The organism is Flavobacterium anhuiense, assembly GCF_900101855.1.
GTDB lineage: Bacteria > Bacteroidota > Bacteroidia > Flavobacteriales > Flavobacteriaceae > Flavobacterium > Flavobacterium anhuiense.
In genome coordinates this window covers 57,672-115,342 of sequence record NZ_FMVC01000001.1, presented here as the reverse complement: position 1 = coordinate 115,342, position 57,671 = coordinate 57,672, and the positions used below count along the sequence as shown (strand labels likewise).

Genomic DNA, 57,671 nt, shown 5'->3' with positions numbered 1-57,671 from the left:
TGTTTTTACAGTGTAGTTCCCTGTCTATTGATACAAGAAAAATCGAAAAGAATTCAATGTTCTTCGCCATTAGGGGAGAGAATTTTGATGCGAATACATTTGCTAAAGAAGCATTAGATTTAGGTGCTTTATTTGTTGTTATTGACAATGCATCTTATTTTATTGATGATAGGACGATTTTGGTGGAAAACAGCCTGAAAACGCTTCAAGAGTTGGCAAAATTCCACAGAGCTTATTTGGCTCTACCAATTGTTGCCTTAACGGGCAGCAACGGAAAAACAACTACAAAAGAATTAATCAATGTTGTACTGTCAAAAAAGTTTAAAACAAAAGCGACTGTAGGCAATTTAAACAATCATATAGGCGTGCCATTAACTTTGCTTTCTTTTACCAAAGAAACAGAAATTGGGATTGTAGAAATGGGAGCCAATCACCAAAAAGAAATCGAATTTCTATGTCAGATTGCACAACCAGATTTTGGCTACATAACCAATTTCGGAAAAGCGCATTTGGAAGGTTTTGGAGGAGTTGAAGGGGTGATTGCTGGTAAAAGTGAAATGTATCAATATCTTGCAGCGTACCAGAAAACTGTTTTTGTAAATCTTGAAGATCCTATTCAGATTGAGAAATCAAGAGGAATAAAATCATTTACTTTCGGGGTAAAAAAGGAAAATGCTAATCTAAATATTCAAAATATTGCTGCTAATCCTTTTGTAGCTATTGACTATGATGATTTTTCTGTAGAATCACATTTGATTGGACTTTATAATGCTAATAATATTAATGCGGCTGCAGCAATTGGAAAATACTTTTATGTAAAAGAGAGCGATATAAAGAGCGCTATTGAAAATTATATCCCGGCCAACAATAGATCTCAAATGATGCAAAAAGGATCAAATGAGATCATTTTAGATGCATATAATGCCAATCCGAGCAGTATGGCTGTTGCCATTACTAATTTCTTACAGTTAGACAAGAAAAATAAGATTATGATTCTTGGAGATATGTTTGAATTGGGAGACGAAAGCCTTTATGAGCATAAGGTTATTGTTGATTCTTTGGCAGATCAAAAACAAGCACAATGCTTCTTAATAGGAAAATCATTTTTTGCCAATAAAATTTCAAATGAAAATATTCAGTTTTTTGAGACATTTGATGCCTTTGCAGAATTTCTAAAAACCTTCAAATTTGATTCCAATATGATATTGATAAAAGGTTCGAGAGGTATGGCCTTAGAGCGAACTTTAGATTATATTTAAAAAAAAAGAAAACCATTCAAACTGAATGGTTTTCTTTTTTTATATACTCATTAAAAATCCAATTAGGTTTTCTTTTTTGTTTAATCCCAATTTCTTTCTTAAACGGTAACGGGCTAACTCAACGCCGCCTGTCGAAATATTCATAATTTCTGCTATTTCTTTGGTCGACATATTCATTAATAAATAAGTTGACAAATCCAACTCTCTAGGAGAAATAGTTGGATATTGGCCTTTTAAACGCTTTAAGAACTCAAAATGAACGTTTTTAATGTGTTTTTCCAAGTCTTTCCAGCTCTTGTCGGTATTTACTTCTTTTACAATGCTTTTATGCAGTTTGCTGAATTCAGCCTTAGTAGTTTCATCTAGAATTCCAGTATCGATATCTTTTAGTTTATGGATGATTCCATTTAAAACTTTATTCTTTTTTACAACTTGTAGGGAATTGTTTACTAGTTCTTTATCTTTTGCTAAAATTTTGATTTGGAGCTTATCGTTTTTCAGTTTTTCAATTTCTTTTTCCAAATCATGCTGTTCGTGTCTGATTTTCGCTTCCTTTTCAAGATATAATCTTCTCTGTTCGATGGTCTCATAATACCTGTTTTTTCTAATCTTCAGTTTGATTCTGATTGAGATTAGATAAGCGCCAAGTAAAATGAGTACCAAGTAAAATAAATAAGCCAAAAAGTGTCTGTACCAAGGAGGCGATACCGTAAATTCGACTTCGGTAATATTCGATTCTATGCCATAACTATTTCTGGCTTTTAGTTTCATTACATAATTGCCTTCCCTTAAATTCGTGTATTCTTTGATAGCTGTAGACGACCAGCCGCGCCAGTTCTCTTCAAAGGGTTCTAATTTGTAGGAGTACATTACATTTTCCTGATTTTCGTACGTTGGAGATGCAAAAGTAAATTTGACACGATTGTGTTTGTACGGTATGCTGTATGATTCCAATTTATTTGTTAGATTTCCAGTCAAAATTGTATCTCCAGGATTCGTAAAGCTTTCAATAAAAGCTTTTGGTTTTGTCATAAAAGTGTTTGGAATAGTCGAATTGTAATGCGCCAAACGATCTGTTAAGCCAATGAAAATGTTTTGTGGATCTATTGCGTTAACCGAAATGTAGTTATTTACCAAATTCCCTGTTAAATTCGAAAATATCGCTTGCTTCTTGGTAAAAGTTCCATTATTATTTTTGACTAATACGCCAAGAGATTCATTAAACGCGTACCAAAGGTTTCCTGCAGAATCCTCAATTAAAGTGTTGATAGTAGGTATGCCCTCAAATAATTTCGTTATTTTTTTATCTTCAAAAAACGTTTCTTGTTCGACAGAATATCTATAAAAATGATTTTTTACTTGGAAATATACTTTACCGTTAATGTTTTGGAGACTGTTTATTCCTTTAAATTTTTCTGAAATGTTGACATGCTTTTTTATGAAATCAAATCTTTTTAAATCTTCGGATAACTTTACTTGATATAAAAAAGGATTTTTTTTCAGCCATAAATAATTTGCGTCAATTTCTACAGAAAAATTATTGGTTGTTTCATCAAATCCTTTTACTTGATGCAGATAGTCATATCCAGTAGCCGATCGTTTAAAAACAGAGAATCCGTTATAGCTTTCTCCTATAATATAATTTTCGTGATCTGGTATTTTTTTAAATCCAAAGTATCCTTTGTTGTCTAGTATTTTTGACACCCTGTTGTTTTCGATAATTAATGCCCCACTATTACTGGCGCATATTAAAACATTATTTAAGACTTGAATATTCCAAACTTGAGAAATGGTTCCTTCAACTCTTGAGAATGGACTGTCTTTAAATGAAGCGCCCCAAGGATGGTAAAATAACCCCTGATTGGTAGCTACATACAGGTTTCCGTTATGTGTTGTTGAGGCGTATACTGTACCGATGTTATAACTGTAATCAAAATAGGAAAAGGGCGAATTTTCATTTACAAAGGTAATACCATTATCAAGCCCAAGCCAGATATTGCTCTTTTTGTCAACAAAAGAGGCGAGAATCGTATTGTTCTGAATACCTTTTTGACGATTTAAGTGCTGGATTATTTTTCCGTTTAAATCACAGATAATGGCTCCGTCCAATACAGAATTAAGAATTATAAATTTGTTTTTGATGATTGATCCGCCAAGCGAAGTATTTTTCTTGACAAACTCGTTGGCTTCTGTTGCCCACGGTTTAATTATGCCATTTTCAGATATAAACAACCCTTTTTCTAAAGTAGCGTATAATAATTTGTTGTTTGGCAATTGAAAAAGAGACCATATTTCTTTGTCATTAAAAACAGTAGTTCCTTTTATTGCTGTAAGTTTTCTGTTTTTGTATTCAAGTACTCCTAACGTTTTATCTTGAAAATACAAACGGTTATTAACCAAAAAAGAAAATTGGAACTTGTGAGGAGCGGTTAGAGTGGTAACTTTTTCATTTTTAAGAAAAAATACTTTGCTAAAAGACTGAAAAATAACTTCTCCATTAAAAATATGAATTCTCCAAATTAGATTTATATTTTCTTTATCTATTGGGCTCAATAGATTGTATAAAGAATGATACTTTAAAATTCCCTTTTCATCATTTTTAAAATAACCAAATTCGTTATTTCCTCCAACAAATATTCTTCCTAAGGCATCAATTTTCAAGCTTCTGATCTCAGATTTGTTAGGTAAAGAGTATTTATGCCAGTTAGAGCCGTCAAATTGGATTAGACCGCTGTTATTTGCGAAATAAATATTTCCATTTTTATCTTGGTCAATACTCCAGTTTTGAGTTCCACCTTTGTACTCTGATCTTTTATAATTTTTTATATCTGGAATTCCGATATTTTTTACCTGAGAAAAACTTTTCGTTTGTAAGAAAAATAATAAAAACAATGCGAAAGATCTAACTACGGATTTCATAAAATTTTAAATATATTTTTATTATAAATGCTTTATTTTGATTTTAAATTGTTGATTTATCAAACAGAATAAATCGAATTTTTTAAATTATTTTTAATTTATAACGTATTACTTACTGCTAAACTACTGTAATATACGTTTTTTTTAATTAACATTTTTGTAACATTTTTTTTTCAAAATTAAATTATTGAAAATTAATTAATTATGTAATAAATGTTGTGTTTTTGTAGTGTGTTAAAATTTAATTTGAAGTGTTTTTGTAAAGAAATTTAATCTAATACTTATTAAAATTTAACATTATAATTGCAATGAATTACTAATTAATTAACCAAAATTTTTAGAAAAATGAAATTAACAAAATTATTTATTTTTTGTATTTCGTCTTTACTGTTTTCTGTTGTCACCTTTGCTCAGGATGTGACCATAAATGGAATCATTAATGATGAAAGTGGATTACCCGTCCCAGGTGCGACGGTTTTAGTAAAGGGAACCAATAAGGCAACTGCGTCTGACTTTGATGGGAAATTTCAGATTAGCGCTCCCTCTAATGGAACTTTGACAATTAGTTTCGTTGGTTTTGAAACTTTAAATGAGGCAATAAACGGAAAAACAAAACTTACTATTGTCCTCAAGGCAGTATCTCAAAGTTTAAATGAAGTTGTGGTTATCGGATACGGAACACAAAAGAAAGCTTTAATTACTGGGGCTTCCTCGAATTTTAAAGGAGAAACGCTGCAGGAACTAAATACAGGATCTGCAATGGAGGCGCTTCAAGGTATTGCGCCAGGTATTAGTATTACTAGAAATAGCGGAGCTCCGGGTGCTGGTACTAAGGTTACCATTCGTGGATTAGGAACCGTAGGGAATTCTGATCCTTTATATATTGTTGATGGTGTAACTGTTGGAAATATTGATTATTTGAGCCCTTCAGATATTGAGTCTATTGATGTTCTTAAAGATGCTGCTTCCGCCGCAATCTATGGGTCTAGAGCAGCAAACGGAGTTGTCTTAGTAACTACTGTAAAAGGTCGCAAAGGAAAACCAGCCAGAATTAGTTATGATTCATTTTTTGGAATTCAAAACACGTATAAAAACGTAGATCCTCTAAATGCACAAGAATATATGTATATTATGGATGAAGGACGAGTTAATGACGGACTTGCTCCTCATGATTGGAAAGCTATTTTAACAAATAATAGTTGGTTGGAGAATAATTACCCAGGAGCTGGAACTCAATATGGAAATGAAATTTGGGAAAAGCTTCAAAATGGATGGAAAGGAACAAATTGGGTGGATGAAATGTCAAAAAAGAATGCTCCTGTTGTAAATCATGCACTTAATATCACAGGAGGAAGTGAAGATATTACTTACTCAGTTGGTCTTTCCTACTATGATCAAGATGGTATAATTGGAGGTAATATTGTAGATGCCGGATTCAAAAGGTTAACTGCAAGAATGAATACTCAAATGGTTCTAAAAAAGAATGATAACCATAGTATTATAACCATAGGTGAGAACTTAACTTTTACAAATACTCAAAATAGAGGAGTATCGTCTGGTAATATTTATGGTAACGATTTGCATAATGCCATTGTTCAGAATCCATTGCAACCGGCATATTGGGAGCCTGGTATTGAAAGAAATATTAATGAATTTGGTTTTTCACCAACTTTAGATGGTTTATCTACAAATCAAACAAATCCTTTAGCGGTGTTATTCTATAGAAGTAATTACAATTATCCTAAAGATTATAAAATTGCAGGAAACGCTTTTGTAGAGATTGAACCCATTGCTAATCTTAGATTTAAATCGGTTTTTGGTATAGATTCTTGGTTTGGAAATGGTAGATCTATGAACCCAACATATCATTTAGGAGTATTGTATAATGATAATGTTGATGGAGCTTCTCAATATTCTTATTTTGGAGCTAACTCGACTTGGACTAATACAGTTTCATATCAAAAGCAATTTGGTAATCATAATGTTAATGCTGTTGTCGGAATCGAGCAATTTAAAAATATAGCAAACAATAATTTAAGTGGTTCTCGAAATGGGCTATTATATCCAGGGGATCCAAGATATGCATATATTAACAATACTAAGAGCCCAACTTCTATAGCAGATATCAATACTTCAGGATTTGATTCTGCTGCTGGCGGAGGTGGTATTATGTCTTATTTTGCAAGAGCACAATACGATTACAAAGAAAAATATCTTCTTTCTGCTATTATACGTCGTGACGGATCTTCTAATTTCGGAAATGGATATAAATATGGTAATTTCCCTTCTGTATCTGCGGGTTGGGTTATTTCAAAAGAAGATTTTATGGCAAGCACTTCAAAAGTTCTTAACTTCTTGAAATTAAGAGGAAGTTGGGGGCAAAATGGTAATCAGGCTATTCCTCCATTTATTTATTCTTCTACTATTGCATATGCTTTTCCTGGTTACTTTTTTGGAGATACGAAACCAGTTTCAGGTCCGACATCATATCCTGCTAGAGTTCCAAATCCATATGTTAGCTGGGAAACATCAGAACAGTTAGATTTCGGATTAGATGCAAGCTTATTTGATTCTAGATTAGGAATTACATTCGACTGGTATAATAAGACTACAAGAGATTGGTTAGTTGAAGCTAAACCTCCAGGAACATCTGGTGCAGCACCTCCTTATATCAACGGTGGAGATATTGAAAATAAAGGTTTTGAAATTTCTGTAAGCTGGAAAGATAAAATTGGTGATTTTAAATATGGACTTACTTTAAGTGGAGCTTCTAACAAAAATAAAGTTACTAAGGTTGCAAATGCTGATGGAATAATTCATGGACCAAGCCATGTTTTGTCTCAAGGAACTTCAGAAGTTTCGAGAGCACAGATAGGTTACCCAATTGGATACTTCTATGGATTTAAAACTGCGGGAATTTTGCAGAACCAACAAGAAGTTAATGCTTATGTTGGCCCAACTGGTCAGCCATATTTTGCAGATCAGCGCCCAGGAGACGTTCGTTTTGTAGATTTAAACAACGACGGTGTTATTGATGAGAAAGACAAAACAATGATAGGGGATCCAAATCCAGATTTTCAATTGGGTATTCAGTTAAACTTAGAATATAAAAATGTATACTTAAATACTACAATGTCTGGAAAATATGGAATGCAAATAATGCAGTCTTACAGATCATTCTCTGATATGCCAAAACAAAATTATACATCAGATGTTTTTGATCGTTGGCACGGAGAAGGAACATCAAACAAAATGCCTCGTTTAAGTTCAGTTTCTAATAGAAATACAAATGAGATATCTGATATCTACATGCAGAATGCAGATTATCTGAGAATCAATAATTTAACGGTAGGTTATAATTTTAATGAAATATTGAAAGATGTCAAGTTTATAAGTAATCTGAAATTCTACGTCGCAGTAAACAACTTATACACTTTTACTAAATATGATGGTATGGATCCAGATGTTCGTTTTGGACATGATGCAAGTTGGGCTTCTGGAATTGATTTAGGTTTATATCCGCAAGCAAGAACAGTGATGTTTGGACTTAGTGCTGATTTTTAATATTAATACAACGAAAATGAAAAAACTAAAATATATTATAGCGGTTTCTGCAATTTTTATCGCAACAAGTTGTGATGATTATCTGGATCAGGATAATCTTGGGGAAAAAGGCTTGGAGACTTATTATAAGACGCCAACAGATATTGAAGAAGCAATGGCAGGTGTTTATAATGCCATTTACACAGCAAATATCCATAGCGAAGAACAGATTGCAGCCAATTTGATGGACAATATGATGCTTGGTGGCGGTGGTCCTGACGATAAAACAGCCAAATGGGTTGATAATTTTGAAGACCCGGCAGAAGATACCTATCATGATATGTGGAAACAATCTTATAACGGTATTTCGAGAGCTAATGCTATTATAGAGTCGGTTCCAAAAGCAGATTTTTCTAAGTATTTTAAAACTGCTGCTGAAGCAGAAGACTTTAAGAAACAGGCATTAGGAGAAGCATTATTCATGCGAGCTTTCTTTTACTTCAGATTGGCTAAATTTTTTGGTGGAGTGCCACTTATTATGACGTATGATGCAGATAGATATGTAGGTAGATCAACTTATTCTGAGACTTTTGCAGTTATAGCTTCTGATTTAAAAGCTGCTATTGAGACCATGCCTTCAACGCCTTTCACTAGTATTCCAACAGCTAGATATGGACATGCTAACAAATGGGTTGCTGAAGCATACTTAGGGCGTGTTTACTTGTTTTATACAGGATATATGACTAATGTTGAAAAACAAGCAACTACAGATTTGCCTCTTCAAGGTGGAGGTAGTATAACAGCAACGCAAGTAGCTTCTTATTTAGATGATTGTATTAAAAATAGTGGGCATAAATTGGTTCCAGATTTTAGAAATCTATGGCCTTATTCTTATGTCAATAAAAGTGCAGGAAACAATGTATTGCCTTGGGCAGCTACTGAGGGGTTGTCATGGGTAGGGCAAGATGGTCTTAGTCCAACATTTGGAACAGGAAATCCAGAAACTATGTTTGTACAGAGATTTTCTTTTGGGGACTGGGGATGGACTAACGGTAATATCTATACCAATAGACTTGTTTTATTTAATTCTATGCGCGGTAATTCATTAGTTCCGTTTGGTGAAGGCTGGGGATGGTGTACTATAAATCCAAAATTATACAGCTCATGGTCAGACCTGGATCCGAGAAAAAGAGGTTCTATTCTTGAAGTAGGAAGAGCAGATCAGGGAACTGCAGGATATGCGAAAGATAAAGGAGATCACGAAACTGGTTATTTTAATAAAAAATATACATCTATTCAGCACGATAATGGTTCAGGATCAAATGTTGGTATGTTTGTTCAATTATATGCATGGGCAAATATAGATATGCAGTTAATGCATGCTCAAGATTTTATTTTTATGCGTTTTGCCGATGTATTGTTAATGCATTCTGAAATTACAAAAACTCCCGATGGTATGAATACTGTAAGAGCTAGAGCAAAATTGGCTCCAGTAGGATATTCTCTTGAAGCTATTAAAGATGAACGTCTACATGAATTTGCATTTGAAGGTATCCACTGGTTCGATATACTTCGTTGGGGAGATGTTGAAAGCTCATTTAATGATGTAATTCCAGTTCGAAATTCTGGTGTTGAGGCTAATTATAGCGTGAAGTATAGACCTGAAACAAAAGGTTTGGTTCCAATTCCAGAAACAGAAATGAGAATTTTAAATGGAGTTTATGCGCAAAATCCAGGTTGGTAATTCAATAACTATTAATAACAAGAAAGATGAAAATTAATAATATAAAATATTTACTAATTGCTGCATTTGTGCTAGTCTTCTCGGCTTGCGATCCCATTGTGGATGAACAGCATTTAAAAAATTCTACTGATGTCGCGGGAGTTGAATTAGTTGCTAAACAAAGTCCTGCAGGAGGAAACAAGATCACATTGAGCATGAATACACCTGGAGTTACAGGTTATTGGGATTATAATTTAGGAAAAGCGCTGACTAACGAAGTAACTATTGTTTATCCAATTCCAGGTAAATCGACTTTTACATTCGTAGGGACTCTAGGAGCAGAATTTTTTACTAAAAAAATCGATGTGCAGGTGGACAGACTTGACACTCCATTAGAACAGGATTGGTATGATTTAGTAAGTACAAACACTTCGGCTGGTAAAACATGGGTTTTTGATGGTGTTGCTGGCACAGGTGACATGTACTGGTTTATGTCTCCTCCAGATAATCCAGATTCAGCTATGAGTGCATGGTGGAATGCAGGTGATTGCTGTCCTCCGTTAGATGTTAATGGTAGAATGCATTTTGATTTAAATGGAGCAGCAAATTATAATCATTATCAAACTGCTTCTGCAACAGCAGAAAAGGGAAGTTTTGTTTTGGATATTGCTAATAAAAAGCTATTCATCAAGGATTCAAAAATTTTAGGATATGAAGCTGGAAATGCTGCTAACGAGTATACTATTATTACACTTACTGAAGATAAGTTAGTACTGTATGTTCCTAGAAGTTTAAAGGATGCAGGAACTGGTTGGACATTTGTTTACAGACCTGAATAATAATATTTTGTGTTAGTTATTTCGAAAAAGGAAGACTAAAATATGCTTCTTTAATTGTAGAAGCATATTTTAAAATTTAAACTATGGTTAGTTTAAGTTAAGTTTATTGCCTGGGTAGCCCATAATTTCGATTATGGGCTATTTTTTTGTTCTAGTTGGAATAGTTAAATAACTGTGAAATATGCCTATAAAAGAGAATGTAAAGAAGTGAAATCTTTGCTCTAATTCAACTTAGCACTGTATTCGGATACAATTCTATATTTTTTCGTGTAGAGCAATACTAAAGAATTTGAGAAGTAAGCTCGATCATTTTGCTATCTCTTTTGAATGATTATTAGAAATTGTTTCTTCTCTTGTATTATAAGTTAATCAATCTTCTGAGAGATCTTAAATTTTGGGATATTATAGAAAAGGACCATCACTTCATTATTTTCAGTAAAAAACATCTTTTTTCTTCATTTTCTGAAGTGATTTTTTTCAAATTTTTATTTAAAAATCGTCTTAAAAGTAAAATATTTCTTATAAATTTATTAAAAATAGGATTTTTCTTTCTATAAAAAATATTGTCAATAATGTAAAAAAAGTAGGGTAAAAATATGATATTCTCTATTTTTTGATTTTTGTTAAAATTGAACTTAATGTTGTTGTAATTGTCTATAGTATAGTTGTTTATGGCTTTGTTAGTGCTACTATCACGTTGTAGTTTTGATAATTTTTAATACACTTTTCATAAAGAAATATAGTGTAGTGTTATTTTTTAAAATTAACTTTTCTTTAGTACTATTTTTTGTTTTTTTAATTGTTTAATAACCAAATAATTATGATTTTTTTGATGTGTTTTTATAATATTATTTTTTTTAATTTGATGTGTTTTTGTAGTGACTTCAAGATGTGAAAAGTGAAAATTTAGTTTTAGTATTGCATCAAATTACTAATTAATTAACCAAAATTTTTAGAAAAATGAAATTAACAAAATTACTTGTTTTTTGTATTTCATCTTTGTTATTCTCGGTTATAGCTATGGCTCAGGATGTCACAGTAAATGGAATAATTAACGATGAAAATGGTATGCCTGTTCCAGGTGCAACAATTTTATTAAAAGGTACTACAAAATCTACTGCGTCAGACTTTGACGGGAAATTCCAGATTCAAGCGCCTTCAAGCGGATCATTAACAATTACGTTTATTGGTTATGCTACAGTAACTGAAGCTATAAACGGAAGAACAAAAATTACAGTTCAATTAAAACCAGAATCACAATCTTTAAATGAGGTTGTTGTTGTTGGATACGGTACTCAAAAGAAATCTGTTGTAACTGGGGCAATCTCTAGTGTAAAATCGGCTGATTTAGAAAAAGTACCAAACGGAAGAGTTGAGCAAGCTTTACAAGGTAGAGTAGCAGGGGTTTCTGTTGCAGCTACTTCTGGACAGCCTGGAGCAAACTCAAAAGTTCGTGTAAGAGGTATCACTACATTTAGAGAAGGTGGAAATGACCCTCTTTGGGTTGTTGATGGTATTGCTGTAGATGCAAACGCAATTGGTTTTATCAACCAAAGTGATATCGAATCTATTGAGGTTCTTAAAGATGCGGCTTCTGCTGCAATCTACGGTACTCGTGCGGCTACAGGGGTTATCTTAGTTACTACTAAAAAAGGTAAATCAGGGAAAATTTCTGTAAACTATAATGGTTTTGCTGGTATATCTGCTCCAGCTAAAAAATTAGATATGTTGAATGCTACTCAGTATGCAACTTTAATGAATGAAAAATCTTTAAATGACGGAGGCGCTATTAAATACACAAATCCTGCAGCATTTGGAAAAGGTACTAATTGGCAAGATGCAATCTTTAATGATTCTGCTTTCAGATACACTCACGAGTTAAGTATTAGTGGTGGTGGTGAAAAATCTACTTTCTATGCTTCTTTCGGAATTCAAGATCAGGAAGGTATTGTTACAACAGATATTTCTAACTACACAAAGAAAAACTTCAGATTAAACTCAACACACAAAATTTCTGATTACTTTACTTTCGGACAAACTTTTGGATATACACACCAAAAAACAAAAGGTATTGGTAATACAAACAGTGAGTTTGGTGGACCTTTAAGCTCTGCAATCAACTTAGATCCATTGACTCCACTAGTGGTTACCGATCCTGCTGTAGCAAATTCAGGTTTCTATACTAATCCAAATGTAGTTAGAGATGCAAATGGCAATCCTTACGGAATATCTTCTTTAGTACAACAAGAGATGACAAACCCTCTTGGATATATTCAAACAAGATTAGGAGGATACAGCTGGTCAGATGATTTTGTTGGGAATGCTTATTTAGAAGCTAACATTACAAGCCACTTAAAATTTAGAACTACACTTGGTGGTAAGTTAGCTTATTGGGGAGATGAAATGTTTACTCCAGTATTCTTCTTAAACCCAAACATGAAAGCTGATAGAAATAACTACAGTCAGAATAATAACAAATCTTTAGCGTGGACACTTGAGAATACTTTAAGCTATGCTAACAAATTTGGAGATCACAATGTTAGTGTGTTAGCTGGGCAAGGTGCGTATGTTGAAAATATTGGTGGTTCTATTGGAGTAACAATGTTCGGATTGCCAATTACAAGTTATAAAGATGCATCATTTAACTTTGATATCCCGCAAACGGATAGAGTTAATAGAGCAAGTGATTTTACAGAGCACAAATTATCTTCATTGTTCTTACGTGCTAACTACGATTACATGGAAAAATATCTTTTCACAGGTATTGTTCGTCGTGATGGATCAACTCGTTTTGGCGAAAACAAAAAATGGGGAGTTTTCCCTTCATTCTCTTTAGGATGGGTGGTTTCAAAAGAAGGTTTCTGGAAAGAAAATAACGTAGTTAATACTTTAAAACTACGTGGAGGTTATGGAGTCGTAGGTAACGATAATATTGATGACTTCAAATATAGAGCAACAGTTGTTGGGGGTTATAACTATGCTGTAGGAACGTCGGGAGGCATAACTACAGGCTACGGAAACTCAACTCTTCCAAACGCAAACTTAGGATGGGAAGAAACATCTCAGACAACAGTTGGTCTTGATGCAAAATTATTCAATGATTTTTCTCTTACTCTTGATTACTACAAAAAAACAACAAAAGGAATCTTAAGAAACATCGTAATTCCTGGATATGTGGGGGTAGTTGATGCTCCATCTGCAAATATTGCGGATATGGATAACAGCGGTATTGAGGTTGAATTAGGATACAAGAAAAGACTTGGTGAGTTCAATTTAGGAGTTAATGCAAACCTTGCTTACTTGAAAAACGAAATTACATATGTAGGATCATCTACAAATTTCATTGTTGGAGATGCTTCTTTCCAATCTATGGGGCCAGTAACAAGAACACAAGTTGGTCACTCGTTTAACGAATTTTATGGTTTCAAAACTGCGGGTATTTTCCAAAACGAAGCTGAAGTTGCAGCATATAAAAACGCTTCAGGAGGTTTAATCCAGCCAAATGCTAGACCTGGAGATTTCCGCTGGGTAGATTCTAATGGTGATGGAAAAATTACTGATGATGATAAACAATTCTTAGGAACAAACTTGCCTAAGTATACTTTTGGTTTTACAGTAAACTTAGATTACAAAAACTTTGACTTTATGGCATTTACTCAAGGAGCAGCTGGAAGCAAAATTTTCCAAGGTTTAAGAAGATTGGATGTATTGAATGCAAACTACCAAACAAAAGCTTTAGAGCGTTGGGTTGGAGAAGGAACTTCAAACGATTACCCAAGATTGACAAATAATGACCCAAATAAAAACTACACTAACATGTCTGATTTTTATCTTGAAAACGGAAATTATCTACGTCTGAAAGTGGTAACTCTTGGGTATACAATGCCAACTAATTTATCATCTAAAATTGGAGCTGATAAAGTTCGTTTTTACCTAACAGGAGAGAACTTAATCACTTTTACAAAATACACTGGATTTGATCCAGAAATTGGAGGTCAGGTTTATGGTGTAGATAAAGGAGTTTATCCGCAAGCAAGATCTATTCTGTTTGGAGCTAACGTTCAATTTTAAAAATTAAAGAATCATGAAAACGATAAAATTTAAATATATATATATAGCTGTGGCATTGGCAGTCTTAGGATCTTGTTCTGAAGATTTTGTTACCATTAATCCACAAGGAAAATTTGATACAGATACATATTTTTCTAATGAACAGCAATGTTATGCTGCTTTAATTGGGGTGTATGATCCAATGAGAAAAAATACTGGTGGTTTTGAAAACATGGTGGCAATGCTTAATGCAGGCTCTGATGATTTTTATGCTGGAGGTGGTAGTTCTACAGATGGAACTGGAATCCAGAATTTCTCTACACACTCACTTTCTTCAATTACCATCCCAGGTAGTTACTGGAATGATCACTATCAAGGTATTTCTAGAGCAAATATTTTGTTGTCTAAATTGCCTGCAGCTTCAATGAATGATGCGGTTAGAAACAGATTTGCTGCAGAAGCTAAAACATTACGTGCGCTTTACTATTTTAACCTAGTAAGAATGTTTAAAAACATTGCATTAGTTTTAGAGCCATTAAGTACAGAAACAATCTATACTCCTGAGCAAGTTGCACCAGAAGTAATTTATGCTCAGATAGAGAAAGATTTAACAGAGGCGATTGCAGTTTTACCAAATACTGTTATTAAGGATACTGAAGCAGGAAGATTCAATAAAGGAGCGGCTCAAGCACTTTTAGGAAAAGTGTACCTATTTGAGGGTAAAAAACCTCAGGCAGCAGCTGTATTGGCAGAAGTAAATGGTACACCAGGCGAGACAAACCAATATGGTAATAAATTACTGGATAATTTTAGCGATTTATGGGTAACGTCAAACAAATTCAACGCAGAGTCATTAATCGAAGTATCTCATAGTAGCGCAGGTAACTCTGATTGGACATTTTGGGGATCTGGTAGAGATGAGGGTAACTCTTTGAACATTATGGTTGGACCTAGAGGTTATTCTAGACCAACAGGTTCTGATGCACCAAATCTTCCTTCAGGATGGGCTTTCAATGTTGCAACTCAAAAATTGTATGATGCAATGCAAGGTGATCCACGTAAAGACGCTACAATTCTTGACTTAAAAGCGTTAAAAGCAGCAGGAAAAGCAGATTATATTCCAGCTTATCAAGATACAGGATATTTCTTGAACAAATATCTTCCAAGACAGTCAGATGTTAGTACTGGAGGAGGTAACTCAGAATTGAACTACAAACAAAACTCTTATGTAATAAGACTTGCAGATACTTACCTAATGGAAGCAGAAGCTTTAGGATCTGGGCCAAGAGCACAAGCATTACTTGATGCCGTAAGAGAAAGAGCTGGATTGCCTTCAGTGCCTGTGACATTAGCGGCTATTAAGCATGAAAGAAGAATGGAATTAGCAGGTGAAGGACATAGATTCTTCGATTTAGTAAGATGGGGAGATGCTGCAGCAGCATTATCTGATAGAGGTTTTGATACCGGAACAGATGAGATTTTCCCAATTCCGTACACAGAACTTAACGGTACTAAATTGAAACAAAATCCTAATTACCAATAGTAGTTATTTACTAATTAACCAAAACAAAAAGAAATGAACCTAAATATATATTTCAGAAAAAGTGTATATCTAATGCTATTTTTAGCATTAGGAACATTAAACAGCTGTACTGAAGATGTTAATGAGAATCCTCTTGTAGCAACAAATGTTGATGCTTCCTTTACTATAACACCAGTTGCTGGCGCTATGAATACTTATTTGCTAACTGCTCAGCCGAAAGGAGTTATTTTTTCAAAATGGGATCTTGGAGATGGTGCTTTTAATGGAAAAATGAATCAAGTGATTTCTTTACCTGATGCGGGAACCTATACCGTTACACATACAGCAGTTGGTGCAGGAGCTGCAATGACAACTTCTTCGCAACAGATTGTAGTAGCACAAACAGATCCAGCGAAAGGAAACTTGGTACAAGGAGGAACTTTTGCTACAGCCGCAGATCAAGCTAAATGGACTAGTGCACAATTAAGTCCATCAGGTGCAGCTTTTTGGTCTTTTGCTAATAATAGCGCTACAATTCATTCGCCAGGGGGATGGGCTCAAGAAGGTATTTATCAAGCTATTGAGGTTGTTAAAGATAGAGAATATACTATTGATATGAATGTTTCTTGTCCAAGCGGTTCTGATGAAACTTGGTTTGAAGTTTATGCTGGTAAATCGGTACCTCAACCAGGAGTAGAATATAAAGACAATAAAGTAATGGGATTAAGTACATGGGATGGTTGCGCAAAAGATAAATTTTCAGGTAGATTGTCTGGAATTGGATGTGTGAAAAACGATGCAACAGGTACAGTTTCAAATGTTGTGAAGTTCAGTGAAAGCGGAAAAATCTACTTATTGATTCGCTCAGGTGGTAATACTTTCACTAAAGACGGAATTACGGTTTCAAAAATTGAATTCCGAGGAAAATAAAAAGTTAAGTTAAGTTTAAGTTTAAGTTTGGTTGTAAATAGCCCATAATCATTATGAGTATGGGCTATTTTTTAAATCCTTTATAGGTAGAACTCTATTTTGATTTCTTCTAAACTTCAATTTAAAAACATAATAATTGGAAGCGAATGAAAAAAAATAGCCTAAAAATTTTATGCCTTTTGTTTTCTGCTGCAGCATTTGCGCAACAGCCAAAAACAAAAAAAGAGTTTACAACCAACGGCAAAAAAATAACCGTTTATACTACCGCAGAAAACTCAAAGTTGAGATTAACAACTACAGATAATTTGACTTTTTCTGCTGCAAAACAACCCTTAGAAACAGAAACTTCTGTTTTTGTGGAACCATCGAAAAAGTTTCAGACCTTTATAGGAATTGGAGGAGCTATTACAGATGCTAGCGCCGAAATATTTGCTAAACTTTCAAAAGAAAAACAAGCAGAATTCTTAGATGCTTACTACGATAAACAAAAAGGAATAGGCTATTCTTTGCTAAGAACCACAATTCAAAGTTCTGATTTTAGCAGTGGAAGCTATTCTTATATCGAAGAAGGAGACAAAGGGCTGAAGACTTTTTCTATTGATCACGACAAGCAATTTCGTATTCCTTTAATAAAGCAAGCTATACAGAAAGCAGGTGGAAAATTGATGACTTACGCTGCTCCTTGGTCTCCAAATGCTTTTATGAAAAGCAATAAAAATGTATTAAAAGGCGGTACTTTGCTTCCTGAATACTATCAGATTTGGGCCAACTTTTATGTAAAATTTATTAAAGCCTACGAAAAAGAAGGAATTCCGATTTGGGGAACTTCGACACAAAATGAGCCAATGGCTGTACAGACTTGGGAATCTTGTATTTATACGGCTGAAGCCGAAAGAGACTTTATCAAAAATTATCTTGGGCCAACTTTGAAAAAAGAAAATCTTGGTGATAAAAAAATAATTGTTTGGGATCATAACCGTGATTTGATGAATTATCGTGCTAACGTAATTTACTCAGATCCTGAAGCATCAAAGTATGTTTGGGGAATGGGATTTCACTGGTACGAGACTTGGTCAGGCGGAGCGCCAATGTTTGATAATGTAGGTAAAGTAAATGAAGCTTATCCAGATAAAAAACTGATGTTTACTGAGGGCTGTATTGAAAAATTTGATGCATCGAAATATCAATTTTGGGGTAATGCAGAACGCTACGGAATTAACATGATCCATGATTTTAATAACGGAACAGTTGCTTGGACGGATTGGAATATCCTTCTAGATCAGAATGGTGGACCAAACCATGTTGGGAATTTCTGTTTTGCACCGATACATGCAGATATTACTACAGGAGAATTAATCTACACACCATCTTATTATTATATCGGACACTTTTCAAAGTTTATCCGCCTAAATGCTACTCGAGTAAGCACTGCAGTAAGCAAAAGCGCTTTATTGAGTACCTCTTTTTTAAATGCTGATGGAACCATGGCCACTATTGTTATGAACCAATCTGCAAACGACCTCACCTACAATTTGATTATTGGAGATAAAAAGGCAGAAGTAAAAATTCCGCCACACGCTATACAAACACTTGTTTATTAATATTTTGTAGTAAAGTAATGTAGAGGACTAATTTGAATCATCCATTTTAGTCTTCTCTTGCTTTTAATTTTAAAACGATTATTTAAGCAACATGAAAATTACCTCTCAAATATTTCTATCAGCCTTTGTATTAATGCAATTAAGCTGTTTCACCTCAAAAATAACAGCTCAAAAAAATAATAAAATAAAGGTTTACACTACTGCCGAAAATACCAATTTGAAATTATCATTATCAAATGATTTAATTTCAAAAAACAACACTCAACAACAAAAAACATCAACAGTATCTATTCTAGTAAATACTGATAAAACTGACCAGATATTCCTGGGAATCGGAGGAGCAATTACAGATGCAAGCGCCGAAGTTTTCGCAAAATTATCTCCAAAAAAACAGCAGGAATTCTTAAATGCTTATTACGATAAAAATAAAGGTATCGGGTATACTTTGGCAAGAACAAACATTCACAGTTGTGATTTCAGCAGTGATAGCTATACTTATGTTTCTGAAGGAGACAAAGACTTAAAGACTTTTAATATAGATCACGATCGAAAATATAGAATTCCTTTAATCAAAAAAGCAATTGAAACAGCCGGCGGGAAACTAACGTTATTTGTTAGCCCATGGAGTCCCCCAGCTTTCATGAAAGACAATAATGATATTTTGCACGGCGGCGTTTTATTGCCTGAATTTGCTCCAGCTTGGGCATTGTATTACACCAAATTCATAAAAGAATACGAAAAAGAAGGAATTCCAATCTGGGGAATGACAGTTCAAAACGAACCAATGGCCAAGCAAAGATGGGAATCTTGCATCTATACTCCAGAAGCAGAAAGAGATTTCCTTAAAAATCATCTTGGTCCAACTTTAGAAAAAGAAGGGCTGGCTTCTAAAAATGTCATTATCTGGGATCATAACCGAGGAGACATGCTAACTAAAAGAGCCAATCTTGTTTTCTCAGATCCCGAAGTTTCTAAATATGCTTGGGGAATTGGATTTCACTGGTATGAAACTTGGAATGGAGGCCCGCCTCAATTTGAATCGGTAGCAAAAGTTCATGAAGCTTTTCCAAACAAAAATCTGCTTTTTACAGAAGGCTGTATCGAAAAATTTGATGCTTCAAAATATCAATTCTGGGGAAATGCAGAGCGTTACGGAATCAATATGATTCATGATTTTAATAACGGAACAGTTGGTTGGACAGACTGGAATATTCTATTGGACCAGAACGGAGGCCCAAATCATGTTGGGAATTTTTGTTTTGCGCCAATCCATGCTGATACAACAAAAGATGAATTAATTTATACTCCAATGTATTATTATATTGGGCATTTCTCAAAATTCATTAGACCAAACGCAAAAAGAGTGCTTGAAACCATAAGCGATAAATCTTTATTGAGTACTTCTTTTAAAAATTCTGACGGACAATTGATTACGATTGTAATGAATCAATCTGGAAAAGAGATTGTTTATTCTTTAGAAAATCAAACAGGAAAAACCACAATCACCATTCCGGCACATGCTATACAGACTATTGTATACTAATTGTCAGACTAACTAAAAAACCACAGAAAATGAAATTTAATTTAAAGAATATTATAAAAGCGTTTTTCATCATGGCAGCCGTCATGGCTCAGGTAAAATGCTCTTCGTCAAGTGATCCTGTAGAAAATCCGCCAGTGGTAAATCCGCCAATAGTAGTAGCAAATGATGTTGATTTCTGGTTGACAAAAGGAAATCAAAGTGCATTGTTAGAGAAACAAACAGTAAAATTAGGATTTGGCACAACAGTGAATGCGTATGCTAATATTGAAGTAAATGCCGCTCAAAAATATCAGACCGTTGATGGTTTCGGATATACTTTGACAGGAGGAAGCGTAGACGTTATAAACCAATTAAACGCAACAAAAAGAACTGCTCTTTTACAAGAATTATTCGGGAATGGAGAAAACTCAATAGGAGTAAGTTATATCAGAATCAGTATTGGAGCTTCAGATTTAAATGCAACGCCTTTTACTTATAATGATCTTGCGATAGGAGAAACAGATTTAAATCTAGATAAATTTAGTTTAGAAAAAGATAAAAATCTAATTGTCATGCTAAAAGAAATTCTGGCAATTAATCCTAAAATTTTAATTTTAGCAACACCTTGGTCTGCACCTATTTGGATGAAAGATGTCGCAAGTTTTAAAGGAGGAAAACTGAAAACAGAATATTATGATGTTTACGCTAAATATTTTGTAAAATACATTCAGCAGATGAAAGCAGAAGGGATTACAATTGATGCTGTAACTCCTCAAAACGAACCTTTGCATGACGGAAACAATCCGAGTATGTATATGTCTGCTACAGATCAGGCCAATTTTATAAAAAACAGTTTAGGGCCGGCTTTTAAAACAGCAAATCTAAACGTGAAAATCATTGCTTACGATCACAATTGCGATAATCCAAATTATCCAAAAACCATTTTAGCAGATGCAGACGCTTATCCTTATGTTGATGGATCTGCGTTCCATTTATACGCTGGTGACATCACAGCTTTACTTAATGTTTACAATTCGTATCCAGCCAAAAATGTTTATTTTACAGAGCAATGGACTTCATCACAAGGGCAGTTTGAAGGCGATTTAAAATGGCATCTTCGAAATGTAATTATCGGCTCAATGAGAAATTACAGTAAAAATGCATTAGAGTGGAATCTAGCAAATAATGCAAGTTTTGGTCCTCATACAGATGGAGGATGTGAAATGTGTAAAGGTGCTATAACTATAACTTCAGGCAATAGTTTTGAGCGCAATGTAGCGTATTATATTATTGCACATGCTTCAAAATTTGTCCCAATGGGATCTACTAGAATTGAAAGCAATTCTGGCGGAAGTTTGCAAAATGTTGCTTTTATCACGCCTTCTGGTTCTAAAGTCCTGATTGTTGAAAATGATGGTTCTGCAACAGAAACTTTCAACATTAAATTTAACGGGAAATGGGTAACAACTTCGCTTGATGCAGGTTCAGTTGGGACTTATACTTGGAAATAAATTTAGAACCATTCGTATGAAAAAAATAATTTTAGCAGCACAGCTTCTCATTTCGATTGCTTCTTTCGGACAAGGTTTCTTGCATAGAGACGGACAAAAAATTGTTGACGGTAATGGCAAAAATGTTCTTTTAAGAGGTTTAGGTCTTGGCGGATGGATGGTGCAGGAAGGCTATATGTTGAAGACCCAGCCATTTGCCAGTCCGCAATATCAAATTCGACAAAAAATACAAGATGTAATTGGCGAAGAGGGAACAAAAGAATTCTACGCAGCCTATAAAGAAAACGGAATCACAAAACGAGATATCGATTCTTTGGCAAAATGGGGATTTAATTCTATTCGTCTTCCAATGCATTACAATCTTTATACTCCACCAATCGAGCAAGAAAAAAGCGGTGAAATCACTTGGATCGAAGAAGGTTTTACCATGACAGACAATTTGCTGAAATGGTGTGCAGAAAATAAAATATACCTGATTTTAGATTTGCACGCTGCTCCAGGCGGACAAGGAAACGATGCGGCAATTTCGGACTTTGACACGACAAAACCTGCACTTTGGCAAAGCGAAGCTAATCAGAAAAAAATGATTGCTTTATGGAAGAAATTGGCTTCTCGTTACCGAGATAATCCTTGGATTGGCGCTTATGATATTATCAACGAGCCAAACTGGAATTTTACAGGATCAAACAAAAATGGCTGTGACGAAAATTCAAACGGACCTTTAAGAGATTTGATGGTTGCGGTTACAAAAGCCATTCGCGAAGTCGATACCAATCATTTAATTTTTATTGAAGGAAACTGCTGGGGAAATAACTACAACGGAATTTTTCCTCTTTGGGATGACAATCTGGCTTTAAGTTTTCACAAATATTGGAACTATACCGACAAGGCTTCGATTGAACAGATGTTGGGCTATAGAGAAAAGTACAATGTGCCAATCTGGATGGGAGAAAGTGGAGAAAATTCTAATGTTTGGTTTAAAGATGCTTTGACTTTGGTTGAAACAAACAACATTGGATGGGCATTCTGGCCAATGAAAAAAATAGACAACATTGCTGGAGTTACTTCTGTTACTAAAATTCCAGAATATGATGTTTTATTGAAATATTGGAAAGACGGAGGACCAAAACCATCTCCAGAATTTGCAAAAAAGACCTTGATGAAAATAGCAGACAATTACAAAATGGAAAATGTAACCGTTAAGCCAGATGTAATAGATGCTATGTTTAGACAAGTGCAGACAGACGATACAAAACCATACAAGAAGAACGCAGTTCCTGGCAAAATTACGGCAACGCATTATGATTTGGGAACCAACGGGAAAGCCTATTCTGATACTGATTTTATAAATTACAGATCGGTAACTGGAAAAGACGAGCAATGGAATCGCGGTAATAGCATGAGAAATGATGGAGTTGATATTTTGCCATGTAAGGATAAAGATTCAAACGGCTATCAAGTTTCATTTATCGAAGACGGAGAATGGATTCAGTATACTGTCGATGCAAAAGAAGGGACTTACAATGTTGCGATTCGTTATTCAAGCGAAAAAGCAGAAGGGAAATTGTATTTAGAGACTGAAGGAGGAGCAAAATCAACAGTGATATCACTTCCTTCAACTGGAGGGAATGATAAATGGAAAACAGTTGTTTTATCTAATATTGTATTGAGATCAGGTTCAAATAAAGTAAAAGCTGTATTTGAAAAAGGAGGTTTTAATCTGAACTATTTTGACTTTGTTATGAACAAAAACAAAAAGTAGACGAAATAATATTTATCTTGATATTCAATTTATTAACTAAACCATTTAAATAATAAAAAGATGAAAATAATCAATCTCGCCAATAGAGCAGCAGTATTTACTTTAATCCTATTGTTTGTATTTCAGTCTTGCAGCAGTAATAATGATACGACCGATAGTCCTGTCGTAGCTCCTGATAAAATCTCAGTACAAGTTGATGTAATTGGAAAAACTGCCGAAATGCCAAATGGAGACGGAAGCGGAAAAATTAATTTAAAGATCGAAGCTCCTAATGCAAAGTCATATAAGGTTGTGGTAAACAATGAAACAAAAGAGTTTACAACTAGCAATTTTTCATATGAATTTACTCAGCCAGGAACCAAAACCTACACTATTGATGTTACAGCATTTAATGGCATAAAATATATTAATACGTCTACAACAGTAAATATTTTCGTAGCCAGAAAAATAATCTGGGCAGACGAATTTAATACAGATGGAGCGCCAGATGCTAATAAATGGGGTTATGATTTAGGAACTGGAAACGGTTTTGGGAATAACGAATTACAATATTATACAAACCGCTCCGAAAATGTAAAAATCGAAGGAGGTCTTTTGAAAATCACAGCAATCAAAGAAGCTTACCAAGAAAGCCAATACACTTCTACAAGAATGCTGACAAAAGGCAAATTTTCTTTTAAATACGGAAGAGCAGAAGTTCGAGCAAAATTACCTGTTGGCGGTGGCACGTGGCCAGCTTTCTGGTTATTGGGAGATAATATAGATACAGCAGGATGGCCGTTATGTGGAGAAATCGACATTTTAGAATCAGTTGGAAATAATCCAAATGTGATTCATTCGTCGCTGCATTCTCCAGGGCGTTCAGGAAATACACCAGATACCAAAACGACAACAGTGCCAAATTCGACAACAGAGTTTCATATTTATGCTGCCGAATGGGATGCCGAAAGCATCAAATTTTATGTAGATGATAATTTATTTTACACTTATAAAAACTCAAGTACAACACCGTTCAATCAGAAATTCTTTGTGATTTTAAATTTAGCAATGGGAGGAAATTTCGGAGGAGCCGTAGATCCAAATTTCAAAAGTGCCACTTATGAAATTGATTACGTAAGAGTGTATAATTAACATAACTTTTAAATAGATTTTTTTCTTTAAAGCCTCGTAAACACTAGCTTTACAAGATTAAAATTTTTTAACATGAAAAAGATAAACAAACTTGTTTTTGCAGTGATGCTGCTTTTAGCCGTGAACTCATTTTATGGTCAGAATTTAAAAATTATGACTTATAATATTCGTTTGGATGTTGCTTCAGATGGAGAGAATGCTTGGCCAAAACGAAAGGATTATTTCACAGCTCAGATCGGTTTTTACAGTCCAGAAATTTTTGGAGTTCAGGAAGCAACGCCAAATCAAGTTTTAGATATTGCATCGGCTTTGCCAAATTATAACAGATTTGGATTAGGAAGAGAAGAAGGCGGATTGGGAGAAGCTTGTACGATTTACTATAAAAAAGATCGTTTTAAAGTCGAACAATCTAACACTTTCTGGCTGTCTGAAACTCCAAATGTAGTTTCTAGAGGTTGGGATGCAGCCTGCAATAGAGTTTGTACTTACGGACTTTTTAAAGATTTAAAAACTAAAAAAATATTTTGGGTTTTCAATTTGCATTTGGATCATATGGGTGAAGAAGCAAGGGTAAAAGGCGTACAGCTTGTTCTTTCTAAAATAAAAGAATTGAACACTAAAAATTATCCCGCTTTTTTAATGGGTGATTTCAATTCTGAACCAAACACAACGCAAATTGGCGAAATCAAAAAAGTAATGGATGATACTAAAGATGTTTCAAAAGAAAAACCTTTTGGACCTTCTGGAACTTTCAATGATTTCAAACACAACGAACCCGTAACCTTATTATTAGACTACATTTTTATATCCAAAAATAGTGGTTTAAAAGTTCAAAAACACGCAGTGTTAAGTGATTCTAAAGATTTAAAATATCCGTCAGATCATTTGCCTGTCTTAATAGAAATAGATTAAAAATGAAAAACATCAACAAAAAACTTCAAATCCTAGTTTTGCTGCCATTAATTGCGATGCAGTTTAACTGTGGATCTTCAAAAAGTGTTACTGCCAATTCTGGAAAAGTAGAATCTTGGATTACTACTACAGATGAAACTTCAAAACTTAAAAAACAAACTGATTTGGTTTTTAGTTCAGAGACAAATTCAAATCAGACTATTGAAGTAAATCCAGCTGAGAAATTTCAAACCATTGAAGGTTTCGGATTCTCGTTAACAGGAGGAAGCGCTCAGGCTATCAAAAAATTAGATAAGGCCAAAAGAGAAGCGTTACTTCAGGAATTATTTTCAAGAAAAGACAATGCAATTGGTCTAAGTTATTTAAGAATAAGTATTGGAGCATCAGATTTGAATGAAAAAGTTTTTTCGTATGATGATATGCCAGAAGGACAAACAGATATGAATTTGGAACACTTTAATCTTGGTCCAGATTTAAACGATGTTATTCCGGTTTTAAAAGAGATTTTAGCCATAAATCCTAAGATTAAAATAATGGGGTCTCCTTGGTCACCTCCAGTGTGGATGAAAGACAACGGAAGTTCTAAAGGCGGAAGCTTACAGCCAAAATATTACGGAGTTTATGCGCAGTATTTTGTAAAATACATTCAAGCAATGAAATCGCACGGAATTGTTATTGACGCCATTACACCTCAAAATGAGCCATTACATCCAGGAAACAATCCAAGTATGTTAATGTTGGCGGAACAGCAGGCAGATTTTATTGGGAATCATTTGGGTCCCGCTTTCGCGAAAGCAGGAATCAAAACTAAAATTATTGTTTATGATCACAATTGTAATAAGCCAGAATATCCTTTGACGATTTTAAGAGATCCAAAAGCAAATCCGTTTGTAACAGGATCAGCTTTTCACTTGTACGAAGGAGACATTAGCGCTTTGACGACTGTTCATAATGAATTTCCAAATAAAGATTTGTATTTTACCGAACAATATACTGGTTCAGGAACTAATTTTGAAACAGACCTAAAATGGAGCGTGAAAAATGTGGTAATCGGTTCAATGAGAAACTGGAGTAAAAATGCACTTTCATGGGGATTGGCAAATGATGAGTTCTACAAACCTTTTACGCCAGGAGGATGTTCGACTTGTAAAGGAGCTTTGATGATTGACCAAAATCAGAATATCAAAAGAGAGGTTGGATATTATATTATTGGGCATGCTTCTAAATTTGTTCCAGAAGGTTCGGTAAGAATTGGAAGTAATATTGCAGGAAACTTACATAATGTAGCTTTTAAAACTCCATCGGGACAAACCGTTTTAATTGTAGAAAATGATGGAGCTTCGGCAGAAACATTTAATATTAAATACAACCAAAAACAAACCACAACCACACTAAACGCAGGTGCAGTTGCTACTTTCGTTTGGTAAAAACTTAAACTATGAAAAAAGTAACCACAATTACGCTGTTTATGCTTTCGCTTTTGGCGTCGGCACAACAGCAGACAATAGATCAGAAAGTCAATGATCTGTTGAAAAAAATGACAATTGAAGAAAAAGTCGGCCAGTTGAATCAATATACTGGCGATAATCAGGCTACGGGACCAATTACCATAAATCCAAACAAACAAGCGGAAATAAAAGCAGGTTTAATCGGTTCGATGCTAAATGTTATCGGAACAAAATATACCAGAGGATATCAAGAATTGGCGATGCAGTCAAGACTTAAAATTCCGTTGTTGTTTGGTCAGGATGTTATCCACGGATATAAAACCACTTTTCCGTTGCCATTGGCAGAAGCAGCAAGCTGGGATTTAGCCGCTATTGAATTGGGTGCTCGTGTTGCTGCGACCGAAGCAGCAGCAAGTGGAATTCATTGGACATTTGCTCCAATGGTTGATATTGCACGCGATCCTCGTTGGGGACGTGTAATGGAAGGCGCAGGAGAAGACACTTATTTAGGTTCTAAAATTGCTTATGCGAGAGTAAAAGGTTTTCAAGGAAATAAATTAGGAGATTTAAACTCGGTTATGGCTTGCGTAAAACACTTTGCAGCTTATGGAGCAGGTGTTGGAGGAAGAGATTACAACTCTGTTGATATGAGCGAAAGAATGCTTTTAGAAACGTATTTGCCGCCTTTCAAAGCAGCTTTAGACGCTGGAGCGGCGACATTCATGAATTCGTTCAACGATATTAACGGAATTCCTGCAACAGGAAATGCGCATTTGCAAAGAGATATTTTAAAAGGAAAATGGAATTTTCAAGGTTTCGTAGTTTCAGACTGGGGATCAATTGGAGAAATGGTTGCTCACGGTTATTCTAAAGATCTTAAAGAAGCTGCATATTCTGCTATTACTGCAGGAAGCGACATGGATATGGAAAGTAATGCATACCGTAAGAATTTAGCAGAATTAGTAAAAGAAGGCAGAGTTTCTATAGATTTGGTTGATGACGCTGTAAGACGTATTCTTCGCAAGAAATTTGAATTAGGATTATTTGATGATCCTTACAAATATTCAGATCCAAAGAGAGAAGAAAAAGCCTTAGCAAATCCAGAGCACAGAAAAGCGGCTCTTGAAATGGCTGAGAAAAGTATCGTTTTATTAAAGAATGAAAACCAAACTTTACCAATTTCAAAAAGCACGAAAACAATTGCTTTTATCGGACCAATGGTAAAAGAATACAAAGCCAATATGGGATTTTGGGCTGTAGAATTACCAGAGGTAAACTACGATAAATGGGTAGTTTCACAATGGGATGGTTTGCAAAATAAAGTAGGCAAAAACACTAAATTATTGTACGCAAAAGGCTGTGAGGTTACAGGTGACAATAAAGATGATTTTGCAGAAGCTGTGGCAACTGCCAAACAAGCCGATGTTGTTATTTTGAGTGTTGGTGAAAGACACGATATGAGTGGTGAGGCAAAAAGTCGAAGCGATATTCATTTGCCAGGAGTTCAAGAAGATTTGATAAAAGCAGTTATGGCTACAGGAAAACCAGTTGTAGTTTTAATTAATGCAGGAAGACCTCTTGTTTTCAATTGGACAGCAGACAATGTTCCTGCAATTATGTACACTTGGTGGTTAGGAACTGAAGCTGGAAATGCAATTGCAAATGTTTTATTTGGAGATTACAACCCATCAGGAAAATTGCCAATGACTTTCCCAAGAGAAGTAGGGCAAGTGCCAATTTATTACAATCACTTCAGTACGGGAAGACCTGCAAAAGATGAAAATTCAACTAACTATGTTTCGGCTTATATCGATTTGAAAAATTCTCCAAAATTTCCTTTTGGATACGGTTTGAGCTATACAACGTTTGAGTATTCTGGTCTAAAATTATCTTCAAATAAAATAAAAAGCAACGAAACAATTAAAGTTTCTTTCCAATTGAAAAATACTGGAAAAGTTGCTGGAGAGGAAGTAGTTCAATTGTATTTGAAAGATAAATTTGGATCTGTTGTGAGACCAGTTTTAGAATTGAAAGATTTCCAAAAATTGAAATTAAATGCAGGTGAATCTAAAACAATCGAATTTACAATTGACAAAGAGAAACTTTCTTTCTACAATAATAAATTAGAATGGGTTGCTGAACCAGGAGATTTCGAAGTAATGATTGGAGCTTCGTCAGCAGATATAAAATTAAAATCTGATTTTGAATTAGTAAATTAATTCATTGGCTAAAATTAAAAAGTAAAGTTTAACACATAGAAACATAGATTTTTGTGTTGTAAAAAAAGAACAAAAGAAACAGGTTTCTACACATAGACAACTATGTGTGTTTAAATTAGTGAAACGCCTTTTTTTTAAGTCTTCAAACTATGTTTCTATGTGTTAAAAATAATTATATAAATGCATTAAATAAAAAAGCGAGGCTTTAAAAACCTCGCTTTTTCTATATCCAAATTTTATTTAAGACGTTTCTTAAAACTGTATTTCAGCATATTCAACAAGCCTTCTTCAATAATGTCGATTCCAATTCCGAAATTACTGTCAGCAACTTCATGATGCGCATTTCTAAAATCTTCAAAATCTTCAATTGGAATTTCTAGATTGATTAATGGTTTATAATCAATACTTATAGAAGCGCCGTTTTTGGTCACTTTTTTACGGCTTATATAATCAAAATACGGATTTACAATAGTACTTTCTTGAATAGTATATTTTTCCTGGGTGTCTATCTTCTGATCTGTCGTTAAATTGATTTCATATTTCTCGTTATCAAAATTATGCCAGAACGAAAGGTCATTGTGCATAAAATCACGTGCTGCATTTTTAACCACATTTCGATCAAAATACATTAAAAAACGATTTTTTTCTGCATCGACAAAATACGGATTTTCAATCGAAGTGTTGTACTGAATTGTAAACTCGTTTAGCTTTTTGTCATCGCTTACAATCTCAATTGTTGCATCTTTAAAAATGGTTCTGATATCTGTTCCGTTTCGATCGTTAGAATAATTTAAAGTATAAAACAAGAAATTATTCCAGCTGTCTATTATTTCTCTTTTGTTGGTGTTTTTGAAATATTTACGCATATAATTGGCACGATTTCCTTTGTAAGTCGTAACCAGTTTTAACTTTCCTGTATTATTTTGAGCACTAAAATCGACTTTCTCATTTATGCCATAATAAGAAAATTTATGAGGTTCTTTAATCGCCAATTCCTGATTTGGTTTCACTTCCAAATAATGCATAAAATAGATGTAGCCACGGTTTTCAATTAAACCAAATTCATCTCTCGAAGTCGCATCAACAAAATAAGTTTCGCCTTTGTAATTGATTTTTACAATAACGTGATTAAAAGTCAATAGAGAAGGAAGATAATATTTGATGTAATGATCTGAGTTGAAGTTTACCAATACTACAGAAGAATCAACATTGATATAATCTAAAACGACTTTCAATAAAACCGATTTTGCTTTACAGTCACCCTGTTTGTTATCATAAGTTACCGATGGTTCCTGCGGTTTGTGGCCGTTCATTTCATCAGCATTAAAAATATAGTAAACATGACTCTGAACATAGTCAATAGCAAACTGTAACTTTTCGTCTTGATCTGCAATGGCATCTAGTTTTTCAACAAGATTTGGAGCAAATTCTTTTAGAGAAGCTTTACTATAGATTTCTTCATAAAGTGGAGAAATATAATTAGATAAATCAATCCAATTTCGATCTGTGGCAAAATCAATAAAAGGCGCAATTTCTCTATTAACATCAAACGAATTAATGTAATTTTCTTTTTCGATTACAAATCGCTCTCCTTTTTTCAGGTAATTGATTTCTGGTTCTATGACATTTCCCTCTTCATTTCTGAAAAATGTTTTTTTGTAAGCGATTGTTTCTTTTCTATCATTGATAAATGAAAATTTATATTTTCCATAAGCCCAATACGAACTTGGTGTAACGTATACATATTTAAGAAACTCTTTTCGCATAAAATCGCGATCTGTAAAAACCTTTGTGCGAGAATCTTCAGTAATTAAAACATCATATAAACGTAAATCCTTAATGGTAATATTTACTTTTTTGTTGCTGCTCAAAATACCGCCTTCACTTTGATTTTCGCTGTCTAAAACTTTAATTTTGGTATCGGCAATTTTATCAATCAAAACGCCATCTCTCAAAACGCTGATTCGGTGTATAACATATGTCTCATTTTCTTCGACAACAACATCTCTTACCGAAGCGCTTTCTAGGTTTGATGGTTCGTTAAGTGTATAGGCAACGCAGGCATATTCGCTGTTTTCAGTATCACTTGTGTAATAAACTTTATCTAAGAAATAGCAGAAATCACGCCCTTCGTCAACTTGTTTATTAGAGAAATCCGATTCTTTTATATATTCAATAAGTTGATCGTCGTTAATTGTAGGCGCCCAGCTTTCTGGTTTTTGAATTTTGTAGCTTTCTGATTCAATGATGTTTTTCATGTACTTTTTCTATAGGGGTATATTCTTACTTTTAAAAAAGGCTAAAATAATTAATAAATAATGATTTTCTTTCATAATGATGTGAAATTTATAATAAAAAAAAGCCTCACTAAAGAGTGAGGCCACATTATAAATTATAAACAGGACAGGGTTATTTTATAACAGTATTTACAAAATCCATAGCGCCAATTCCTTTATAAGAAGCATACAAAGCTTTATCGAATGCTTCTTGCTTTTCTTTTTTGTTTTTCGCATCAGTTTCAATAATCATCTCATTGAAAATTCTTTCCTGTTCTTCACTGTATTTCAATGAAGCTTCTAAGAGATAGGTTTTAGAAACAAATCCAAAAGAATTTAGAATTTTACTTCTAATCTTTTGATTAAAATTTTTTAAAGGATTGGCATTCATAACTTTCTACATTTAATTTCTACACTCACTTTGAAGATAAATGGTAGTTGGTATTATTTTTTGTTGTTTTTTGTTTTCAATTTTAACAATCGAAATCATTAATGTGTTATTCTGACGCAATGTACTTATTTTTTTTAAATTTGAATTTAAATTTTCGTTAAAATTGTAATTTCGACACTTCTGATTTAATTGAAAATCACTTTAGTTTTCTAAAATTGAAGTAAATTGCAGAGTTATTAAAAGAAAATTTATAAGATTTTGATGTTAAAAGACATTTTAGATAACAACGAAAACTATCAGCCTGGACTCTCTATAGACTGTGTTATTTTTGGTTTTCACGATAATCAGTTAAAAGTTTTATTGATTAAAGTAGAAAGAGCCAATAAATGGTCTTTGCCTGGCGGATTTATTCCTGTTGATCAGGACATAGATGCTGCGGCGATTACAGTGCTGAATAGTAGAACTGGTGTTGATGGAGTGTTTTTAAGGCAATTTGCAACTTTTGGAAAAGTGAATCGAAATGATCAGCATTTTGATAAAAAAACGCTGGAATACTTTCAAATTGAAGAAGAAAAAGCGAAGTGGCTCACCCGACGTTTTGTGACGATTGGCTATTATGCTTTGGTAGATTTTTCTAAAATTCATCCAAATCCGGCAGGCAGATTTGAAGTTGTTGAATGGATTGAGCACAAAGAAGTTCCAGAACTTATTTTAGATCATCGTGAAATTTTGGATAAAGCTTTGGACACTTTAAGAATAGAATTGAATTTAATGCCAATTGGTTACAACTTATTGCCAGAGAAATTTACTATTCCAGAATTGCAAAAATTATATGAAACGATTTTGGACAAAAAGCTGGATCGCCGAAATTTTTTGCGTAAAATCACCAATATCGGAATCCTGACAAAACTTGACGAAAAGAAAAGCAATGTGGCGCACAAAGCTCCAAACTTGTATTCTTTTGATAAAGATAAATATGAAGAAGTTTTGAAGAACGGATTAAATCAAGGTTGGTAAAATTTAACATAACGTAGATCTAAAAGGTTTTTAAAACCTGTTAGATCTGATAAAAAAGCCGATATGATTACAATTGAAAACTTTAGAAAATTAGCGTTATCATTTCCTAATGCAACTGAAGAACCTCATTTTGAGAAAACTTCCTTTCGGGTTAAAAAGAAGATTTTTGCCACTTTTGACGAAAAAAATAATCATGCCGTTTTAAAATTAAACGAAATCGATCAGTCGGTTTTTTGTGCGTCAAGCGAAAAGATTTTTTATCCAATTCCAAATAAATGGGGAAAACAAGGCTGGACAATTGTCGAGCTTTCAAGAGTAAGACCAGAAATGTTTGAAGATGCTTTGATACGATCTTATGAAACTGTGGCTTCGCAAAAGAAGTAAACTTCTATCTCACAATGGTTCTAAAAGTCAAATTAACTCTTGGTTTCTGAGTACTTTTTGTTGGAGGAAGCCTGTGAAGCCAATGTGTTTGTGTTTCATCTTTCATAACCAGCAAGCTTCCATGTTCTAAAATCAGAGAAACGGTTTCTTTAGATTCTTTATGTTTTAAAGCAAATTTGCGTTCGGCACCAAAACTTACCGATCCAATTGCGCCATTTTTCTTTAAATCTTTTTCGGCATCGCTGTGCCAAGCCATTCCTTCTTCTCCAGTGTGATATAAATTCAGAAGGCAAGAATTGAAAGTTTCTCCTGTTTTTTCTTCGATAATTTTTTTTAATTCTAAAAGTTCAGGAGTCCAAGGCAAAGCTTTTTTGGTAATATTCGAATACGTGTATTCAAATTCCTGATCGCCATACCACGCAACTTTTCGTTTGGTCAAAATTAATTTACCAAAGATGACGGCTTCATCATTTTTCCATTCAATTGTATTTAATAAAATATCACGGTAGAAGTCGGCGTCTGTTCTCGAAAATAGTTTTCCGTAATAATTCACCGTTCCATCTTTCGGAAGCAGATTTGTTGTTTCGTCTATTTGCGGATTAAATAAGTCCATTTTTCCATTTTTGATAGTCTGATTTCATACAATGACCACAAGGCCTGAAACCATTTTGTTTGGCATCTTTTTCAGAAGAAAAGAAGACACGATTTTCCGTTTTCATTCTTTTTCCCGAAGAACATTTAAGTGTTCCGTAGATTTTTAATTTTTGGTTGCCACCGAAACAAATTTCGCCATTTTTAATTTTATTTCGAAGTTCTGAATCGGTTATTTTGTTGTGTTGCAGCATTTGTTTTTTTCGTTTTTTTTATCGTAGAGACGCACTGCAGTGCGTTTAAAGTTTTTCCGCCACGAATTCACGAATTATTTTTAAAATCTATGCGGATCGAATTTGTTTAATTTGTGAATTCGTGGCAGAAAAAATATTCACGAAAGGGCATCATGAAAAATAATTCCCAATGTATATCTTTCACCCGAATGGACTTCGCTTACGCCATGTTTCATATTCACGCGATAATAACCTTTCGTGCCTTTTACAGGTCTGAAGTTGGTGGTAAAAATCAAAATATCTCCTTTTTTTGGTTTTAAAACAATCGCTTTAGATTGTGCTCTTGGCGTTTGTTGTGTTAAAACAAATTCACCGCCAGTAAAATCTTCATCAGGTTCATTTAGAAAAAGCACAATTTGAATAGGAAAATAAACATCTCCATACAAATCCTGATGTAAAGTATTAAAACCGCTTTTGCCATATTTCAGAATTAAAATTGTAGCTTTCAGCTGATTATTGGCATGACATTGTTTTAGCAAATCATCATGTTTTGCTGGAAATGTCGTGTCTATATTTAAAGCTTTCATCCATGCATTTGCGATTGGTGCCAATTTGGGATAAATTAAAGTTCGAATGTTTTGGATTAAATCTGGAAGCGGATAATTGAAATATTTGTATTCGCCTAAACCAAATCTATAACGTTCCATTACAACTATTTTTCTATATAAATTTGGATTGTCATAATCGAATTTTAAGTCTTCGCATTGTTCATTATTAAGCACTTTTGGAATGATTGCGAATCCATTTTCGTGCATAGATTCGGTGATGCTCTCCCAGTTTAGAGATTCTATTTTTGTTTTCATGGTTTTGTTTTTGATAAACCGCCATCAACTCTTATTTCGATTCCGTGAATGTAAGAAGCATCATCTGAAGCTAGAAAAAGTGCTGTTTTGGCAATTTCAGATGGTTCTCCAAAACGTTGAAACGGTAGAGAAGGTGTAACGGCATCGATTGTATTTTGGATATTTTCCTGACTCATACCTGTATTATTGAAAATATTTGTGGCAATGTAACCTGGACTGATTCCGTTTACGCGTATTTTTTTTGAAGTGCATTCAGCGGCAAAAGTTTTGATAAAAGATTGAACAGCAGCTTTTGCAGCTGTATAAATTGATATATTGGACTGGCCGATATCGGTTAAAAAAGTAGTATTTAAAATAATTGAACTTCCTTCGGGCATTAATGGCAAAATCTGCTGTACGGTAAAAAAAGTTCCTTTAACCAGCATATCAAAAACTTCATCAAATTCTTCGATTGTGACATTTTCAATAGAATTGAATTTTCCATATCCAGCATTTACAAACAAAACATCTATTTTATCGGCATGCTTTTTTATCTGATTTTGAAGTTCGAAAATATCAGATAACCTTCCCGCGTTCGATACAATTCCTATTGCGTTTTTTCCCAATTCTTCAACGGCCTTATTTACTGTTTTTTCACTGCGTCCGGTTATGATTACTTTTGCTCCATTATTGATAAATTCTTGAGCAGTTGCAAATCCCATTCCGTTGGTTCCGCCTGTGATAAAAGCGGTTTTGTTTTTTAGTTTTTCCATTTCGTATGATTTTAGAATGCAAAGTTTCTAAAATCGGAAAGGGTAAAAAATCCGAAACTTGCGGTTTTGAGATTTGGGATTTTTCGCCATGACCCGAGTGATAGCGAACGGACGAAGTAATTCACGAATTAAACTAATTCTATGCACATAGATTTTAAAAATAATTCGTGAATTCGTGGCTAAAAAAATTAAAGATTTATGTGTGCACCTTCCCAGCCAATTATGGCTGTTTTTCGGGTATTTCCCCACATATAGCCGCCAAAGGTTCCAGAAGACTGAATCACGCGATGGCACGGAATTAAAAACGCAACAGGATTATTTCCAATGGCAGTTCCAACCGCTCTCGATGCATTTGGTTTTTGAATTTGGTGTGCAATCGAACCGTAAGTAGAAAGCTGTCCCATTGGGATTTTAAGCAAAGCTTCCCAAACTTTTAGTTGGAAGTCTGTTCCTTTCAGATGCAGTTTTATTTCTGATAATTTACTCCAATCATTTTGGAAAATGAATAATGCATTTTGCTGCGCTAAATCTAGTTTCTGAGTAAAAGATGCATTCGGAAATTTATCTTTCAATGCAAGAAATCCGGTTAATTCATCTTCGGCGAAAGCCATAAAACAAACACCCTTTGAAGTCGATGCAACAATAATATTTCCAAATGGACTTTCGGCAAAACTGTAATTTATTTTAAGATTTTTTCCTCCGTTTTTATATTCGGCAGGAGTCATTCCTTCGATGTTTACAAACAAATCATGAAGGCGACTTGTTCCTGATAATCCTGTTTCAAAAGCAGTTTCAGAAACGGTTGCCTGATGTTCTTTGAGTAATTTTTTGGCGTGTTCGATGCTTGTATATTGTAAAAATTTCTTCGGACTAGTTCCTGCCCATTCACTAAAAAGCCTTTGAAAGTGATACGGACTTAAATGTACTTTTTCTGCCACTTCATCTAGATTAGGCTGATCTTTAAAATTTGCTTTGATATAATCAATTGCTTCTGCAATACGGTTATAATTAATGGTTTCTTGTGTGTTCATTTTTCTTCCATTTTATAAGGCAAAGATCGATTGGTTTTGGCAGGTTTAAAATCCGAAACTTGCTGAGTTTTTTAACCGCAAACCGCGCAATCCCGATAACTATGGGGATACGCAAAGTTCGCGATGTTTTTTAATCTCGCAAAGACGCAGAATCGCAAAGGTTTTTCTCAATTTTGCCTTCTTGAGCTAAGCCGAAGGATCTCAAATAACTTTACAAAGATTATAAACTTAAAATAAAATTTTGCGATTCTGTGTCTTTGTGAAAGTGTTATAACGAATTTACTATCATTCTTTACTTATTTGATTATTTGTCTTAAGGGTTTAGTGATAATCCTACGCTGAAAAATAATCTTACTTTGTCAATATTATTGATCCAAGAAGTATCAAAATGAATTGGACCTAAAATGGACTGATAAGAGATAGCTGCGCCTCCTGATATTACAAGACTAGTTTCTAAATTATCATCCCAATTTCCTTTTGGATTAAAGGCATGGTTTATATAGTCGTTAAAAGTGTCAAAACCGACAGATGCAATATTGAAGTGAGGGGTGAGGTAAATTTTTCCGGTTAAGTTTATTTGAGATCCAAGTTTGAGTCCCATATATTGTGTAACATTAAGTTCGTCCTCATGGAGCCCTGCAAATGAGAAACGGTTGCTGCCAGAATTTGGGATGATGCCACCTATAAAATATTTTGCTGCATAGCCAAGTCCTGAAAATGGAAGATCCTCATTTTTAACTTTATCCTGAAAAATAAAATAAGTATCGAATCCTACAATTCCTGTAATTTTCTTTTTTATGGGTAATCTCTTTTCATAGGTTAGGCCCAATTTGGTGTAGCCATTTGTTGAGCCAGAAACACGTGAAAGGTCTGGATCGTAAAGTGAGACATCAAGATCGGTTAGAAACGATCGTGCCAAATTTGATTTTATAATAGTTCCTTCTGTGGCAAAGAAAACTTTATCCATGTCATTATAAGAATAATGCAAGTTGAATTCAATATTGTTAAAGCTGTAGTTATTGATGCTTAAAGAATTGGGATTGTATTCGCGGTCATATTTTGGTTTTAGATTTGTGTAACTGTAGTTTAGTCCAAAACCGACATAACTTTTTAGAGAATTTAAATTTCTGTTTATCTCATTATTGATTTCAAGAGTGTTGTAAAGTATATTGTCTGATGCTTTGCCATTGATATATATCTCCTGGCGTAATAGAGCCCCATAAGCTTCCGACATCCACCACCATTCTCTATGCTGTCCAAAATTTTTCTGATAATTAATTCTTGCTTTTGGCTGTTCAGCGATATCTACGGTTAAGAGAAGACGCGATGCATCTGCAAGGACATTTCTTCCTGTGTAGTTAAAAATTATTCCAACACCTCTGTAAGTGTCATAGTGGATTGAGGTATTTAATTGGTTTTTAGCACGTTCAAAACCGAATAAGGTGATGCCTAATTTGTCTTCGTCTTTAATGAAATAATTATACGTAATCTCATCAAAAAGATTAGTTCCCATGGCTCTGTTAATGCCTGCTATTAAATCTTTGGTAGTATATTTTACATGTGTTTTAAGGTTTGCCCTTCCAACAACGAGGGGCATATTTTCAGGACTTATTTTTTTGTAAACAATTGTATCGAGAACAAACTCATTTGGCATATCGGGCAGTTTATGAGTTCTCTGCTGAAATCCTTTTAACTTTTCTGATAATGCGATTAAAGCGGGAAGATTTTGATTTGTGGCAATTTTACCGTCTTTGTAGATTTCGTTGCTATTGGTAAAATCGGCAGTAGAAAAACGAAGATTAGGTAAGTGATCAACCAATATTGTACATAAATCACGATTCGCAGGATTTTTGATGTTACTCGGAAACATACTAGTCTGCATCAATATGGTCATAAGATTGTTAAGCTTATCTACAGGTTCCATTCCGCCTCCGACATCACTTCCAATAATAATATCGGCACCCATTTGTTTGGCGACATCAGTAGGGAAATTATTTAATACTCCTCCATCGACCAAAACTGTTTTTCCATAAGGCATTGGTTTGAAGATAGCGGGCAACGACATGCTGGCACGCATGGCGTAAGATAAACTTCCTTTGCTTAAAATAACTTCTTTTCCTTCGACCAAATCTGTAGCCATAGCTCTGAAAGGAATCGGCAGACTGTCAAAATCTTTAACATTGTAAACAGGAAAGGTTAATTCGGAAAGATATTCTCTTAAGTTTTGATCATTTAACAAAGAACCAATGCTGTTAAGTTTTCCGTCTTTAACACCTATTCCAACCAAATACCTTTGAAATTCTCTTTTTTCTTCAGCACTTACGGCTCGTAATGATTGGCCTCCGCCTAAGAGTTTATCCCAATAAATATCTTTAGTGATTTTTTCTATACTGTCACCAGAATATCCCATTGCATATAAACCACCTATAATGCTTCCCATACTGTTTCCAACAATAAGATCTGGAACAATATGTAAAGAATCTAGTTTTTGTAAAAGAGGAATATGTGCAATTCCTTTTGCACCGCCGCCGCTTAAGACCAATACGACTTTAGGCTTTTTTTCCTGAGAGAAAAGAAAGTGCGGAAGAGCTAGAAAAAATAAGAAGACAAATAAATAAGATGTTTTTTTCAAGATTACAGTGTTTATGTAGTTGAGAAATAGTAACTTATTTTAATTACTAAAATTAAGGAGTTATTCTTTACAAAGTAAATTTTTTATAGAAATCTTTTTTGACTGTTAAAAACAAAACCCGACAAGTTTTAAAACCTGTCGGGTTTGAAATATGTAATTAAAGAAATCTAAAATCAGAAATCTTCAATCTAAAATCAATTAATATCTGTAGTATTCTGGTTTGAATGGACCTTGAACTTCAACACCAATGTAAGCCGCTTGATCTTCACGTAAAGTTTCTAATTCAACGCCTAATTTAGCTAAGTGTAAAGCAGCAACTTTTTCATCTAAATGTTTTGGTAACATGTAAACTTCGTTTTTGTAAGCTGCACTGTTGTTCCATAATTCGATTTGAGCTAAAGTTTGGTTTGTAAATGAATTACTCATTACGAAACTTGGGTGACCTGTAGCACAACCAAGGTTTACTAAACGACCTTCAGCCAAGATAATGATATCTTTTCCAGCGATAGTATATTTGTCAACCTGAGGTTTGATTTCGATTTTAGAAGCACCGTAGTTCTTGTTTAACCAAGCCATGTCGATTTCGTTGTCAAAGTGCCCGATGTTACAAACAACAGTTTTGTCTTTCATTTTTTCGAAATGACTTCCAACAACGATATCTTTATTTCCTGTAGTTGTAATGATGATATCAGCATTAGCAATCACAGTATCTAATTTTTTAACTTCGTAACCGTCCATTGCAGCTTGTAAAGCACAAATTGGATCGATTTCAGTAACTGTTACAATAGAACCAGCACCTCTAAAAGAAGCAGCAGTTCCTTTTCCAACATCACCATATCCGCAAACAACTACTCTTTTTCCAGCTAACATTAAGTCAGTTGCACGACGAATAGCGTCTACTGCAGATTCTTTACATCCGTATTTGTTATCAAATTTAGATTTAGTAACAGAGTCGTTAATGTTGATTGCAGGCATTGGTAAAGTTCCAGCTTTTACTCTTTCGTAAAGTCTGTGAACACCAGTTGTAGTTTCTTCAGAAAGACCTTTAATTCCAGGAACCAATTCTGGGTAGCGGTCAATAACCATGTTAGTTAAATCTCCACCATCATCAAGAATCATGTTCAATGGTTTTCTGTCTTCGCCAAAGAATAAAGTTTGCTCAATACACCAGTCAAATTCTTCTTCGTTTAAACCTTTCCAAGCGTACACAGAAATTCCAGCAGCAGCAATTGCAGCAGCAGCCTGATCCTGAGTAGAGAAAATGTTACAAGAAGACCAAGTAACTTCTGCACCAAGAGCAATTAAAGTTTCGATCAAAACAGCAGTTTGAATCGTCATGTGCAAACATCCAGCAATACGAGCACCTTTTAATGGTTGTTCGTCTTTGTATTCAGCACGAAGTGCCATCAAACCTGGCATTTCAGCTTCAGCTAGTTCAATTTCTTTTCTTCCCCAAGCCGCTAGAGAAATGTCTTTTACTTTATAAGCCACATAAGGCGTAGTTGTAGTACTCATTTATAGTATATTTGTATATTGTAAAATTTTTGCAAATTTACGTAATAGGTTTTTAATTTTACTAATTTCTGTAAGATTTGTGAAATCTTTAATTTCTTAATCTCTAGAATGTTAATCTAAAAATCGTTTTTAACCGTATAAGTGATGTAAGTTCATTTAAAAAAGATTCGGAAACTATTACCTTTGTTGCGAATTGCTTATATTTACTAATGCATTCTTTAAGCCGCCAGCCATATTTTCTTAAATGGCTTATATGGTTTAAAATTTACCACCAATAATTCATAATTAAAAAGTAATGCCTTTATTTCAGACCATACAATTCAATGCAACTACTAAAATCTTAATTTGGGAAATAACCGAATCTTTTGAGGAATTGTATAACAGAGTAATTTTGAAAGAAAAGACACAGCGTAGATTGGATGGAATGAAGTCGCAGATGCATCAGCGTGCTTTCTTGAGCGTTAGAATGCTGATTCAGGAAATGGGTTTTACAGATAAAGACCTGCATTATGATGAGTTCGGAAAACCGTATTTTGACTGTGATAATCATATCTCAATTACACATTCGTACCATTTTGCAGCGATTATTATAAGCAAAGAAAAGGTTGGAATTGACATGGAATTACAACGAGAGAAAATCCAGAGAATTGCAGACAAGTTTACCGATTATGAATGCACGTATTTAGAACCGAAATCTACAGAAGAATACATAAAAAAACTTACCGTAATCTGGGGAGCCAAAGAGGCGATCTTTAAAATAAGAAATGAAAAAGGTATAAGTTTTAAAGATCATATTAATGTAAATAACTTCTCTTTAGGAGAAACCCAAACGCAGGCAAGTCTTCATTTTGATGATTTAGTTAAAGATTTTGATGTACATTATCAGGAAGTCAAATCTGATAATTTTGATGGAACTTTTACTTTGGTTTATGCTTTTGAGAAATAGATTTTTAGTCTCAGTCTCAGTTTTCAGTTTAAACTTCACTTTCTTTTTGTCTGTGCTGAAACATGCTCATGTATAGAAAAGTACTCATTTTACGGGCGCGTCTTTTTAGTGTTTCAGCGTTTTCTCCTTCAAAATGCTCGTCAATGGTTTGGAACCAATGATTTAACCAGATTCCGAATTCATTTGGTGTAATTTTTTCATCAAAATGAGCATCAACTTCATTATGAACAGCATGCGGATTTCCTTTGTATTTGCGAACGCCAAATAGATTAGTTTCCCAAAAATCAGTCAGTTTTTCGAGATGCGCATCCCAATCAGAAATCATTTCATTAAAATAAAAGCCGATTTCTCGATCGGCTCTTATTTTAGCATAAAACTGATGAACCAAAAAGGAAACATCGGCTCTATTTTCTATTTGTTTTTTCATAGAATAAAACTATTCAAAAGTATAAAGAACAAACTTAAAGATGCACTTAGCATTATAAGATTGAAAACTACTTTGTGTTTCATTTGTGCTAAGATAGATGTATTTGCGAAAACGCAAGCTAAAACAATGATTCCTAGCTGAATCATTTGCGGAATAGAAGTTCCGTTGGCTAAAACATACATAGCCGCAGCGCCTCCTAAACAGCTTTGTCCGATTACTGCCATTGCAGCAGAGCCCATATAATTTCTATTGAAAATGTCGAATGTTGTTTGATATAGTGTCATGATATTCAGTTTTTTATATCAACAAAATTACGGCTACAATAGTACTCCATTTTATGATTAAAATCATAAAACGAGATTTTTTTTATCTGTATACTTTTCGGTTAATAATCTTCAACTCACCTTTTTTTTCCAATGTTTTTATCGTTCTAATAACCGTTTCTACACGTAAACCAGTTAAATCGCCGATTTGTTGTCTGGTAAAATTTATGAGATAGCCATTTTTATCTTTTTGAAAATTGAAATAAGCGATTCCGTGATCAATCAGTTTTAATACGCGATGTTCGGGTTCGTGTGTAGAAATTTCTGCTGCCATAACCGATTTATAATACAATCTTTGCGCTAGATTTTCGATTATTTTGATGCTCACTTTTGGGTTATCTTCTAAAAGCTTTATGAAGTTTTCTTTTGGAAGAATAAAAATTTCGGTATTTTCTACAGCAATTGCATTTGCTGGATATTTTTGATTTAAAAATAATGGTGGCTCGCCAAAAGATTGCCCGTTATAAAAAATGCCTTGTATAAATTCACGTCCATCATCATTATAATTGCTCATTTTTACCTCGCCAGAAATAATTTGGTAATAATGCAAGGGCAGATTTCCTTCTTCGAAAATAATATCATTTTTATCAAATGATTTTTTTATAACTCCATACTTTTCTAGTAATTCAACTGTAATCATAATGTGTTATTTATATTGTCAATAGACGTTGAACAAATATAATTCATTCAAAATAGTTCTTCTGCATTAAAAATCTTTTACTTTTACACCCCGTATGCAAGAACAAATTCTCACTATTAGACAACAGATTTTAGAAGCTAAAAGCAATGGACAAAAATTACTGGCAGTGCTTTTGGATCCTGATAAAATTGTATTGGAAAATATCAATCATTTAATTGAGAAAATTAACCAATCGCCTGCAACTCATATTTTTGTTGGAGGTAGCGTTGTTCAGAATACTATTTTAGAAGAATTAATTACCGCATTAAAACAAAAAACAAATCTACCAGTTATTTTATTTCCTGGCGATCCTTCTCAGATTTCACCAAAAGCCGATGGTATTTTGTTTCTGTCTTTATTGTCTGGCCGAAATCCAGATTATTTGATTGAATATCAAGTTCAAGCCGCCCCAATTCTTAAAAAAACTAATCTTGAAGTTATTTCTACAGGATATATTTTAATAGAAAGCGGTAACGAAACTGCCGTTGCCCGTGTAAGTAAAACAAAACCTTTAAGTCGTGAAAATCTTGATTTGGTTTTGGCGACAGCTCAGGCGGGAGAAATGCTAGGAAATCAACTGATTTATTTAGAAGCGGGAAGCGGTGCAAAACAGTCTGTTCCGACAAAAATGATTGAGCTTGTTGCTCAAAACATTCAAATTCCTGTTATTGTTGGAGGAGGAATTGTAGATTTGCACGGAATTCAAAAAGCATATAAGGCTGGCGCGGATTTGGTTGTTATCGGAACTGCTTTTGAAAATAACAGTCGTTTTTTTGAGTTATAAATGTTAAATACCACATTTAAATGATAGATTTTTTTCTAAATAGTTACAAAAATGCACCTTTATGGCATATTGCTTTAGAGTTTTTGGTTTTTGTATGTGGAATTTTAAGTGTTTGGTTTGCAAAAAAAGAAAATATCTGGGTGTATCCAACAGGATTAATAGCCACTGTAATATCGGTTTATCTTCTTTACGTTGCAGGTTATATCGGAGACATGATTATTAATGCTTATTTTTCAATAATGAGTATTTACGGTTGGTACGTTTGGGCAAAAGGCGGACCAGTTGATGATAATCTGCCAATTACCCGTACAAATTTTAATGAAAAAATAATTGGAATCTTACTGTTTATTGTGACTGTTTTTGTAGTTTTCGGGATTTATAGATATTTCGATTACGAAATACATCCCGACAATTATATTGATATGATTTCGTCTGGAATATTTTTCGCGGGAATGTGGTATATGGCCAGAAAAAAAATAGAAAACTGGACACTTTGGATTATTGGTGATATTATTGTTGTGCCTCTCTATGCTTATCGTGGTTTAGGGATGCTGTCACTTCAGTATATAATTTTTACAATTTTGGCTATTTCAGCTTATTTAGAATGGAGAAAGATCTTAGACAGCAAAAAACAACTATCATAAAAATTGCTTTGTTTGGTCCTGAAAGTACAGGAAAAACAACCTTAGCAAAACAGCTTGCAGACTATTACGAAACCGAATGGGTTCCTGAGTTTGCGCGCGACTATTTACAGCAAAAATGGGAGGAGAATAAGCATATTTGTGTAGCCGATGATATGATGCCAATTGCGTATGGTCAAACTGCATTGGAAAACGAGAAACTGGCAAATGCAAATAAATACCTGTTTTGTGATACCAATTTAATGGTGACCAAAGTATTTTCTGAAATGTATTATGGTTTTTGTGACCCGCTTTTAAATGAAGCGGCACTAAAACACGAATATGATTTGTTTTTCCTGACAGATATTGATGTTCCTTGGGAGAAAGACGATATTCGTGATACCCCAGAAGGAAGAGAGACGGTATTTTCTGTTTTTAAACAAACTTTAATCGATACAAAAAAGCCTTTTATAACCTTATCTGGCGACAAAGAAACACGTTTGGCAAAAGCAACAGCTATTATTGATGAGTTGACGATTGCTAAAGAAAAAGGATTTACATCATCAGATTTCGTTCAAATTTATGATAGGGGAATTCCTTTTGAAAAAATTCTAAAACAGCTGGAAATCCTTGACAATGGAATTGCAAAAAGTAATTTAGTTAGTCCGGCCACAACCGCTAATGGAATTTTAAGTTTGTCGGAAAATGAGTTCGAAGAAAAAGCAGTCTTTTTTGATGAACAGAAAGAAAACTTAAAAATTAAAAAGTTTGTTCCTGCTTCTGGAGCGGCAACGAGGATGTTTAAATTTTTGAATGCGTTTTTGAATGATTTTGATATTCAAAAAGAAACTATCAATGCTTATATCAATAGAAAAAAAGATAAGGAACTTGCTATTTTTATCATCGGGATGGATAAGTTTCCTTTCTTCAAAGCTATAGATCAAAAATTAAGAGAAATTTATCCTGATTTTGAAACGCTTGAACGAGATTACAAGAATTACTATTTTATAAAATTATTGTTATCTCCTGATTATTTCAACTTCGCTAATAAACCAAAAGCGGTATTGCCTTTTCACTGGTACGAAACACATATTGCGACTCCAATTGAAGAGCATTTAAATGAATGCATACATTATGCTAGTTCAAATAAGGTGTCTAATTTGCATTTTACTGTGTCAGAAATTCACCAAGATTTGTTTTACAAAGGTGTTGATGAGGTTATAGAAAAAATTGAAGAACCCGCTGGAGTTAAAATTAATATTGGGTATTCTTATCAAAATAAAAGTACAGACTCAATCACTATTGATGAGGAAAACAAATTAGTAAAAGATAAAAATGATAATTTAGTATTTAGACCAGGTGGACATGGTGCTTTGATTGAAAATCTAAATGATCTTGACGCTGATGTGATCTTCATTAAAAATATAGATAATGTCATTCAGAATCATATTGATAAAATTACATTATACAAAAAAGCACTGGCAGGCGTTTTAATCGAAATACAGCAAAAAGTTTTTTCTTATTTAAAGGCAATTGACCAAAATGAAATTAAAGAAAATCATTTAGCAGATATTATTTTATTTTTAAAAGAAGAGCTAAATGTTGAGATGAATAATGACTTCGGTAAATTTACTTTTGAAAATAAAATAAGTAAAATTAAAGAACTTTTAGATAGACCAATACGTGTTTGCGGAATGGTGAAAAATGAAGGAGAACCGGGAGGAGGACCATTTTGGGTAATGAATGATAAAGGAGTGAATTCTCTTCAAATTGTTGAAACTTCTCAAGTAGATTTGACAAGTAAGAAGCAACAGGCAATTTTATCAGAAGCAACACATTTTAATCCTGTAGATTTGGTTTGTGGTATAAAAAACTACAGAAACGAAAAATTCGATTTATTGCAATTTGTAGATCAAAAAGCGGGTTTTATTGTAGAAAAGAGTGTTGATGGGAAAACAGTGAGAAGCTACGAATTACCAGGTTTATGGAACGGATCGATGGCCAATTGGTTAACCGTTTTTGTTGCGGTTCCTTTGATTACTTTTAATCCCGTAAAAACGGTAAATGATTTGTTGAAAGCAGCACATCAACCACAATAATATGGATTCAGACAAAATCATATCGGAATTAAACTTTAAAGCCGTTCGAAGCAGTGGTTCTGGCGGGCAAAATGTGAATAAAGTTTCGTCTAAAGTTGTTCTGAATTTTGATCTGAATGCTTCTCAAGCTTTGTCTGAAGACGAAAAACTATTATTGCAAGAAAATATTTCAGCAAGATTGACTTCTGAAAATATTCTGATTTTAAACTGCGACGAAGACCGAAGCCAGCTTAAAAATAAAGAAATTGTAACCAAACGATTTCTGGAAATTATCAAAAAAGGACTTTATGTTCCTAAAGTTAGGAAAACAAACAAAAGTCCCGAAAGCGGTAATAAAGAAAAGAATCAAAGACAAAAAGAATCTTTCTGATTTAAAGCAATCAAGAAGAAAACCAAATATAGATTAAATCTTAATTTTAAAATTCCAAATTCCAAAAAAGACCTTTCAAGGTAGCTTTTGGAATTTGGAATTTGATTTTTGTAATTTTTAACATTACATTTGTACTGTCTCAAAGGGGTGCTCTAAATAACGAGCTGAGATCATACCCAAAGAACCTGAGCGAGTAATGTTGCTAAGGGAAAAACGACACTATCGAGCGTGCACACTTTATTTTGTCGGGAAACACATTTATTAATTTAACAAAGAATAATTCCCCCTTTTATTCGTAATTCTTTACGAATGAAAACTATTTTTCAAGGTGCTTCTAAAGGCACAAAGTTGCAAAGGTTTAAAGGTTCCGAGTTGAACTGCAAATCTATTTTCTTTCTTCTATTTTCTTTCTTCTATTCTCTTTTCTCTTTTGCACAACAGCAAGATTCTACAAAAGTGAATCAGCTTGATGATGTTTTAGTTTCTGCGGTTCGTGTTACTTCAAAAACTCCAGTTAGTTTTAGTAATATGGACAAAAAGGAAATTAAATATAGAAATTTAGGTCAGGACATTCCAGTTCTGATGAACTATCTCCCTTCAGTTGTAACTACTTCAGACGCTGGTAATGGTGTTGGTTATACAGGGATCAGAGTGCGTGGAAGCGACGCTACACGTGTAAACGTAACCATAAACGGAATTCCGTACAATGATGCAGAAAGTCAGGGAACTTTTTGGGTAAATATGCCCGATTTTGCTTCTTCTGTAGAAAGTCTGCAATTGCAGCGTGGTGTGGGAACATCAACAAACGGTGCGGGAGCATTTGGTGCTAGTTTAAATTTATTAACAGACAGTTATGCCAATAAAGCTACTGGCGAAATCTCAAGTTCTGCTGGATCTTTTAATACATTTAAAAATACAGTAAAGTTTAGTACTGGTTTATTGAATGATCATTTTGAAATCGCGGGACGTTTGTCTACCATAAAATCTCATGGATTTATTGATCGAGCAAGTTCAGATTTAAAATCATATTTCTTGCAAGGGACTTACGTTGGGAAAACAACTTTAATCAAAGCATTGGTATTTGGAGGAACTGAAAAAACGTATCAGTCTTGGAACGGAATTGATGGCGAGACTTTAAACACGAATCGTACTTTTAATTCTGCAGGAATGTATACAGACGACTCAGGAAATGTTCATTTTTATGATAACGAAACGGATAATTACAACCAAGATCATTATCAATTACACTGGAGTGAATCAATTTCTGATAAATGGAGTACAAACCTAGCATTTCATTATACGAAAGGAAAAGGATATTACGAAAATTATAAAGAAGATGAACCTGTTGAAGGATATGGACCAATTCAACCAACAAAAACGGTTGATGATGGCAACGGAAATTTAATTCCAGTAACCGATTTAATTCGTCAAAAATGGTTAGATAATGATTTCTACGGAACGACATTTTCTGCTAAATATGTAACAGAAAAACTAAATGTTATTTTAGGTGGAGGCTGGAATAAATATGAAGGAGATCATTTCGGAAAAGTAATCTGGGCACAATACTCTGATCAATCAACATTGGGAGATCATTACTACGATGATTATTCTTCAAAAACAGACGGGAATATTTTTGCTAAAGCAAATTATCAATTCACAGAAAAGTTAAGTTTCTACGGAGATTTACAATACAGAAGAGTTCGTTATAAAGCCAATAGCGCTGAAACTGGTTTGGTAGATGATACTTTCAATTTCTTCAATCCAAAAGCTGGTTTGAATTATGCTTTCAACGAAAAAAACACTTTATATTTCTCTTACGCGAGAGCAAATCGTGAACCAAACAGAACCGATTACGAAGGAGGAAATGTAAAACCAGAAAAGCTGAATGATTTTGAATTAGGATGGAGATTTAATTCGGAGAAATTTCAATTGAATTCTAATGTGTATTACATGGGATACAAAGACCAGTTGATTTTAACTGGAAGATTAGACGATGTTGGAAATCCGATTCGTGCGAATACTGAAAAAAGTTACCGCTTAGGGTTTGAATTTGATGCTACAATTGCAATTTCTGATAAATTTACTTTAAGACCTAACTTTACTTTAAGCAGCAACAAAAATGTTGATTTAGCTGTTGATGGTGAATATTATGGAACAACAAAAATTGCCTATTCTCCAGAAGTAATTGCAGGAAACGTAATCGTGTATAAGCCTATAGAAAGATTATATCTATCATTGTTACAAAAATATGTTGGTGAGCAATACATGAACAATATTGAACTTCCAGCAGCAAAATTAGCAGATTACTTTGTAAACGATTTTAATGCGTCTTACGAAATTAAACCAAAGACCATTTTTCAATCTATAACAATCACAGCTTTGGTGAATAATATTTTTGATAAAAAATATGTTTCAAATGGATACATGTGGGATGTGTATCCGTACTATTATCCGCAAGCGGGAACAAATTTCTTAGTTGGTTTGAATTTGAAATTCTAATCAAGGAAGACACAAAAAAAGCCTGAAAACTATTTTCAGGCTTTTCTGTTTTTAATTATATACATGAACAACTGTTCCAGAAGATTCGACGCGATATTGTTTCATTGGATATTCTTTTCCGCCAAGTCCTGTAAATAAGTTGTATTGAGTCTTATCGCAAGAGCAAACAGCATAAATTCCATCGATTGTCATTGCTGTACAAGAAGTTAAAGCCTGATTTGGGCATGCAGCATCAAAAGCCGTATAAGTTCCTTCACCGGTTTTCATGACAATTATTCCTTTTGCACCATAATTGGCAACATAAACAGGGTTGCTCGGATAGAGTAGTTTGTTGTAAGTCGGAAGATTTGTGTCGAGAAAAGCATTTATCGAATAGTTTGGAATGTACGGATTATTATTACTTCGATTATTGTCACTGCAAGCAAATAAAACTGCGGTAAATGCGATAAAGAACCAGATTTTTTTCATTATTTGAATAAGAATTAGTTAAAACAAAAATAATTTATTTAGATTTGAAATCTATATATGATTAACATATAATTATGTACTATTAAAAATTATAGTATATTTGTGGTAAGAAAATCCCGTCGCGATGGGATTTTTTGTATTTATATAAACGATGAAGTTATGAGTAAAGTATCTTATTATACAGCAGAAGGATTAAAAAAATTAAAAGATGAATTGGAGCATTTAAAGAGTGTAATGCGTCCAAAGGCATCTCAAGATATTGCAGATGCAAGAGATAAAGGAGATTTGTCTGAAAATGCAGAATATGATGCAGCAAAGGAAGCGCAAGGTTTATTAGAAATGAGAATTGCTAAACTTGAAGAAGTATATGCAAATGCAAGATTAATAGACGAATCTCAATTAGACGTTTCTAAAGTTTTGGTTTTATCGAATGTAAAAATCAAAAATCAAAGTAACGGAATGGAAATGAAATATACGCTTGTTGCTGAAAGTGAAGCAGATCTAAAAACAGGAAAAATCTCTGTAACATCTCCTATTGGTAAAGGATTGCTAGGAAAATCTGTTGGAGAAGTAGCAGAAATTACAGTTCCAAACGGAGTTTTGAAATTTGAAATTCTTGAAATAACGAGAGACTAAGTCATTGCGAGGAACGAAGCAATCACACTATTAAGATTTTTAAAAGTTTAACTATTTAATCGGTTAAACGAATAAACAGTTAAACGATTAACCCAAAAAACCATGGCATCAATATTCACTAAAATAGTAAACGGAGAAATTCCTGCATATAAAATTGCTGAAGATGAAAACTATTTAGCATTTTTAGATGTAAATCCAAACGCAAAAGGACACACACTTTGTATTCCGAAACAAGAAATCGATAAGATTTTTGATATGGATGAAGAACTGTATTTAGGTTTAATGAAGTTTTCTAAAAAAGTCGCTGCGGCTTTAGAAAAAACAGTTCCATGCAAAAGAATCGGAATTGCCGTTGTTGGATTGGAAGTTCCTCATGCACACGTACATTTGATTCCGTTAAACCATATGGATGAAATGCGTTTTATTGATAAAGTTTCATTTTCAAAAGAAGAGTTTGAAGCTTTAGCAAAAGATATTCAATCAAATTTATAAAGACTTCGACTTCGCTCAGTCTAACAAAACAAATAATTAAAAGTGCAGTAAATTGATTACTGCACTTTTTTATTTAAAGCAATCTGAAAAGTAGTTCCTTTTCCAATTTCAGAGTGTAAAACTTTAATTTTTCCGTTGTGATAGTCTTCTACAATTCTTTTCGTTAAAGAAAGTCCAAGTCCCCAACCGCGTTTTTTTGTGGTAAAACCAGTTTCAAAAATGGTTTTAAATTGCTTTTTAGGGATTCCGGTTCCAGAATCTTTAATATTAATTTTTACCTGATTGGCGTCTTGTTCAATTTGAAGGTCTAAAGTTCCTTTCCCTTTCATGGCATCAATAGCGTTTTTAACCAAGTTTTCGATAGTCCAGCTATGCAAGGTCGGATTTATCATAACCAGAATTGGTTCTTTTGGAGCTTCAAATGAAAATGCAACCTGTTTAGAAAAACGAGATTGTAAATATTCATAAGCCATTTTAGTTTCCTCTACAATGTCATGAAGTTCCAAAACTGGCACCGAACCAATTTTAGAAAAACGATCAGTAATAGTTTGTAGACGTTCAATGTCTTTTTCTATTTCAGTGCTAATCGACGAATCAATATTTTCAGTTTTTAATATTTCTACCCAGCCAATTAATGAAGATAGAGGAGTTCCAATCTGATGTGCTGTCTCTTTTGCCATTCCTGCCCAAAGTTTGTTTTGGGTCGCCATTTTAGTGCTTTTGTAAAAATTATAAATTAAAGCGATGCATAAGAATATAATAAGTAGAAGAGCAATCGGATAATATTTCAGTTTGTTTAATAATGAAGAATTCCCATAATACAATGTCTGATATTTTCCTGGAGCATATTCAAAAGTGATAGGTTCATTTTCGTTTTTCAGCTTATTTAAAAAAGCAGTTCTTTTTTTCTTGTCGTTAAGAATTTCGTCTGGGACATTCACTGCGCTTACTACTTTATCATACAGCATTATTATACCCGGAATCGAAGTATTATTGTTGAAAATCTGAAGAGGAAGTTCGACATCGGTATTTTCATCAGCGTTCACTATTGTAATTTGCGCCTTCACAAAAAGGTTCATTTTCAAACGCTCTTCATTTTTAAATATTTGGAAGAAAGTATAGGTGTTCCAAAGAATTAAAGAAATGATTATAAAACATACCGAAATAATAATCCAGCGGGTTGTATTTGTTCTTTCAGAAAAAGACATATCAGTTTTTTTGAGGTATAAATATAACGAAATATACACATTTTATATTTTGCCGATACGGAAAGTTTTTTCGCTTTTATCTGTAAAACTATTTCTTCGAATTAAACCATTTCAATACTTTTGTAGCTACTAAAATGAGATTCTGCCTAAATTTTAAAGTATGATCAGTATTAACCCAAAAGAGATTCCAACGGCCAAATTGCAAGGCTATCTGCAGAGTTCAATCGGACCGAGACCTATTGCTTTTGCAAGCACAATTAGCGAAAAAGGTATTCCGAATTTATCTCCATTTAGTTTCTTTAATGTGTTTAGTGCTAATCCGCCTATTTTGGTTTTTTCGCCTTCAAGACGTGTTCGCGATAATACAATTAAACACACTTTGATTAATGCCGAAGCAACTCGCGAAGCGGTAATAAATGTTGTTAATTATGATATAGTACAGCAAACTTCATTGGCAAGTACAGAATATGCAGATGGTGTAAACGAATTTATCAAAGCGGGATTAACTCAAATTCCTTCAGATTTGGTAAAACCATATCGCGTAAAAGAGTCACCTGTTCAATTTGAATGCAAGATTACGCAGATTATTCCGTTAGGAATAGAAGGAGGAGCAGGAAATTTGATTTTATGCGAAGTGGTGAAAATTCATATTGACGAATCTATTTTGGATGAAAATGGAGCGATTGATCAGCATAAAATTGATTTGGTTTCGAGGTTGGGAAATAACTGGTATTCAAGATCAAACCAAGGACTTTTTGAAGTAGCAAAACCCTTGACAACATTAGGGGTTGGAGTAGATGCGATACCAAATTTTGTAAAAGAAAGCCCTGTTTTTGACGGGAATGATTTAGGTAAATTAGGCAACATTGAATCCTTGCCTACAAAAGAAGAAGTTAGTATATTTGTGAAAGAAAATTTCGCAGTTAAAGGAGTTTTAAGCTCAGACGACCAGAAAAAAGTACATTTAGAAGCCAAAAAATACTTGGATAATGGCGATGTAGAATCGGCTTGGAAAGTGCTTTTAGCTAAAAAATAAAAGAAATAGAAACAATAATTAATATAGACGAAGATGGAAGTTACAGGAAAAGTAAAAGTGGTTAACCCAGAGCAGCAAGTTAGTGCCTCATTCAAAAAAAGAGAGTTAGTTGTTACTACTGAGGAGCAATATCCACAGCATATTTTAATCGAATTTACACAAGATAAATGCGATTTATTGAGTAGCTATAAACAAGGAGATGCGGTAAAAGTTTCTATCAATTTAAGAGGAAGAGAATGGGTTAATCCGCAAGGAGAAACTAGATATTTCAATAGTATTCAAGGTTGGAGAATCGAAAGAATGGGTGCTGATGCTCCTACACAAGCACCACCAATGCCAACAGCAGAAACTTTTGCTCCAGCAACAAACTTAAACGAAGACGAACCAGACGATTTGCCATTCTAAAAGTTTAAAATTCAATTTACTAAATTCCAAATTCCAATTCATTCTCGTGAATTTGGAATTTGGAATTTTATTTTTGATTTCTTTTGTTTAAGAAACCAAAACTTGCATATAGTTTGGAATTTGGAATTTCAGTATTGGAATTTAAAAATTGATTATTTTTAAAAATGTACTATTTATTCAACGATTTATATTTTCCACCAGTTACAGAAGCTGATGAAGAGGGAATTTTAGCGATAGGAGGAGATCTAAGTCCAGAGCGTTTACTATTGGCTTACAAAAGCGGTATTTTTCCGTGGTTTAATGAAGGAGAACCAATTCTTTGGTGGGCACCAGATCCGCGAATGGTGTTATTTTTTGACGAATTGGCGATATCCAAAAGCATGCGGAAGATTCTGAATAAGAAGATGTTTAAAGTCACTTATAATAAAAATTTCAAAGAAGTAATTTTAAACTGCCAGCAGATAAAACGAGAAGGACAGGATGGAACTTGGATTTCGGATGAAATGATTGAAGCCTATTGCAAATTGAATGAAGAAGGAGTGGCAAAATCTGTTGAGGTTTGGCAGGATGATGTTTTGGTTGGTGGTCTCTATGGAATTGATTTAGGAAAAGGAAATATTTTTTGCGGAGAAAGTATGTTTTCTAAAGTTTCAAATGCCTCGAAAACGGCTTTTATTGCTTTAGCTTTATATTTGAAGAAAGAAAATTACAAGTTATTGGATTGTCAGGTTTATAATCCGCATTTGGAAAGTTTAGGCTGCCGCGAAATTGATCGTGATGAGTTTATGTCCATTTTAAAAAGCAAATAGAAAATGAGTGCAGTTTACATAGTAAAAGAAATTTATATTTATCCGATAAAAAGTTTGGCAGGAATCAGTTTGGAGTCTGCAAAAGCTGAAGAAATGGGATTTGAAAACGATCGCCGTTGGATGCTGATTGATGCAGAAAATCAAATGCTGACACAGAGAGAACATCGAATCATGAGTCAGTTTTATCCACAGATTTCAGATGGGAAAATCAGTATTACTTTTCAAGATCAAAAACATGAATTTTCTATTAACGAACATTTAGAAAAAGCTATAGAAGTAAATGTTTGGGATGATAAAAGCGAAGTGGTTGAAGTGAATCTTGAAACTTCAAAATGGTTTAGCCAGCATTTAGGTTTTGAATGCAAATTGGTTAAAATAATAAAAAATGGAGATCGCAAACATGAAAGCTCTAGATTAAAAGAAACATTCAATGTAAGTCTAGCAGACGGTTATCCATATTTATTAATTGGATCTAAAAGTTTGGATTTTTTGAATGATAAATTAGACGAAAAAATTACCATAAAAAGATTTCGCCCAAACGTTGTAGTAAGTACTAGAAATCCTCATGAAGAAGATGATTTTAAGACTTTTGCGATAGGAGAAGTTCAATTTAAAAATATAAAACCCTGCGGAAGATGTGTTATGGTGAACAATGATCCTGAAAATGGACGTTTAAAAAAAGAACCTTTGAAAACTTTAAGCAAATACCGAAATGTAGATAATTCTGTTTTATTCGGAACTAATATTGTGAGTTTGAATTCAGGAATTATTTCTGTTGGTGATGAGGTTGTTTTTTAGAAATTCAACTTTGTAAAGTTCCAATTTAGAGTATTGAAAATTACCAATTCATTTTGTAAAGTGGGCAATTGAAGAATCAGTTTTAAGGTTTCGTGTGCCATCATGTTGCCTATAATTCCAGGTAATGTTCCTAAAACACCATTTAAATCGCAATTCGGAACATCTTTTGGATCGGGCATTTCGGGAAATAAATCACGGAGATTTTTACTTCCGTTATGATTGAAAACAGCAATCTGACCTTCAAATTTTAAAATGCTTCCGTAAACCAATGGCTTTTTTAGCTGAACGCAAGTATCATTTACTAAATAACGGGTCGAAAAATTATCAGAACCATCCACAACAATATCATACTGTTGAATGATTTCTGAAGCATTCTCAGCAGTTAATTTTTCATTGATTGCAACAGCTTCAATCAATGGATTTAGTTTTGAAACGACTTCTTTTGCTACGATAGATTTATGCTGTCCGATCTCATTTTCAGTATATAAAATCTGTCGGTGAAGATTGTGAATTTCAATCGTATCAAAATCCATTATTCCGATAAAACCAACTCCAGCGGTTGCAATATATTGTAAAATCGGGCAGCCTAAACCACCGGCGCCAATTACTAAAACTCTAGCTTTTTTTAATTTTCCTTGACCTTCGTCTCCAATTTCAGGAAGGATGGTTTGTTTGTTGTAACGAAGGAATTCTTTTATGATGCTCATTTTTTTAATTGTGAATTGTGAATTGTGAATTGTAAAATGTTAAGTCTTCAAACTTGAAACTTGAAACATTTCAACTATAAGCTTTGTCCCAATCTTTCCAAACAGGTTCGTAGCCTGCATTTTTTATGATTTTTGAAATTTCTTCTGCTGAGCGTTCATCGCTGATTTCAAACTGCTCCAAAGATTGCGGATCAACAACATAACCGCCCGGATTTGTCTTAGAACCTGCGCTCATACTCGTAACACCAATCGGGATGATATTATTTCTGAATTTTTCATTTTCACGAGTTGAAATCGAAATTTCTAAATCTTCATTCCATAATCTGTATGCGCAGATTAATTGCGTCAAATCTTTATCATCCATAATAAAATTAGGTTCAATAATGCCTTCAGCCGGACGCAGACGAGGAAAAGAAACAGAATATTTCGTTTGCCAATATTTCTTCTGCAAATAATCTAAATGTAAAGCATTGAAAAAACTGTCTGTTCGCCAGTCTTCCAAACCTAATAAAACACCCAAACCAATTTTATGAATTCCAGCAGTTCCAATGCGGTCAGGAGTTTCCAATCGATAATCAAAATTTGATTTCTTGCCTTTTGTATGATACTTTTTGTAAACCTCCTGATGATACGTTTCCTGATAAACCAAAACCGAATAAACCCCAGCGTCATGCAGACGTTGATAATCTTCCGTAGAAAGCGGTTGCACTTCGACAGAAATAATCGAAAAATCTTCTTTGATTAAGTTAATAGCATTCAGAAAGTAATTGATATTTACGGTATAATTCGCTTCGCCGGTAACCAATAAAACATGATCAAAACCTGCTTTTTTTAAGGCTTCAACTTCAAGTTTTATTTCAGCATCAGAAAGGGTTTTTCTTTTGATTTTATTGTCTAAACTGAATCCGCAATAGGTGCAAATGTTTTGGCATTCGTTACTTAAATAAAGTGGCGTATACATTTGAATGGTTTTTCCGAAACGTTTCTGGGTAATTTCGTGGCATTTTTGAGCCATTTGTTCTAAATAATTTTGTGCAACAGGCGAAATAAGAATCAAAAAATCATCAAGATTGTATTTGGTTTTAGCTAAAGTTCGTTTGACATCTTTTGATGTGGTTTTGTATATTCTGGATTGGATTTCATCCCAGTTATATTGCTCGAAAATAGATTTGAATGTGTTCATTTTTTATTTGTTTCCCGCAGATTTTGCAGATCATGCAGATTAAATTTTATTGGCAACACGATGAATATTTTCTAAGATATTAGAACAGTTGAAATTGACTAATAATCCAAGTTTTTTATTAGTCAATTTTAAATAAGTATTTAATTGTTTAAAATGAATAGGTTTTATTTCTTCTACTGATTTTAATTCTATAATTACTTTATCTTCTACCAAAATGTCTAATCTGAAATTTATGTTTAGGTAAACATTATCATATTTAACTGGTAAATCAATTTGTTTAACTACGTGTAAGCCATCTTTTTCTAATTGATAATATAGTGCGCTCTCATATACCGATTCTAATAATCCAGGTCCAAGAATGTTATAAACTTTAAAAATTGCTCCTCTAATTTTATATGAAATCTCATTTTCTGACATAATTTTTTTATTCAAAATTAAGGAAATTTCTGTCTTTCTAAGATGTGCAAAAAAACGTAATAAAATAGATTGAGCAGTTTCAGCATAAAAAATATCTGCTAAATCTGCAGAATCTGCGAGAGAAAAATCAATTTACTCATAAAGAAAAGAAGTCAAAGGACTAGAAGCCGAAGCGTAATTTTGCTGATG

The 57,671-nt window shown here is 33.7% G+C and carries 47 protein-coding genes and 1 pseudogene (2 of these 48 cut by a window edge); 29 read left to right on the top strand and 19 right to left on the bottom strand.

Annotated elements, in window-relative coordinates:
- On the top strand, window positions 1-1,259 hold the 3' portion of the coding sequence (locus tag BLP44_RS00475; protein WP_091128137.1) for a UDP-N-acetylmuramoyl-tripeptide--D-alanyl-D-alanine ligase. The gene continues 25 nt to the left of window position 1, outside the view; only the last 1,259 of its 1,284 coding nucleotides appear in the window; the start codon falls outside the window, past its left edge; its stop codon occupies window positions 1,257-1,259.
- 39 nt (window positions 1,260-1,298) lie between these two features.
- Here BLP44_RS00475 and BLP44_RS00470 read toward each other — a convergent pair whose 3' ends face one another.
- On the bottom strand, window positions 1,299-4,178 hold the full coding sequence (locus BLP44_RS00470; protein WP_091128132.1) for a helix-turn-helix and ligand-binding sensor domain-containing protein: 2,880 nt from the start codon (window positions 4,176-4,178) through the stop codon (window positions 1,299-1,301).
- 345 nt (window positions 4,179-4,523) lie between these two features.
- Between BLP44_RS00470 and BLP44_RS00465 the strand changes: the two genes are divergently transcribed.
- The 14 genes from BLP44_RS00465 to BLP44_RS00400 all read left to right on the top strand — a co-directional run bounded on the left by BLP44_RS00465 (window position 4,524) and on the right by BLP44_RS00400 (window position 28,891).
- Window positions 4,524-7,742 (top strand): SusC/RagA family TonB-linked outer membrane protein, encoded by a 3,219-nt coding sequence (locus BLP44_RS00465; RefSeq protein WP_091128129.1) that lies wholly within the window; start codon window positions 4,524-4,526, stop codon window positions 7,740-7,742.
- A gap of 16 nt (window positions 7,743-7,758) precedes the next feature.
- On the top strand, window positions 7,759-9,465 hold the full coding sequence (locus BLP44_RS00460; protein ID WP_091128127.1) for a RagB/SusD family nutrient uptake outer membrane protein: 1,707 nt from the start codon (window positions 7,759-7,761) through the stop codon (window positions 9,463-9,465).
- 26 nt (window positions 9,466-9,491) lie between these two features.
- Window positions 9,492-10,283, top strand: a complete 792-nt coding sequence (locus BLP44_RS00455) for a hypothetical protein (protein WP_091128123.1) — start codon at window positions 9,492-9,494, stop codon at window positions 10,281-10,283.
- A gap of 960 nt (window positions 10,284-11,243) precedes the next feature.
- A complete protein-coding gene (locus BLP44_RS00450) occupies window positions 11,244-14,354 on the top strand; it encodes a SusC/RagA family TonB-linked outer membrane protein (protein WP_091128119.1) in 3,111 nt (1,036 codons plus the stop codon).
- A 13-nt stretch (window positions 14,355-14,367) separates the two neighbouring features.
- Window positions 14,368-15,876 carry a RagB/SusD family nutrient uptake outer membrane protein gene (locus BLP44_RS00445; RefSeq protein ID WP_091128116.1) on the top strand — a complete coding sequence of 503 codons (1,509 nt, stop codon included), beginning with the start codon at window positions 14,368-14,370 and terminating at the stop codon, window positions 15,874-15,876.
- 33 nt (window positions 15,877-15,909) lie between these two features.
- Window positions 15,910-16,785, top strand: coding sequence for a hypothetical protein (locus tag BLP44_RS00440; RefSeq protein WP_139159158.1), 876 nt, complete (start codon window positions 15,910-15,912; stop codon window positions 16,783-16,785).
- A 146-nt stretch (window positions 16,786-16,931) separates the two neighbouring features.
- Complete coding sequence (locus tag BLP44_RS00435; RefSeq protein ID WP_091128109.1) at window positions 16,932-18,386, top strand: glycoside hydrolase family 30 protein; 1,455 nt, start codon at window positions 16,932-16,934, stop codon at window positions 18,384-18,386.
- Between the two features lie 91 nt (window positions 18,387-18,477).
- On the top strand, window positions 18,478-19,929 hold the full coding sequence (locus tag BLP44_RS00430) for a glycoside hydrolase family 30 protein (protein ID WP_091128105.1): 1,452 nt from the start codon (window positions 18,478-18,480) through the stop codon (window positions 19,927-19,929).
- Window positions 19,930-19,958: 29 nt separating this feature from the next.
- Window positions 19,959-21,419: a glycoside hydrolase family 30 protein gene (locus tag BLP44_RS00425; RefSeq protein WP_091128103.1), complete on the top strand. Its 1,461-nt coding sequence runs from the start codon at window positions 19,959-19,961 to the stop codon at window positions 21,417-21,419.
- 16 nt (window positions 21,420-21,435) lie between these two features.
- Window positions 21,436-23,181: a cellulase family glycosylhydrolase gene (locus BLP44_RS00420; RefSeq protein WP_170830201.1), complete on the top strand. Its 1,746-nt coding sequence runs from the start codon at window positions 21,436-21,438 to the stop codon at window positions 23,179-23,181.
- A 60-nt stretch (window positions 23,182-23,241) separates the two neighbouring features.
- Window positions 23,242-24,312 (top strand): glycoside hydrolase family 16 protein, encoded by a 1,071-nt coding sequence (locus tag BLP44_RS00415; RefSeq protein WP_091128095.1) that lies wholly within the window; start codon window positions 23,242-23,244, stop codon window positions 24,310-24,312.
- A gap of 72 nt (window positions 24,313-24,384) precedes the next feature.
- Entirely contained in the window at window positions 24,385-25,224 is an 840-nt protein-coding gene (locus BLP44_RS00410; protein ID WP_091128093.1) for an endonuclease/exonuclease/phosphatase family protein, read from the top strand.
- Between the two features lie 2 nt (window positions 25,225-25,226).
- A complete protein-coding gene (locus BLP44_RS00405) occupies window positions 25,227-26,651 on the top strand; it encodes a glycoside hydrolase family 30 protein (protein ID WP_066032834.1) in 1,425 nt (474 codons plus the stop codon).
- A gap of 11 nt (window positions 26,652-26,662) precedes the next feature.
- On the top strand, window positions 26,663-28,891 hold the full coding sequence (locus tag BLP44_RS00400; protein WP_091128088.1) for a glycoside hydrolase family 3 N-terminal domain-containing protein: 2,229 nt from the start codon (window positions 26,663-26,665) through the stop codon (window positions 28,889-28,891).
- Window positions 28,892-29,127: 236 nt separating this feature from the next.
- Here the strand turns inward: BLP44_RS00400 and BLP44_RS00395 are convergent, their stop codons facing one another.
- Both BLP44_RS00395 and BLP44_RS00390 read right to left on the bottom strand, forming a co-directional pair.
- Complete coding sequence (locus BLP44_RS00395; RefSeq protein WP_091128084.1) at window positions 29,128-31,149, bottom strand: hypothetical protein; 2,022 nt, start codon at window positions 31,147-31,149, stop codon at window positions 29,128-29,130.
- A 151-nt stretch (window positions 31,150-31,300) separates the two neighbouring features.
- Entirely contained in the window at window positions 31,301-31,558 is a 258-nt protein-coding gene (locus tag BLP44_RS00390; RefSeq protein ID WP_008466716.1) for a hypothetical protein, read from the bottom strand.
- 261 nt (window positions 31,559-31,819) lie between these two features.
- Between BLP44_RS00390 and BLP44_RS00385 the strand changes: the two genes are divergently transcribed.
- Together BLP44_RS00385 and BLP44_RS00380 are read left to right on the top strand one after the other, a co-directional pair.
- Entirely contained in the window at window positions 31,820-32,575 is a 756-nt protein-coding gene (locus BLP44_RS00385) for an NUDIX hydrolase (protein WP_091128079.1), read from the top strand.
- Window positions 32,576-32,638: 63 nt separating this feature from the next.
- Window positions 32,639-32,959, top strand: coding sequence for an MmcQ/YjbR family DNA-binding protein (locus tag BLP44_RS00380; RefSeq protein ID WP_091128075.1), 321 nt, complete (start codon window positions 32,639-32,641; stop codon window positions 32,957-32,959).
- A 4-nt stretch (window positions 32,960-32,963) separates the two neighbouring features.
- On the opposite strand, the gene BLP44_RS00375 is transcribed toward BLP44_RS00380, so the two are convergent.
- The 7 genes from BLP44_RS00375 to ahcY form a co-directional block, all read right to left on the bottom strand.
- A complete protein-coding gene (locus BLP44_RS00375) occupies window positions 32,964-33,572 on the bottom strand; it encodes an alpha-ketoglutarate-dependent dioxygenase AlkB family protein (protein ID WP_091128071.1) in 609 nt (202 codons plus the stop codon).
- Complete coding sequence (locus BLP44_RS00370; RefSeq protein WP_008466720.1) at window positions 33,559-33,804, bottom strand: Ada metal-binding domain-containing protein; 246 nt, start codon at window positions 33,802-33,804, stop codon at window positions 33,559-33,561. The genes BLP44_RS00375 and BLP44_RS00370 overlap by 14 nt, the downstream gene beginning before the upstream one ends.
- A 137-nt stretch (window positions 33,805-33,941) precedes the next feature.
- Window positions 33,942-34,646 (bottom strand): 2OG-Fe(II) oxygenase, encoded by a 705-nt coding sequence (locus tag BLP44_RS00365; RefSeq protein ID WP_091128068.1) that lies wholly within the window; start codon window positions 34,644-34,646, stop codon window positions 33,942-33,944.
- A complete protein-coding gene (locus tag BLP44_RS00360; RefSeq protein WP_091128064.1) occupies window positions 34,643-35,398 on the bottom strand; it encodes an SDR family oxidoreductase in 756 nt (251 codons plus the stop codon). Before BLP44_RS00360 ends, BLP44_RS00365 begins: the two co-directional genes overlap by 4 nt.
- 188 nt (window positions 35,399-35,586) lie before the next feature.
- Window positions 35,587-36,429 carry a bifunctional helix-turn-helix domain-containing protein/methylated-DNA--[protein]-cysteine S-methyltransferase gene (locus BLP44_RS00355; RefSeq protein WP_091128060.1) on the bottom strand — a complete coding sequence of 281 codons (843 nt, stop codon included), beginning with the start codon at window positions 36,427-36,429 and terminating at the stop codon, window positions 35,587-35,589.
- A gap of 313 nt (window positions 36,430-36,742) precedes the next feature.
- Window positions 36,743-39,061 (bottom strand): patatin-like phospholipase family protein, encoded by a 2,319-nt coding sequence (locus BLP44_RS00350; RefSeq protein ID WP_091128054.1) that lies wholly within the window; start codon window positions 39,059-39,061, stop codon window positions 36,743-36,745.
- A 198-nt stretch (window positions 39,062-39,259) separates the two neighbouring features.
- Window positions 39,260-40,576, bottom strand: coding sequence for an adenosylhomocysteinase (gene ahcY, locus BLP44_RS00345; RefSeq protein WP_091128050.1), 1,317 nt, complete (start codon window positions 40,574-40,576; stop codon window positions 39,260-39,262).
- A gap of 295 nt (window positions 40,577-40,871) precedes the next feature.
- Here ahcY and BLP44_RS00340 point away from each other — a divergent pair, with 295 nt between their 5' ends.
- Window positions 40,872-41,522 carry a 4'-phosphopantetheinyl transferase family protein gene (locus BLP44_RS00340; protein ID WP_091128047.1) on the top strand — a complete coding sequence of 217 codons (651 nt, stop codon included), beginning with the start codon at window positions 40,872-40,874 and terminating at the stop codon, window positions 41,520-41,522.
- A gap of 28 nt (window positions 41,523-41,550) precedes the next feature.
- Here BLP44_RS00340 and BLP44_RS00335 read toward each other — a convergent pair whose 3' ends face one another.
- The 3 genes from BLP44_RS00335 to BLP44_RS00325 form a co-directional block, all read right to left on the bottom strand.
- Window positions 41,551-41,949, bottom strand: a complete 399-nt coding sequence (locus BLP44_RS00335; protein ID WP_008466728.1) for a group III truncated hemoglobin — start codon at window positions 41,947-41,949, stop codon at window positions 41,551-41,553.
- Entirely contained in the window at window positions 41,946-42,233 is a 288-nt protein-coding gene (locus BLP44_RS00330; protein WP_008466731.1) for a hypothetical protein, read from the bottom strand. Before BLP44_RS00330 ends, BLP44_RS00335 begins: the two co-directional genes overlap by 4 nt.
- A gap of 82 nt (window positions 42,234-42,315) precedes the next feature.
- A complete protein-coding gene (locus BLP44_RS00325; RefSeq protein WP_091128042.1) occupies window positions 42,316-42,912 on the bottom strand; it encodes a Crp/Fnr family transcriptional regulator in 597 nt (198 codons plus the stop codon).
- A gap of 94 nt (window positions 42,913-43,006) precedes the next feature.
- Here BLP44_RS00325 and BLP44_RS00320 point away from each other — a divergent pair, with 94 nt between their 5' ends.
- From BLP44_RS00320 to BLP44_RS00300, 5 genes and pseudogenes are all read left to right on the top strand, one after another.
- Entirely contained in the window at window positions 43,007-43,735 is a 729-nt protein-coding gene (locus BLP44_RS00320; RefSeq protein ID WP_008466736.1) for a phosphoglycerol geranylgeranyltransferase, read from the top strand.
- 20 nt (window positions 43,736-43,755) lie between these two features.
- Entirely contained in the window at window positions 43,756-44,379 is a 624-nt protein-coding gene (pnuC, locus tag BLP44_RS00315; protein ID WP_091128041.1) for a nicotinamide riboside transporter PnuC, read from the top strand.
- Complete coding sequence (locus BLP44_RS00310) at window positions 44,340-46,454, top strand: DUF4301 family protein (protein ID WP_091128038.1); 2,115 nt, start codon at window positions 44,340-44,342, stop codon at window positions 46,452-46,454. Before pnuC ends, BLP44_RS00310 begins: the two co-directional genes overlap by 40 nt.
- 1 nt (window position 46,455) lies before the next feature.
- Window positions 46,456-46,861: pseudogene (arfB, locus tag BLP44_RS00305) on the top strand (alternative ribosome rescue aminoacyl-tRNA hydrolase ArfB).
- A 272-nt stretch (window positions 46,862-47,133) separates the two neighbouring features.
- Window positions 47,134-49,323, top strand: coding sequence for a TonB-dependent receptor (locus BLP44_RS00300; protein WP_008466741.1), 2,190 nt, complete (start codon window positions 47,134-47,136; stop codon window positions 49,321-49,323).
- A gap of 51 nt (window positions 49,324-49,374) precedes the next feature.
- On the opposite strand, the gene BLP44_RS00295 is transcribed toward BLP44_RS00300, so the two are convergent.
- Entirely contained in the window at window positions 49,375-49,791 is a 417-nt protein-coding gene (locus BLP44_RS00295) for a Rieske (2Fe-2S) protein (RefSeq protein ID WP_091128034.1), read from the bottom strand.
- A 159-nt stretch (window positions 49,792-49,950) separates the two neighbouring features.
- Between BLP44_RS00295 and greA the strand changes: the two genes are divergently transcribed.
- The gene (greA, locus tag BLP44_RS00290) at window positions 49,951-50,427 is read left to right on the top strand and encodes a transcription elongation factor GreA (protein ID WP_008466743.1); all 477 of its coding nucleotides are present in this window, start codon (window positions 49,951-49,953) and stop codon (window positions 50,425-50,427) included.
- A gap of 102 nt (window positions 50,428-50,529) precedes the next feature.
- A complete protein-coding gene (locus BLP44_RS00285; protein ID WP_008466745.1) occupies window positions 50,530-50,919 on the top strand; it encodes an HIT family protein in 390 nt (129 codons plus the stop codon).
- Window positions 50,920-50,975: 56 nt separating this feature from the next.
- Here BLP44_RS00285 and BLP44_RS00280 read toward each other — a convergent pair whose 3' ends face one another.
- Window positions 50,976-52,127: a sensor histidine kinase gene (locus tag BLP44_RS00280; RefSeq protein ID WP_091128029.1), complete on the bottom strand. Its 1,152-nt coding sequence runs from the start codon at window positions 52,125-52,127 to the stop codon at window positions 50,976-50,978.
- Window positions 52,128-52,287: 160 nt separating this feature from the next.
- Here BLP44_RS00280 and BLP44_RS00275 point away from each other — a divergent pair, with 160 nt between their 5' ends.
- The 4 genes from BLP44_RS00275 (at window position 52,288) to BLP44_RS00260 (ending at window position 55,175) form a co-directional block, all read left to right on the top strand.
- On the top strand, window positions 52,288-53,163 hold the full coding sequence (locus BLP44_RS00275; protein ID WP_091128022.1) for a flavin reductase family protein: 876 nt from the start codon (window positions 52,288-52,290) through the stop codon (window positions 53,161-53,163).
- Between the two features lie 33 nt (window positions 53,164-53,196).
- The gene (locus BLP44_RS00270; RefSeq protein ID WP_008466752.1) at window positions 53,197-53,568 is read left to right on the top strand and encodes a DUF3127 domain-containing protein; all 372 of its coding nucleotides are present in this window, start codon (window positions 53,197-53,199) and stop codon (window positions 53,566-53,568) included.
- 164 nt (window positions 53,569-53,732) lie between these two features.
- Window positions 53,733-54,377 carry a leucyl/phenylalanyl-tRNA--protein transferase gene (aat, locus tag BLP44_RS00265; protein ID WP_008466754.1) on the top strand — a complete coding sequence of 215 codons (645 nt, stop codon included), beginning with the start codon at window positions 53,733-53,735 and terminating at the stop codon, window positions 54,375-54,377.
- A 3-nt stretch (window positions 54,378-54,380) separates the two neighbouring features.
- Window positions 54,381-55,175 (top strand): MOSC domain-containing protein, encoded by a 795-nt coding sequence (locus tag BLP44_RS00260; RefSeq protein WP_091128017.1) that lies wholly within the window; start codon window positions 54,381-54,383, stop codon window positions 55,173-55,175.
- On the opposite strand, the gene BLP44_RS00255 is transcribed toward BLP44_RS00260, so the two are convergent.
- The 4 genes from BLP44_RS00255 to BLP44_RS00240 all read right to left on the bottom strand — a co-directional run.
- Window positions 55,172-55,882 (bottom strand): HesA/MoeB/ThiF family protein, encoded by a 711-nt coding sequence (locus BLP44_RS00255; RefSeq protein WP_091128014.1) that lies wholly within the window; start codon window positions 55,880-55,882, stop codon window positions 55,172-55,174. The genes BLP44_RS00260 and BLP44_RS00255 overlap by 4 nt on opposite strands.
- Before the next feature lie 70 nt (window positions 55,883-55,952).
- Window positions 55,953-57,065, bottom strand: coding sequence for a 2-iminoacetate synthase ThiH (gene thiH, locus BLP44_RS00250; protein ID WP_091128010.1), 1,113 nt, complete (start codon window positions 57,063-57,065; stop codon window positions 55,953-55,955).
- A 39-nt stretch (window positions 57,066-57,104) separates the two neighbouring features.
- On the bottom strand, window positions 57,105-57,482 hold the full coding sequence (locus tag BLP44_RS00245; protein ID WP_008466762.1) for a GxxExxY protein: 378 nt from the start codon (window positions 57,480-57,482) through the stop codon (window positions 57,105-57,107).
- A gap of 132 nt (window positions 57,483-57,614) precedes the next feature.
- On the bottom strand, window positions 57,615-57,671 hold the 3' end of the coding sequence (locus BLP44_RS00240) for a thiazole synthase (protein WP_091128006.1). The gene runs 720 nt beyond the window's last position; the window shows 57 of its 777 coding nt (coding positions 721-777); its start codon lies off the right edge, out of view; its stop codon occupies window positions 57,615-57,617.

Bases quoted from the DNA above. Each gene is read 5' to 3' on its own strand.
- BLP44_RS00460 (WP_091128127.1), top strand. From the start codon at position 7,759: ATGAAAAAACTAAAATATATTATAGCGGTTTCTGCAATTTTTATCGCA.
- BLP44_RS00435 (WP_091128109.1), top strand. From the start codon at position 16,932: ATGAAAAAAAATAGCCTAAAAATTTTATGCCTTTTGTTTTCTGCTGCA.
- BLP44_RS00425 (WP_091128103.1), top strand. From the start codon at position 19,959: ATGAAATTTAATTTAAAGAATATTATAAAAGCGTTTTTCATCATGGCA.
- BLP44_RS00400 (WP_091128088.1), top strand. From the start codon at position 26,663: ATGAAAAAAGTAACCACAATTACGCTGTTTATGCTTTCGCTTTTGGCG.
- BLP44_RS00325 (WP_091128042.1), bottom strand. From the start codon at position 42,912: ATGATTACAGTTGAATTACTAGAAAAGTATGGAGTTATAAAAAAATCA.
- BLP44_RS00380 (WP_091128075.1), top strand. From the start codon at position 32,639: ATGATTACAATTGAAAACTTTAGAAAATTAGCGTTATCATTTCCTAAT.
- ahcY (WP_091128050.1), bottom strand. From the start codon at position 40,576: ATGAGTACTACAACTACGCCTTATGTGGCTTATAAAGTAAAAGACATT.
- BLP44_RS00280 (WP_091128029.1), bottom strand. From the start codon at position 52,127: ATGTCTTTTTCTGAAAGAACAAATACAACCCGCTGGATTATTATTTCG.
- BLP44_RS00370 (WP_008466720.1), bottom strand. From the start codon at position 33,804: ATGCTGCAACACAACAAAATAACCGATTCAGAACTTCGAAATAAAATT.
- greA (WP_008466743.1), top strand. From the start codon at position 49,951: ATGAGTAAAGTATCTTATTATACAGCAGAAGGATTAAAAAAATTAAAA.
- BLP44_RS00320 (WP_008466736.1), top strand. From the start codon at position 43,007: ATGCAAGAACAAATTCTCACTATTAGACAACAGATTTTAGAAGCTAAA.
- thiH (WP_091128010.1), bottom strand. From the start codon at position 57,065: ATGAACACATTCAAATCTATTTTCGAGCAATATAACTGGGATGAAATC.
- BLP44_RS00455 (WP_091128123.1), top strand. From the start codon at position 9,492: ATGAAAATTAATAATATAAAATATTTACTAATTGCTGCATTTGTGCTA.
- BLP44_RS00395 (WP_091128084.1), bottom strand. From the start codon at position 31,149: ATGAAAAACATCATTGAATCAGAAAGCTACAAAATTCAAAAACCAGAA.
- BLP44_RS00465 (WP_091128129.1), top strand. From the start codon at position 4,524: ATGAAATTAACAAAATTATTTATTTTTTGTATTTCGTCTTTACTGTTT.
- BLP44_RS00415 (WP_091128095.1), top strand. From the start codon at position 23,242: ATGAAAATAATCAATCTCGCCAATAGAGCAGCAGTATTTACTTTAATC.
- BLP44_RS00330 (WP_008466731.1), bottom strand. From the start codon at position 42,233: ATGACACTATATCAAACAACATTCGACATTTTCAATAGAAATTATATG.
- BLP44_RS00270 (WP_008466752.1), top strand. From the start codon at position 53,197: ATGGAAGTTACAGGAAAAGTAAAAGTGGTTAACCCAGAGCAGCAAGTT.
- BLP44_RS00310 (WP_091128038.1), top strand. From the start codon at position 44,340: ATGGAGAAAGATCTTAGACAGCAAAAAACAACTATCATAAAAATTGCT.
- BLP44_RS00430 (WP_091128105.1), top strand. From the start codon at position 18,478: ATGAAAATTACCTCTCAAATATTTCTATCAGCCTTTGTATTAATGCAA.
- BLP44_RS00295 (WP_091128034.1), bottom strand. From the start codon at position 49,791: ATGAAAAAAATCTGGTTCTTTATCGCATTTACCGCAGTTTTATTTGCT.
- BLP44_RS00420 (WP_170830201.1), top strand. From the start codon at position 21,436: ATGAAAAAAATAATTTTAGCAGCACAGCTTCTCATTTCGATTGCTTCT.
- BLP44_RS00450 (WP_091128119.1), top strand. From the start codon at position 11,244: ATGAAATTAACAAAATTACTTGTTTTTTGTATTTCATCTTTGTTATTC.
- aat (WP_008466754.1), top strand. From the start codon at position 53,733: ATGTACTATTTATTCAACGATTTATATTTTCCACCAGTTACAGAAGCT.
- BLP44_RS00410 (WP_091128093.1), top strand. From the start codon at position 24,385: ATGAAAAAGATAAACAAACTTGTTTTTGCAGTGATGCTGCTTTTAGCC.
- BLP44_RS00275 (WP_091128022.1), top strand. From the start codon at position 52,288: ATGATCAGTATTAACCCAAAAGAGATTCCAACGGCCAAATTGCAAGGC.
- BLP44_RS00375 (WP_091128071.1), bottom strand. From the start codon at position 33,572: ATGGACTTATTTAATCCGCAAATAGACGAAACAACAAATCTGCTTCCG.
- BLP44_RS00300 (WP_008466741.1), top strand. From the start codon at position 47,134: ATGAAAACTATTTTTCAAGGTGCTTCTAAAGGCACAAAGTTGCAAAGG.
- BLP44_RS00335 (WP_008466728.1), bottom strand. From the start codon at position 41,949: ATGAAAAAACAAATAGAAAATAGAGCCGATGTTTCCTTTTTGGTTCAT.
- BLP44_RS00440 (WP_139159158.1), top strand. From the start codon at position 15,910: ATGAACCTAAATATATATTTCAGAAAAAGTGTATATCTAATGCTATTT.
- BLP44_RS00470 (WP_091128132.1), bottom strand. From the start codon at position 4,178: ATGAAATCCGTAGTTAGATCTTTCGCATTGTTTTTATTATTTTTCTTA.
- BLP44_RS00445 (WP_091128116.1), top strand. From the start codon at position 14,368: ATGAAAACGATAAAATTTAAATATATATATATAGCTGTGGCATTGGCA.
- pnuC (WP_091128041.1), top strand. From the start codon at position 43,756: ATGATAGATTTTTTTCTAAATAGTTACAAAAATGCACCTTTATGGCAT.
- BLP44_RS00360 (WP_091128064.1), bottom strand. From the start codon at position 35,398: ATGGAAAAACTAAAAAACAAAACCGCTTTTATCACAGGCGGAACCAAC.
- BLP44_RS00390 (WP_008466716.1), bottom strand. From the start codon at position 31,558: ATGAATGCCAATCCTTTAAAAAATTTTAATCAAAAGATTAGAAGTAAA.
- BLP44_RS00405 (WP_066032834.1), top strand. From the start codon at position 25,227: ATGAAAAACATCAACAAAAAACTTCAAATCCTAGTTTTGCTGCCATTA.
- BLP44_RS00340 (WP_091128047.1), top strand. From the start codon at position 40,872: ATGCCTTTATTTCAGACCATACAATTCAATGCAACTACTAAAATCTTA.
- BLP44_RS00245 (WP_008466762.1), bottom strand. From the start codon at position 57,482: ATGTCAGAAAATGAGATTTCATATAAAATTAGAGGAGCAATTTTTAAA.
- BLP44_RS00355 (WP_091128060.1), bottom strand. From the start codon at position 36,429: ATGAACACACAAGAAACCATTAATTATAACCGTATTGCAGAAGCAATT.
- BLP44_RS00255 (WP_091128014.1), bottom strand. From the start codon at position 55,882: ATGAGCATCATAAAAGAATTCCTTCGTTACAACAAACAAACCATCCTT.
- BLP44_RS00365 (WP_091128068.1), bottom strand. From the start codon at position 34,646: ATGAAAACAAAAATAGAATCTCTAAACTGGGAGAGCATCACCGAATCT.
- BLP44_RS00285 (WP_008466745.1), top strand. From the start codon at position 50,530: ATGGCATCAATATTCACTAAAATAGTAAACGGAGAAATTCCTGCATAT.
- BLP44_RS00260 (WP_091128017.1), top strand. From the start codon at position 54,381: ATGAGTGCAGTTTACATAGTAAAAGAAATTTATATTTATCCGATAAAA.
- BLP44_RS00385 (WP_091128079.1), top strand. From the start codon at position 31,820: ATGTTAAAAGACATTTTAGATAACAACGAAAACTATCAGCCTGGACTC.